The sequence below is a fragment of the Streptomyces sp. NPDC048254 genome, from assembly GCF_043201895.1.
In the GTDB taxonomy this organism is placed as follows: domain Bacteria; phylum Actinomycetota; class Actinomycetes; order Streptomycetales; family Streptomycetaceae; genus Streptomyces.
Genome location: NZ_JBICZJ010000004.1, coordinates 288358 through 343435 on the forward strand (window position 1 = coordinate 288358; position 55078 = coordinate 343435).

General features: G+C 71.6%; 54 protein-coding genes and 1 pseudogene (2 of these 55 running past the window's edge). 32 read left to right on the forward strand and 23 right to left on the reverse strand.

The window, feature by feature from the left end:
- A protein-coding gene (locus ACGFZQ_RS13960; RefSeq protein ID WP_393840553.1) for an MFS transporter crosses the window boundary here: on the forward strand, positions 1-761 show its 3' portion. The gene continues 550 nt to the left of window position 1, outside the view; the window shows 761 of its 1311 coding nt (coding positions 551-1311); the start codon falls outside the window, past its left edge; the stop codon is at positions 759-761.
- A 3-nt stretch (positions 762-764) separates the two neighbouring features.
- Here ACGFZQ_RS13960 and ACGFZQ_RS13965 read toward each other — a convergent pair whose 3' ends face one another.
- On the reverse strand, positions 765-1214 hold the full coding sequence (locus ACGFZQ_RS13965; RefSeq protein WP_351707852.1) for a cyclic nucleotide-binding domain-containing protein: 450 nt from the start codon (positions 1212-1214) through the stop codon (positions 765-767).
- Between the two features lie 398 nt (positions 1215-1612).
- Here ACGFZQ_RS13965 and ACGFZQ_RS13970 point away from each other — a divergent pair, with 398 nt between their 5' ends.
- Both ACGFZQ_RS13970 and ACGFZQ_RS13975 read left to right on the forward strand, forming a co-directional pair.
- On the forward strand, positions 1613-2056 hold the full coding sequence (locus tag ACGFZQ_RS13970; RefSeq protein WP_393840554.1) for an ATP-binding protein: 444 nt from the start codon (positions 1613-1615) through the stop codon (positions 2054-2056).
- Positions 2057-2262: 206 nt separating this feature from the next.
- On the forward strand, positions 2263-3093 hold the full coding sequence (locus ACGFZQ_RS13975) for a SigB/SigF/SigG family RNA polymerase sigma factor (RefSeq protein ID WP_393840555.1): 831 nt from the start codon (positions 2263-2265) through the stop codon (positions 3091-3093).
- A 7-nt stretch (positions 3094-3100) separates the two neighbouring features.
- On the opposite strand, the gene ACGFZQ_RS13980 is transcribed toward ACGFZQ_RS13975, so the two are convergent.
- Both ACGFZQ_RS13980 and ACGFZQ_RS13985 read right to left on the reverse strand, forming a co-directional pair.
- Positions 3101-5350 (reverse strand): FUSC family protein, encoded by a 2250-nt coding sequence (locus ACGFZQ_RS13980; protein ID WP_393840556.1) that lies wholly within the window; start codon positions 5348-5350, stop codon positions 3101-3103.
- 16 nt (positions 5351-5366) lie between these two features.
- Positions 5367-6743: an NAD(P)/FAD-dependent oxidoreductase gene (locus tag ACGFZQ_RS13985; RefSeq protein ID WP_393840557.1), complete on the reverse strand. Its 1377-nt coding sequence runs from the start codon at positions 6741-6743 to the stop codon at positions 5367-5369.
- 246 nt (positions 6744-6989) lie between these two features.
- Here ACGFZQ_RS13985 and ACGFZQ_RS13990 point away from each other — a divergent pair, with 246 nt between their 5' ends.
- Positions 6990-7799, forward strand: a complete 810-nt coding sequence (locus ACGFZQ_RS13990) for a methyltransferase domain-containing protein (RefSeq protein WP_351737520.1) — start codon at positions 6990-6992, stop codon at positions 7797-7799.
- Positions 7800-7835: 36 nt separating this feature from the next.
- On the opposite strand, the gene ACGFZQ_RS13995 is transcribed toward ACGFZQ_RS13990, so the two are convergent.
- From ACGFZQ_RS13995 to ACGFZQ_RS14030, 8 genes are all read right to left on the reverse strand, one after another.
- A complete protein-coding gene (locus ACGFZQ_RS13995) occupies positions 7836-8270 on the reverse strand; it encodes an ATP-binding protein (protein WP_393840558.1) in 435 nt (144 codons plus the stop codon).
- 101 nt (positions 8271-8371) lie between these two features.
- A complete protein-coding gene (locus ACGFZQ_RS14000; protein WP_393840559.1) occupies positions 8372-10276 on the reverse strand; it encodes an AMP-dependent synthetase/ligase in 1905 nt (634 codons plus the stop codon).
- Between the two features lie 129 nt (positions 10277-10405).
- Positions 10406-11494 (reverse strand): glutamate--cysteine ligase, encoded by a 1089-nt coding sequence (locus tag ACGFZQ_RS14005; protein ID WP_382537351.1) that lies wholly within the window; start codon positions 11492-11494, stop codon positions 10406-10408.
- A gap of 106 nt (positions 11495-11600) precedes the next feature.
- Entirely contained in the window at positions 11601-13835 is a 2235-nt protein-coding gene (gene glgB, locus ACGFZQ_RS14010; protein ID WP_393840560.1) for a 1,4-alpha-glucan branching enzyme, read from the reverse strand.
- A gap of 4 nt (positions 13836-13839) precedes the next feature.
- Positions 13840-15198: a maltokinase gene (locus tag ACGFZQ_RS14015; protein ID WP_393840561.1), complete on the reverse strand. Its 1359-nt coding sequence runs from the start codon at positions 15196-15198 to the stop codon at positions 13840-13842.
- 31 nt (positions 15199-15229) lie between these two features.
- Positions 15230-16948: a maltose alpha-D-glucosyltransferase gene (gene treS / locus ACGFZQ_RS14020; RefSeq protein ID WP_393840562.1), complete on the reverse strand. Its 1719-nt coding sequence runs from the start codon at positions 16946-16948 to the stop codon at positions 15230-15232.
- Positions 16945-18933: an alpha-1,4-glucan--maltose-1-phosphate maltosyltransferase gene (locus ACGFZQ_RS14025; RefSeq protein ID WP_393840563.1), complete on the reverse strand. Its 1989-nt coding sequence runs from the start codon at positions 18931-18933 to the stop codon at positions 16945-16947. Before ACGFZQ_RS14025 ends, treS begins: the two co-directional genes overlap by 4 nt.
- 103 nt (positions 18934-19036) lie before the next feature.
- Complete coding sequence (locus tag ACGFZQ_RS14030) at positions 19037-19330, reverse strand: DUF5133 domain-containing protein (protein WP_123971413.1); 294 nt, start codon at positions 19328-19330, stop codon at positions 19037-19039.
- 306 nt (positions 19331-19636) lie between these two features.
- Between ACGFZQ_RS14030 and ACGFZQ_RS14035 the strand changes: the two genes are divergently transcribed.
- Positions 19637-20140: a pep a2 gene (locus ACGFZQ_RS14035; RefSeq protein WP_393840564.1), complete on the forward strand. Its 504-nt coding sequence runs from the start codon at positions 19637-19639 to the stop codon at positions 20138-20140.
- Between the two features lie 23 nt (positions 20141-20163).
- Entirely contained in the window at positions 20164-22281 is a 2118-nt protein-coding gene (glgX, locus tag ACGFZQ_RS14040; RefSeq protein WP_393840779.1) for a glycogen debranching protein GlgX, read from the forward strand.
- Between the two features lie 13 nt (positions 22282-22294).
- Here the strand turns inward: glgX and ACGFZQ_RS14045 are convergent, their stop codons facing one another.
- Positions 22295-23110, reverse strand: a complete 816-nt coding sequence (locus ACGFZQ_RS14045) for a VOC family protein (RefSeq protein ID WP_382547013.1) — start codon at positions 23108-23110, stop codon at positions 22295-22297.
- 128 nt (positions 23111-23238) lie between these two features.
- Between ACGFZQ_RS14045 and ACGFZQ_RS14050 the strand changes: the two genes are divergently transcribed.
- Positions 23239-23553 (forward strand): ANTAR domain-containing protein, encoded by a 315-nt coding sequence (locus ACGFZQ_RS14050; RefSeq protein ID WP_351748741.1) that lies wholly within the window; start codon positions 23239-23241, stop codon positions 23551-23553.
- Between the two features lie 3 nt (positions 23554-23556).
- On the opposite strand, the gene ACGFZQ_RS14055 is transcribed toward ACGFZQ_RS14050, so the two are convergent.
- The gene (locus ACGFZQ_RS14055; protein ID WP_351748743.1) at positions 23557-24360 is read right to left on the reverse strand and encodes a SigB/SigF/SigG family RNA polymerase sigma factor; all 804 of its coding nucleotides are present in this window, start codon (positions 24358-24360) and stop codon (positions 23557-23559) included.
- Between the two features lie 231 nt (positions 24361-24591).
- Between ACGFZQ_RS14055 and ACGFZQ_RS14060 the strand changes: the two genes are divergently transcribed.
- From ACGFZQ_RS14060 to ACGFZQ_RS14075, 4 genes are all read left to right on the forward strand, one after another.
- Positions 24592-25047 (forward strand): MarR family winged helix-turn-helix transcriptional regulator, encoded by a 456-nt coding sequence (locus tag ACGFZQ_RS14060; RefSeq protein WP_393840565.1) that lies wholly within the window; start codon positions 24592-24594, stop codon positions 25045-25047.
- Complete coding sequence (locus tag ACGFZQ_RS14065) at positions 25044-25871, forward strand: ATP-binding cassette domain-containing protein (RefSeq protein ID WP_351748746.1); 828 nt, start codon at positions 25044-25046, stop codon at positions 25869-25871. Before ACGFZQ_RS14060 ends, ACGFZQ_RS14065 begins: the two co-directional genes overlap by 4 nt.
- Entirely contained in the window at positions 25831-26685 is an 855-nt protein-coding gene (locus tag ACGFZQ_RS14070) for an ABC transporter permease (protein ID WP_351748748.1), read from the forward strand. Before ACGFZQ_RS14065 ends, ACGFZQ_RS14070 begins: the two co-directional genes overlap by 41 nt.
- Positions 26686-26880: 195 nt before the next feature.
- Positions 26881-27411 carry a hypothetical protein gene (locus tag ACGFZQ_RS14075; RefSeq protein ID WP_393840566.1) on the forward strand — a complete coding sequence of 177 codons (531 nt, stop codon included), beginning with the start codon at positions 26881-26883 and terminating at the stop codon, positions 27409-27411.
- A 126-nt stretch (positions 27412-27537) separates the two neighbouring features.
- Here the strand turns inward: ACGFZQ_RS14075 and hemC are convergent, their stop codons facing one another.
- From hemC to ACGFZQ_RS14100, 5 genes and pseudogenes are all read right to left on the reverse strand, one after another.
- Positions 27538-28473 carry a hydroxymethylbilane synthase gene (gene hemC, locus ACGFZQ_RS14080; RefSeq protein WP_393840567.1) on the reverse strand — a complete coding sequence of 312 codons (936 nt, stop codon included), beginning with the start codon at positions 28471-28473 and terminating at the stop codon, positions 27538-27540.
- Between the two features lie 140 nt (positions 28474-28613).
- The gene (locus ACGFZQ_RS14085; RefSeq protein ID WP_382547037.1) at positions 28614-29390 is read right to left on the reverse strand and encodes an NPP1 family protein; all 777 of its coding nucleotides are present in this window, start codon (positions 29388-29390) and stop codon (positions 28614-28616) included.
- A 140-nt stretch (positions 29391-29530) separates the two neighbouring features.
- Positions 29531-30490 (reverse strand): ATP-dependent DNA ligase, encoded by a 960-nt coding sequence (locus tag ACGFZQ_RS14090; RefSeq protein WP_393840780.1) that lies wholly within the window; start codon positions 30488-30490, stop codon positions 29531-29533.
- 97 nt (positions 30491-30587) lie between these two features.
- Positions 30588-30875: pseudogene (locus tag ACGFZQ_RS14095) on the reverse strand (response regulator transcription factor); the annotation flags it as partial.
- Positions 30876-31177: 302 nt separating this feature from the next.
- The gene (locus tag ACGFZQ_RS14100; RefSeq protein WP_393840568.1) at positions 31178-32650 is read right to left on the reverse strand and encodes an MFS transporter; all 1473 of its coding nucleotides are present in this window, start codon (positions 32648-32650) and stop codon (positions 31178-31180) included.
- A 229-nt stretch (positions 32651-32879) separates the two neighbouring features.
- On the opposite strand from ACGFZQ_RS14100, the gene ACGFZQ_RS14105 reads away from it, so the two are divergent.
- The gene (locus ACGFZQ_RS14105) at positions 32880-33536 is read left to right on the forward strand and encodes a TetR/AcrR family transcriptional regulator (protein ID WP_393840569.1); all 657 of its coding nucleotides are present in this window, start codon (positions 32880-32882) and stop codon (positions 33534-33536) included.
- Here ACGFZQ_RS14105 and ACGFZQ_RS14110 read toward each other — a convergent pair.
- Positions 33520-34560, reverse strand: coding sequence for a zinc-binding dehydrogenase (locus tag ACGFZQ_RS14110; protein ID WP_393840570.1), 1041 nt, complete (start codon positions 34558-34560; stop codon positions 33520-33522). The genes ACGFZQ_RS14105 and ACGFZQ_RS14110 overlap by 17 nt on opposite strands.
- A 291-nt stretch (positions 34561-34851) precedes the next feature.
- Between ACGFZQ_RS14110 and ACGFZQ_RS14115 the strand changes: the two genes are divergently transcribed.
- From ACGFZQ_RS14115 to ACGFZQ_RS14130, 4 genes are all read left to right on the forward strand, one after another.
- Positions 34852-35172, forward strand: coding sequence for a response regulator (locus ACGFZQ_RS14115; RefSeq protein ID WP_393840571.1), 321 nt, complete (start codon positions 34852-34854; stop codon positions 35170-35172).
- Positions 35173-35277: 105 nt separating this feature from the next.
- On the forward strand, positions 35278-36507 hold the full coding sequence (locus ACGFZQ_RS14120) for a cytochrome P450 (protein WP_393840572.1): 1230 nt from the start codon (positions 35278-35280) through the stop codon (positions 36505-36507).
- Positions 36508-36578: 71 nt separating this feature from the next.
- On the forward strand, positions 36579-36776 hold the full coding sequence (locus ACGFZQ_RS14125) for a ferredoxin (protein WP_351711282.1): 198 nt from the start codon (positions 36579-36581) through the stop codon (positions 36774-36776).
- The gene (locus ACGFZQ_RS14130) at positions 36773-37933 is read left to right on the forward strand and encodes an NAD(P)/FAD-dependent oxidoreductase (RefSeq protein ID WP_393840573.1); all 1161 of its coding nucleotides are present in this window, start codon (positions 36773-36775) and stop codon (positions 37931-37933) included. The genes ACGFZQ_RS14125 and ACGFZQ_RS14130 overlap by 4 nt, the downstream gene beginning before the upstream one ends.
- Positions 37934-38037: 104 nt before the next feature.
- On the opposite strand, the gene ACGFZQ_RS14135 is transcribed toward ACGFZQ_RS14130, so the two are convergent.
- Positions 38038-38850, reverse strand: coding sequence for a DMT family transporter (locus ACGFZQ_RS14135; protein ID WP_393840781.1), 813 nt, complete (start codon positions 38848-38850; stop codon positions 38038-38040).
- A 140-nt stretch (positions 38851-38990) separates the two neighbouring features.
- On the opposite strand from ACGFZQ_RS14135, the gene ACGFZQ_RS14140 reads away from it, so the two are divergent.
- From ACGFZQ_RS14140 to ACGFZQ_RS14170, 7 genes are all read left to right on the forward strand, one after another.
- Positions 38991-39848: a LysR family transcriptional regulator gene (locus ACGFZQ_RS14140; RefSeq protein WP_393840574.1), complete on the forward strand. Its 858-nt coding sequence runs from the start codon at positions 38991-38993 to the stop codon at positions 39846-39848.
- A gap of 106 nt (positions 39849-39954) precedes the next feature.
- Positions 39955-40605: a GntR family transcriptional regulator gene (locus tag ACGFZQ_RS14145; protein ID WP_362577363.1), complete on the forward strand. Its 651-nt coding sequence runs from the start codon at positions 39955-39957 to the stop codon at positions 40603-40605.
- A 51-nt stretch (positions 40606-40656) separates the two neighbouring features.
- Entirely contained in the window at positions 40657-41409 is a 753-nt protein-coding gene (locus tag ACGFZQ_RS14150; RefSeq protein ID WP_393840575.1) for a PIG-L deacetylase family protein, read from the forward strand.
- The gene (locus ACGFZQ_RS14155; RefSeq protein WP_393840576.1) at positions 41406-42110 is read left to right on the forward strand and encodes a 4-carboxy-4-hydroxy-2-oxoadipate aldolase/oxaloacetate decarboxylase; all 705 of its coding nucleotides are present in this window, start codon (positions 41406-41408) and stop codon (positions 42108-42110) included. Before ACGFZQ_RS14150 ends, ACGFZQ_RS14155 begins: the two co-directional genes overlap by 4 nt.
- Positions 42107-43225 (forward strand): 4-oxalomesaconate tautomerase, encoded by a 1119-nt coding sequence (locus ACGFZQ_RS14160; RefSeq protein ID WP_393840577.1) that lies wholly within the window; start codon positions 42107-42109, stop codon positions 43223-43225. Before ACGFZQ_RS14155 ends, ACGFZQ_RS14160 begins: the two co-directional genes overlap by 4 nt.
- Positions 43206-44156 carry a catechol 2,3-dioxygenase gene (locus tag ACGFZQ_RS14165; protein ID WP_393840578.1) on the forward strand — a complete coding sequence of 317 codons (951 nt, stop codon included), beginning with the start codon at positions 43206-43208 and terminating at the stop codon, positions 44154-44156. Before ACGFZQ_RS14160 ends, ACGFZQ_RS14165 begins: the two co-directional genes overlap by 20 nt.
- Before the next feature lie 254 nt (positions 44157-44410).
- The gene (locus ACGFZQ_RS14170; RefSeq protein ID WP_393840579.1) at positions 44411-45736 is read left to right on the forward strand and encodes an MFS transporter; all 1326 of its coding nucleotides are present in this window, start codon (positions 44411-44413) and stop codon (positions 45734-45736) included.
- 56 nt (positions 45737-45792) lie between these two features.
- On the opposite strand, the gene ACGFZQ_RS14175 is transcribed toward ACGFZQ_RS14170, so the two are convergent.
- The 3 genes from ACGFZQ_RS14175 to ACGFZQ_RS14185 form a co-directional block, all read right to left on the reverse strand.
- The gene (locus ACGFZQ_RS14175; RefSeq protein ID WP_393840580.1) at positions 45793-46560 is read right to left on the reverse strand and encodes an XRE family transcriptional regulator; all 768 of its coding nucleotides are present in this window, start codon (positions 46558-46560) and stop codon (positions 45793-45795) included.
- A gap of 195 nt (positions 46561-46755) precedes the next feature.
- Positions 46756-47175, reverse strand: coding sequence for an SH3 domain-containing protein (locus ACGFZQ_RS14180; protein WP_393840581.1), 420 nt, complete (start codon positions 47173-47175; stop codon positions 46756-46758).
- A 128-nt stretch (positions 47176-47303) separates the two neighbouring features.
- Positions 47304-47708, reverse strand: coding sequence for a cupin domain-containing protein (locus ACGFZQ_RS14185; protein ID WP_351736963.1), 405 nt, complete (start codon positions 47706-47708; stop codon positions 47304-47306).
- Between the two features lie 183 nt (positions 47709-47891).
- Here ACGFZQ_RS14185 and ACGFZQ_RS14190 point away from each other — a divergent pair, with 183 nt between their 5' ends.
- The 9 genes from ACGFZQ_RS14190 to ACGFZQ_RS14230 form a co-directional block, all read left to right on the forward strand.
- Complete coding sequence (locus ACGFZQ_RS14190; protein WP_393840582.1) at positions 47892-48473, forward strand: carboxymuconolactone decarboxylase family protein; 582 nt, start codon at positions 47892-47894, stop codon at positions 48471-48473.
- 133 nt (positions 48474-48606) lie between these two features.
- Positions 48607-49518, forward strand: coding sequence for a LysR family transcriptional regulator (locus ACGFZQ_RS14195; RefSeq protein WP_351736961.1), 912 nt, complete (start codon positions 48607-48609; stop codon positions 49516-49518).
- 103 nt (positions 49519-49621) lie between these two features.
- Positions 49622-50542, forward strand: coding sequence for a VOC family protein (locus ACGFZQ_RS14200; protein ID WP_393840583.1), 921 nt, complete (start codon positions 49622-49624; stop codon positions 50540-50542).
- A gap of 20 nt (positions 50543-50562) precedes the next feature.
- Positions 50563-52011: an NAD-dependent succinate-semialdehyde dehydrogenase gene (locus ACGFZQ_RS14205; RefSeq protein ID WP_393840584.1), complete on the forward strand. Its 1449-nt coding sequence runs from the start codon at positions 50563-50565 to the stop codon at positions 52009-52011.
- Entirely contained in the window at positions 52008-52778 is a 771-nt protein-coding gene (locus tag ACGFZQ_RS14210; protein ID WP_393840585.1) for a fumarylacetoacetate hydrolase family protein, read from the forward strand. The genes ACGFZQ_RS14205 and ACGFZQ_RS14210 overlap by 4 nt, the downstream gene beginning before the upstream one ends.
- Positions 52775-53146 (forward strand): VOC family protein, encoded by a 372-nt coding sequence (locus ACGFZQ_RS14215; RefSeq protein ID WP_393840586.1) that lies wholly within the window; start codon positions 52775-52777, stop codon positions 53144-53146. Before ACGFZQ_RS14210 ends, ACGFZQ_RS14215 begins: the two co-directional genes overlap by 4 nt.
- A gap of 25 nt (positions 53147-53171) precedes the next feature.
- Positions 53172-53975 (forward strand): alpha/beta fold hydrolase, encoded by an 804-nt coding sequence (locus ACGFZQ_RS14220; protein WP_393840587.1) that lies wholly within the window; start codon positions 53172-53174, stop codon positions 53973-53975.
- A complete protein-coding gene (locus ACGFZQ_RS14225) occupies positions 53972-54430 on the forward strand; it encodes a heme-binding protein (protein ID WP_393840588.1) in 459 nt (152 codons plus the stop codon). Before ACGFZQ_RS14220 ends, ACGFZQ_RS14225 begins: the two co-directional genes overlap by 4 nt.
- 4 nt (positions 54431-54434) lie before the next feature.
- Positions 54435-55078 carry the 5' portion of a methionine synthase II (cobalamin-independent)-like protein gene (locus tag ACGFZQ_RS14230; RefSeq protein ID WP_393840589.1) on the forward strand. Its footprint extends 361 nt past the window's final position, so the window shows 644 of its 1005 coding nt (coding positions 1-644); its start codon is at positions 54435-54437; the stop codon falls past the right edge of the window.

The following is a 55078-nucleotide window of genomic DNA, read 5'->3' on the forward strand; positions in this document are numbered from 1 at the left end:
AGGTGATCGGCCCGCTGCTGGCCGGTGCCCTGATTCCCGTCATCGGCCTGCCCGAGCTGTACCTGATCGACGCGGTGGCGCTGTGCGTGACGGTGTGGGCGGTCTACCGGCTGCCCGCGCTGCCGCCGCTGGCGCGTGCGGTGGCCCGCCGGGCCGGGCTGCGGGAGATCGTGGCGGGGTTCCGCTACATCTCGATGCACAAGGTGCTGCTGCTGTCGTTCCTGGCCGACATCATCGCGATGGTCTTCGGCATGCCCCGCGCCCTGTTCCCGCAGCTGGCCGCCCAGACCTACGGCTCCTACGGCGAGGGGCTGGCGCTCGGCCTGCTGTTCGCGGCGATCCCCGTCGGCGCGGTGCTCGGCGGGCTCTTCTCCGGCACGTTCTCGCGGGCGCGCCGGCACGGCTGGATGGTGATCGGCGCGGTCGTCGGCTGGGGCGCCGCCATCGCCGGGTTCGGGCTCAGCCGCAACCTCTGGGTGGCGGTCGCCTTCCTGGCCGCCGCCGGGGTCGCCGACATGGTCTCGATGGTCTTCCGGGGTGCGATCCTGCTGTCCGCCGCGACCGACGAGATGCGCGGCCGGATGCAGGGCGTGTTCACGGTGGTGGTCGCGGGCGGCCCGCGGCTGGCCGACGTCCTGCACGGCACCATGGGCTCCGTGTTCGGGCCGCGCGCGGCCGTCACGGGCGGCGGGCTGCTGGTCGTGGCCGTGATGCTGACCCTGGCCGCCGCCGTGCCCGCCCTGCGCCGCTACCGCATCTGACCGCTACGCGGGCCGCCGCCCCACATACGCGTCCAGCAGCTTGCCCCGGGTGACCTCCAGCCGGCTGGCGAGGATCTCGGCGACGGTCCGCACGAGCGAGAGCCCCAGCAGCGGATCCTCCACGCACAGCGCCAGCACGGCCGCGGCGTCGTACTCGTAGGCCCGCACCTGGCTGAAGGCCACCGCCCCGAAGTCCCAGGTGTACGGCGGGAACAGCCATGACCAGCCGAGCAGGTCACCGGCGCCCAGGCTGGCGACGGTGACCCGTTTGTGGGACGTCACCTCCTGGTCCAGGTTGACCGCTCCCGAGCGGATCACCCAGAAGCGGTCCGCGGTGCCGCCGGCCTCGAAGATACGGGCGTCCTCGGGGAAGGAGACCTCCTGAGCCAGTTCCATGAGGCGCTCGCGCTGCGCCTGCGGAAGGGCGGTCAGCAGTTTGATGGCTTTGGTCATGGCGCGGGGCTCCTCGCCGGCGAGGGTACGGGGGCTTTGCCTACGCCCATTTCAGCCGCTGCCGCCGCACCGGGCACCTCGAAGGAGGTGAGAATCGCCTGCCCGGAGCCGTCCGGGCGTTAAAAAGCCCTGGCCGGACGGGGGAGGCCAGCCAGGGCCGTCAAACGGTGGCGCGGGAGGACCTGACGTCGACTCCTGAACCACTTATGGATGAACGCTAAACCATCCAGGGCCGTTTCGGGTACCCGGGAACAGGCTACGTGACCCGTTTCACTCAGGGGAAGCCCTTGCTGCCCCCGGACGTGTTTGTCGGCGCCCCGCCGGGTGAGCCGAACAAGGAGAGACCCGCGCGGACGGGCTCGTCAGACCAACCGGTCCACCACTCAGGGAGCGAAGGGATGCGCCAGACGTACCGGACCGAATCGACAGTGATACCAACCGACTCCCGCCGGCCCTCGCTGCGGCCGGCCGACGCCCGCAGAGCGGTCCGCGGCGCGGTCGCCCGGCAGGCCGTGCCGTGCGCCGCCGAGGCGCTGAACGACGCCCTGCTCGTCACCTCGGAACTGACCACCAACGCGATCCTGCACGGCGGCGGGATCACCGGCTTCGAGGTGGATGTCGACGGCTGCACGGTACGCGTGTCGGTGAGCGACCGCAGCGACGCGGTACCGGTGGTCGAATCCGCCCCGGACGGGCGCGACCGCGGCCGGCCCGGCGGCCGGGGCTGGCCCATCGTCTGCCGGCTGGCCCGGGACGTGGAGGTCGCCGGACTGCCCTGCGGGGGCAAGCGGATCACCGCGGTCGTGCCCCTGAGCCGAGCCGGCCAACCGAAGTTCTCCTGACGGTGTTTGTGCCCGGAGTGAAGGGGCAGGCGGAGTTTCGTGCTTCGGACCGGAGGCGCGCGCCAGTGGGAGCGGTCATATCGCCCCGGGCCCGCAGAGCGGTCCGGGCGGTGCTCCCGCGGCGACTCTGACACCGCAGTTCGGGTCGAGTCCCGGAACCACGTTCCGGTGATGCCCTGGAACCCACAGTTCAGGAGCGAGTCCGCATGCTCACCGACTTGTCGCACACCCGCCCCAGCACGCCCGACCAGACCACGCACGCTCCGCCCCGGCGCTCGCACGACGACGCCCCCGACACCGCGTCCCTCTTCGCCCGGCTCGCCGCCCTCGGCGACGACGGCCCCGAGCGGGACGCCCTGCGCGACGAACTGGTGGCCGCCTGGCTGCCCATGGCCCACCGCATCGCCGGCCGTTTCCGCGACCGCGGCGAGTCCGTCGAGGACCTGCGCCAGGTCGCCGCACTCGGTCTGGTCAAGGCCGTGGACCGCTACGATCCCTCGCGCGGCGCCTTCGAGAGCTACGCGGTGCCCACCATCACCGGCGAGGTCAAGCGGCACTTCCGCGACCGGATGTGGGCGCTGCGGGTGCCCCGCCGGGTACAGGAACTGCGCAACCGGGTGCGGGTGGCCCGGCGCGAACTCACCGAGAACCCCGGCAGCGCGGAACCCTCGATCGCCGACCTCGCCGCCCACACCGGCCTGACCGAGGACGAGGTCAACGCGGGCATGGAGGCGCTGGAGAGCTTCAGCACCCTGTCCCTGGACGCCGAACTCGCCGCCGGCGAGGACGGTTACAGTCTCGCCGACACCCTCGGGGACACCGACGGCTCCTACGACACCGTCGTCGACCGGGAGGCGGCCAAGGAGGGGCTGCGCCGGCTGCCCGAACGCGAACGGGCCATCCTCTACATGCGCTTCTTCGAGGACATGACGCAGAGCAGGATCGCCGAAAGCCTGGGCATCTCCCAGATGCACGTCTCCCGCCTCATCAGCCGCAGCTGCGCCCGCGTCCGGGCCGAGGCCCTCGGCCGGCAGTGACCCCCCGTCAGGCGGCGCGCGCCCGGACCGGCACCTTCAGGGGCCGGGCCAGGCCCGCCACGGCCTCGTCGAGGCGTTGCAGATGCCGCAGCACGCGGTCGGTCACCCGGCCGTAGCGCGGAGCGCGCAGGGTGCCCGGCTCCAGCATCGCCGCGATGCTGGGGCCCGTCTCGATCTCGGCGGCAGGCCGCCGGTCGTCGACCTGCGCGGCGATCGCCTCGATGTTGTGCACGATCCGCTGCCCCGCCCCGCGCAGCCGGGGATCCGCCGCGATCGCCGGATGGGTGGGCAGCAGCTCGGCCGTCGCCGCCAGCGACCGCGCGTGATAGGCGCACGTCTCGAGGAGCGCCACCACATAGCGCGCGGTGTCCCGGCGGGACCGCAGCGGGGTGATCGGATGCGTCAACGGCTGCACCGCCGCCCGCAGATCGGCCAGTGCCTGGTCCAGGTCACGGGCCTTCTCCACCAGGTCGGCCGGCGGCGCCCCGCTCAACTGGTCGGCGGCGGCCCGGGTCACGTCGGCCAGCCGGTCCAGCGTCGTGACGAGCAGTTCGTCGGTACGGCGGTCGGTGTGCACCGGCAGCACCACCGCGGCCGAGATCACCCCGCAGACCGCGCCGAGCGCCGTCTCCCCGATCCGCAGCACCAGGACGTCCAGGCTGTAGGTGTTGAGCAGCGTGTACAGCAGGCCCAGCATCGCCGTCACGAAGAACGACATCAGGGTGTACGACAGCGGCGCCGAGTAGAACATCGCGAAGACGAACAGCAGCACCAGCCCGAACGCCGTCCAGGTGTGGTGCCCGACCAGCCCCGCCAGCCCGATGCCGGCCACCACGCCGAGGACCGTGCCCAGCAGCCGCCGGTAGCCCTTGACCAGGATCTCGCCGGTCGACGCGGTGTTGAGGAACACGATCCAGCAGGTCAGCACCGCCCAGTACCAGCGCTGGGCGGACAGGAACTCGCCGCCCACGATGGCCAGCGACGAGCCGACGGCCACCTGCACCGCCGCCCGCGTGGTGGGCCGGTGCAGCCCGGTGGCCTCCTCGGTCTCGACTTCCTCCTCCTCGGCGACCTCGATGGCCGCGTCCTCGGCGTCCAGTTCCTCGCGGGACCGGGACGTGGCCGGGGTGTCGTCGGACTCGTCCTGCGGCCCGTCCAGCGCGATCCGCAGCCCCATGACCGCCCGGGCGGCCTCGCCGATCCCCCGGAAGACGTCCTGCACGGCGGGGTCGGCGGGCGGCAGGTTCTCCTCCTCGCGGTAGCCGAGGAGCCGGTTGCGCAGCCGGGACAGCGCGGTCCCCGGCTGTGGCCCGGCCGGCCGCAGCACCAGCAGCCGCAGCGCCTCCAGGTCCAGCCGCAGCTGCTCCAGCGCCTCGTCCCGGGCCGGCAGCGGGGGCGCCGAGGGCAGGTGGGCACCGGGCAGATGCAGGGTGAGGGTGTCGGCCCGCCGGGCGCTGCGCGCGGTGAGCAGCATCAGCCCGAGCCGCTCGGCGGCGATCTCGGCGTCCGCGATCCGGCGCTGCACCAGCCGGGCCACCGCCTCGTCGGAGGTGCCGTCCGGGAGCCGCCCCTGGATCAGCAGCGCCGTCTCGTGCAGCCGGGCGGTCCTGACCCGGACCTCCTCCACCGCCTTGTCCAGCTCGTCCGGCCCGGCGTCGAGCAACTCCGCCTGCGCGGCCACCAGCTGGGCGAACCGGCCCCGGAAGGCCCGCCGCAGCCGGCCGAGGATGCCCGCCGGAGTCTGCGGCACGAGCACGAAGCGGGCCAGGGCCGCGCTGCCGAAGGCGACCGCGATCACGACGTACAGGCCGGGCAGTGCGGGCCCGGTCGCGTGCACGAACAGCGAGGCGAAGTAGATCTGGAAGCCGATCAGCCCCAGCGCCGTGCCCCGGTCGCCGAACCGCCGGCTGTAGACCGCGCAGAAGATGAGCGCCACGAAGAACAGGTCACCGATCACGACCCGCTGGTTGAGCAGCGCGCCCAGGGACATCGAGACCAGCGCCACCGGCAGCCCCAGGGCGAGCGTGACGGCCTGCTGGGAGCGCCCCTTCTCACGGATCGCGAAGGTGGCGACCATCGCCGCGATGGCCCCCGCCACCAGATGGGACACGTCGAGCCGCAGGGCCGCCAGGACGGCGAGCGTGAGCGCGATGGCAAGGACCGTCCGCAGGCCGGCGGTGAAGCGGAGCAGCCCGGGGTCGGCCGCCGCGAGCCGTCCCCGCACCTCCGCCCGCACCGACCGCCCCGCTGTGCTCACCTGGCCGCGCTCTGCGTCAGGCCGTGGCTTCGCCGGGGCCCTCGGCACGGGCCCGGACCTGCTCCGGGGTCAGATACGAGTTCGTGTACTCGAAGTCCTTGAGCGTGGCGGGCTTGCGGGACTGGAAGCCGGTACGGACGAAATCGTCGCCGGCCACCGCGTTCAGCAGCCAGTTGGTCGCCACCCGGGTCTTGGCCACGTTGGTGCGCAGCGCCGACCAGTGGTAGCCGCGGGCCACCGCCTGGGCGGGCAGCCCGCGCAGTTCGATGCCCAGCGGCTTGGAGACCGCGTCCTTGCCGCCGAGGTCCACCACGAGCCCCAGGTCCTTGTGGACGTACGGGTGGAGCGGCTGGTTGCGCAGGGTCGCGATGACGTTGTCGGCGACCACCTTGCCCTGCCGCATGGCGTGCTGCGCGGTCGGCGGGCAGACCGCGCCCGCCTCGTCCTTCGCCTTGTCGGGTACGGCGGCCGCGTCGCCGAGCGCGAACACCCCGTCCTGGCCCGGGAGGGTCATCTCGGCGTTGACCGCGAGCCGCCCCCGGACCGTCTCCGCGCCCAGGGTGGCGATCAGCGGGCTGGCGACCACACCGGCCGTCCAGATCAGGGTGTGGGTGGGCACCACCCGGCCGTCGGTGAAGGTGACCTCCTCCGGGCCCGCCTTCTCGATCGACACCCCGAGGGAGACCTCGATGCCGCGGCGGCTCAGGATCTCCTGGGCGCTGCGGCCGAGCTTGTCGCCCAGCTCCGGCATCAGCTTCGGCGCGATGTCGATCAGATGCCACTTGATCAGCTTCGGGTCCAGGTTCGGGTAGCGGTGCAGCGCCGCGTGCGTGAGCCGCTGCAGACAGGCGGCGGTCTCGGTGCCCGCGTATCCGCCGCCGACCACCACGAACTGCAGCCGCGCGGCCCGCTCCACGGGATTGTCGCTGGCGTCGGCCAGGTCGAGCTGCGAGATGACGTGGTCACGGATGTAGGCGGCCTCGGCCAGGGTCTTCATGCCGAAGGCGTGCTCGGTCAGGCCCGGGATGTCGAAGGTGCGGGTGACGCTGCCCGGGGCCAGCACGATGTAGTCGTACCGCTCGTTCACCAGCTGGTCGGTGATGGTGCGGACCACGCACACCTTGGACTTGAGGTCCACGCCGATCGCGCCGCCCGGGATGATCCGGGTGCGGTACTTCTTGCTGCGGCGCAGCGAGACGGCGATCGACTGGGGCGTCAGCACGCCCGAGGCGACCTGTGGCAGCAGGGGCAGGTAGAGCTGGTAGGCGAAGGGCGCCACCAGGGTGACGTCGGCCTCGTCGGGGGCGAGTTTCCGCTCCAGGCGGCGGACGCATCCCACTCCGGCGAAGCCTGCGCCCACCACCAGGATCCTGGGTCGTGTCACGGTGTCCATCCCTTTCCGCTGTTCCAGGGGCCCGGGTCACGCCGTTCGCATGCCCTGGAACGCTTGCCTCGCACAGTTCGATCCCACCGTGCCCGACGCCGTTCCGCCAGCCGGGCGGCGCAGGCAGACGAACGCGTGGGCTCCAGCATGCCCCTCGATCAAGAGGAGTAACCGGCTGTCGCACAGATATGCGCCGGACTTCCGTCCGGTACAAGGTCGTCCACGGCGATCACGTACGCCAGTAGAGTGCCCGCCATGGCGCACACCCAGCCCGGAACGGGCTTCCAGCAGCGGCACATCGACCCCGACCGCGTGGCCCCGCTGGTGGGCGCCCTGGACTCGCAGGACGCCAATCCGGGCGTACGACGACTGCGCGCCTGGGCCGAGGAGGCGCTGGCGGTACGGCTCGGCGAGCGGCTCCTCGACGTCGGCTCCGGCACCGGCTCGCAGACCCGGACACTGGCCGCCGCCATCGGCCCGGACGGCGTCGCGATCGGTGTCGAGCCCAACCCGAGTCTGCGCGCGGTCGCCGAGGAGCGGTCCCCGGGCAGCCGGGCCCGGTTCGTCCACGGCGAGGCGGCCGCGCTGCCCGTCCCCGACGGCTCGATGGACCTGGTGTGGTGCGAGCGGGTGCTCCAGCACCTCCCCGACCCCGACCGGGCCGTCGCCGAGATGGCCCGGGTGCTGCGGCCCGGCGGCCGGGTGGCGCTGCTGGACACCGACTGGGGCACCACTCTGCTGCACCCCGGCGACCCGGCGGTCGTGCAGGCGCTGATGGCGGCCGCCCTCAACGGCGCCAACCCCTTCTCCGGGCGCCGCCTGGTCGGCCAGCTCAGCGCGGCCGGGTTCGTGGTGGACGACCGCGGCTCGCAGGCCCTGCTCCAGGACCACCGCACGGTGGCCTGGCCGCTGATCCGCATGCTCGGCGAGTCCGCCGTGCGCAGCGGCGCCCTCACCGGGGAACAGCGGGACACCCTGTACGCCGACCTCACGGAGGCGGCCGAGCAGGGGGCGCTGCACATGTCGGTGACGATGTTCGGGGTGGTCGCACACCGCCCCGAGTGATCGCGCCCGCCGCTCACCGGGGCCGGAACCCGCCGCTCACCACGGCAGGAAGACGTGGATGTCCTTGCCGGTCTCGGTGACGACCACGCTGACCTGGTCGCACAGGGTGTGCAGCAGGTGCCAGCCGACGCCGCCCCCGCCGTGCCGCGGATGGAAGGGGCGCGGCTCGGGCTGGATCCGGCTGGTGTCGTGCATGGTGATGTGCACACCGTCGTACGTGCGTCGCATGTGCAGCTCGAAGGGGCCCGGCGCGTACTGGACGACATTGGCGGCCAGCTCCGTCACGACCAGCAGGATGTCGTCCCAGCACTCGGCGGCGGTGGGCGGCGAGATACGGGCGAGGTCGGCGAGGTAGCCGTCCGCGGCCAGCCGGGCGCCGGTGACGTTGCGCAGCTCGCCGGGGAAGGAGACCGTGCGTTCGGGGGTCTCCTCCGTGGAGCGTCTGCGGTCGCGCCGTGGCCCGGTCGGCATGTCGTCTCTCCCGGCCCCGGGGGGTCTCAGGGCCGTGCTCACTGTCGGATCTTTCCCCTCGCGGCGAGTTCCCACTGCCGCATCGGCTAAGCGTGCCGCACTCAGCGGAACACGTCGTCAGAGTCCTCCCAGTCGGCCGGCTCCGCCGGGCCCGGCCGGCGCACGGCGCGCGAGCGGGCCTGGTACATGGCGTCGATCTCGGCCGCGTAGTGGCGCGCTATGGCGTCCCGGCGCAGCTTCATCGACGGCGTGAGCATACCGTTGCCCGGGGCGAACGGTTCCTGGAGGACCCGGTAGACCCGGATCGACTCGGAGCGGGACACCACACTGTTGGCGGACGCGATGGCCCGGGCGATCTCCTCGCGCAGCGCGTTCTCCTCGCGCGCCTCCCGCCCCGGCGAGTCGCCCGGCAGCGACAGGGCACCCCGCCAGTGCGCCAGGAAGTCCGGGTCCAGGGTGATCAGCGCACCCACACAGGGCCGGTCGTCGCCGACGACCACCGCCTGGTGCACCAGCGGATGCATCCGCAGCCGCTGCTCCAGCGGGGCCGGGGCCACGCTCTTGCCGCTGCTGGTGATGATGATGTCCTTCTTGCGGCCGGTGATGGTCAGATAGCCCTCGGGGTCGAGCCGCCCGATGTCCCCGGTGGCCAGCCAGCCGCCGCGCAGCGCGGCCCGGGTCGCGTAGTTGTCACCGACGTACCCCTGGAACACGGAGGGCCCGCGCACCAGGATCTCGCCGTCGTCGGCGACCTGGATCTGGGTGCCCGGCAGGGCCTGGCCGACCGTGCCGGACTTCTCCCGGCCCAGCGGCTGCATGGTGATCCCGCCGCTGGACTCGGTCAGCCCGTAGCCGTCGTGCACGGGAACGCCGATGCCCTCGTAGAACAGGGTGAGTTCACGGCTGAGCGAGGAGCCGCCGGAGGTGGCCCGCAGCACCCGCCCGCCGAGTGCCGCCCGCAGCCTGCGGTACACCGTCCGCTCGTACAGGGCGTGTTGCAGCCGCAGATCGAAACCCGGACCCGCCCCGGTGCCCAGCCGGCCCCGCTCCTGTGCGGCGGCGAAGTCCCGCGCGGTCTCCGCGGCCCGCTCGAACAGGGTCCCCCGGCCCGTCTGCTGGGCGGTGCGCAGGAACGTCTTGTACAGCTTCTCCAGCACCGACGGCACGGCGTACAGGTAGGTCGGTCTGAAGGTGCCCAGCGCCGACGCCAGCGCGATCTCCGACATCTCCGGCTCGTGGCCCATCATGATCCCGCCGCGCAGGCAGAGGACCATCACCATCAGGCCGTACACGTGCGAGAACGGCAAGTAGGCGAGCACGGAGGCCTGTTCGCCGGAACGCGCGGCGGTGTGCCCCCAGCCCGCGAGCAGGGTGTCGCACGGGTACGCCAGACCGCGGTGGCTCAGCGCGCAGCCCAGCGGACGGCCCGAGGTGCCGGAGGTGTAGGTGATCGCCGCCGTGGAGTCCGGCATCACGATCCGGCGCAGCGACTCCACCGTGGTCAGCGGGACGAACACGCCCTGCTGCACCAGGTCGGCCAGCGCCCCCGCGTCCAGCTGCCAGACATGCTTGAGCCCGGGCAGGCCCTCGCACACCGTGCCGACGGTCATCACCGCCAGCTCGTCCTCGACCACCACGGCCACACAGCGGGCGTCCCGCAGGATCCACTCGACCTGGTCCCGGGCGGAGGTCGGATGGATCGGCACCACCTCCGCGCCCACCGACCACAGCGCGAGACAGAACACCGTCCACTCGTAGCGCGTCCGCGCCATCATGGCCACCCGATGACCGGGCGAGATACCCGACGCGATCAGACCCTTGGCCAAGTCGACCACTTCGTCGCGCAGTTCGACCGCGGTGATCTCCTCCCAGCCCGCGGCGGCCGCATCGGGCCGGCGCGCCAGCACCGGCAGGGTCGGGTTCCGGTCCGCCGTCTCGAAGATGCTGTCGGCGAGCCCGCCGGCCAGGGTCGAAGCGGTAGTCGGAGCGAGGGCGTAGTCGCGCATGCGCTGCTCCTGGTTGTACGGAGGGTGACCCCACCGATCGGTACTGTTGTCGACGCGGGTCGAATCTAGCCCAGGGGAGCGCGGCCTGTGTCGGGAACGGTCAACTAGTGTCCGCCTGGTGACCAGAGCTCAGCCCTGGGTACGGCGTACACACTCGACGACGACATCCCGCAGGCTGCCCGTACGCTCCAGGAACGACCGCTGCTCGCGGGCTCCGGTACCCCTGTGCAGCACCTGTGCCACGGCCTCCTCGACACCCCCGGCGTCACCGCTGGCGGTGAGCGCCTCCTCGGTGTGCGTCAGCAGGGCGCGCACCACCTCGACGGCCGGCCGGGGCCGCATGGTCGCCGGATCGAGCAGCTCCTGGTCCAGGCCGGAGCGGGCGGCCTGCCAGGAGGCCAGCCGGAGCATGCTCACACTGTGGTCGAGCGGCGGCCGGCCGGCCCGCCAGTCGCGGGCGGCCGTCTCCACCAGGGCACGGGCCAGGGTGGCGACGAGGACGGTGGTGTCGGCCCGCAGGCACACGTCGGCCACCCGGATCTCCACCGTTGGGTAGTGCACGGCCAGCCGGGCGTCGAAGTACACCATCCCCGTGTCGAGGATGACCCCGCTGGCCACCATGTCCGCGACCCGTTGCCGGTACCCCTCGGCCGAGCCGAACAGCTCGGTCGGCCCCGCCGACGGGCCGCGCGCCCACAGCCGGCTGCGGAAACTGGCATAACCGGAGTCCCGGCCCTGCCAGAACGGCGAGTTGGCGCTCAGCGCGCGCAGCACCGGAAGCCACGGCCGCAGCCGGTCCAGGACGGCGACGCCCTCCTCGTCGGACTCCACCGACACATGCACATGGCAGCCGCACACGAACTGGTCCAGGGTGGCGCTGCCGAACCGCCCGGCCATCCACCGGTACCGCTCGTGCGCGCTGAGCGCGGGCGTGACCGGCAGCGGGCAGGTGGCGAGCGCCGCCACCGCACAGCCGATCTCCCCGGCGAGCCGGGCCGCCTCCTTGCGGCAGCGCGCGATCTCGGCGCCGAGGTCCGCCATGCGCAGCTGCGGACTGGTGGCCAGCTCCAGCATCTGCCCGAACAGTTCCTTCTGGAACACGGCCTGTCCGGGATCGTCCAAAGCGGCACGGTCGAGGACGGCGGCCGACTGGGGCATCGGCTCCCCGCTGTCCGGGTGGACCAGCAGAAGTTCTTCCTCCACTCCGACGGTACGCAGCACCGAGGACCGCCCTCCGGCCGGGCCGCGACCGGGCGCGGCGGGGTCTTTCATCCCGAACTGCCCCGGCCCGGCTGCCGGGACACGTGACGGTGTCCTCGGCGGCCTACGGGGCGACGGGCTCCAGCCACACCGTGCCGAGCGGCGGCAGCGTCAGCCGTACAGCGCCCTCGTCGGTCAGCAGCGGACCCCGGCTGACGACGTCCCCGCCGCCGTACCGCGCGCTGTCGGTGTTGAGGATCTCGCGCCAGACGGCGGCGCTCCCCGGCACGTTCAGCCGGTAGTCGGGACGGACCACGGGGGAGAGGTTGGACACCGCCAGAAGCGGCCGGGCCTCGGCGTCGAACCTCAGGAAGGCGAAGACGTTGTCCTCGGCCGCGTCCCCCAGGACCCACTGGAAACCCGCCGGATCGGTGTCCCGCTGCCACAGGGCGGGGTGCGTGCGGTACACGGAATTGAGATCGCGGACCAGATCCCGGACACCCCGGTGATCGGCCTCGGCGCCGTACTCCGGGTCGAGCAGCCACCAGTCGGGGCCGTGGGCCTCCGACCACTCGCCGCCCTGGGCGAACTCCTGCCCCATGAAGAGCAGCTGTTTGCCGGGATGGGCCCACATGAAGCCCAGATAGGCGCGGTGATTGGCGCGTTGCTGCCACCAGTCGCCGGGCATCTTCGACACCAAAGCCTGCTTCCCGTGCACGACTTCGTCGTGGGAGATGGGCAGCACGTAGTTCTCGCTGTACGCGTACACCATCGAGAAGGTCATCTCGTCGTGGTGGTACTTGCGGTGGACCGGCTCGTGCCGGATGTACTCCAGCGAGTCGTGCATCCAGCCCATGTTCCACTTCAGCCCGAACCCCAGCCCGCCGCTGTCGGTCGGCCGGGTCACCCCGTCCCACGCGGTGGACTCCTCGGCGATGGTCACCACGCCCGGCGCACGCCGGTACACGGTCGCGTTCATCTCCTGGAGGAACGCCACCGCGTCCAGGTCCTCACGCCCGCCGAACACGTTAGGTGTCCACTGCCCGGAGTCGCGCGAGTAGTCGAGGTAGAGCATCGAGGCGACCGCGTCCACCCGGAGCCCGTCGATGTGGAACTCCTCGCACCAGTACACCGCGTTGGCGACCAGGAAGTTGCGGACCTCCACCCGGCCCAGGTCGAACTCGTAGGTCCCCCAGTCCGGATGCTCGGCCCGCCGCTCGTCCCCGGGCTCGTACAGCGGGTCCCCGTCGAAGCGGGCCAGCGCCCAGTCGTCCTTGGGGAAGTGGGCCGGCACCCAGTCCATGATCACGCCGATCCCGGCCCGGTGCAGGGCGTCGATCAGGTACTTGAGGTCGTCCGGGGTGCCGAGCCGCGAGGTCGGCGCGTAGAAGCCGGTGACCTGGTAGCCCCAGGAACCGCCGAAGGGGTGCTCGGCGACCGGCATGAACTCGACGTGGGTGAAGCCCAGGTCGTTGACGTACGCGGGGAGTTCCTCCGCCAGCTGCCGGTAGGTCGATCCCGGCCGCCAGGACGGCAGATGCACCTCGTACACCGAGAACGGGGCCTCGTGCACCGGGGTGTCGCCCCGGTGTGCCATCCACTCCGCGTCACTCCACTCGTGGCGGGAGACCGCCACGATCGACGCGGTCGCGGGCGGCACCTCGGTACGGCGGGCCATCGGGTCGGCCTTGAGGAACCGGCCGCCGTACCGGGAGGTGATCTCGAACTTGTACCGGGCACCCTCGCCCACACCCGGCAGGAACAGCTCCCACACCCCGGCCGCGCCCAGCGAGCGCATCGGGTACTGCGTGCCGTCCCAGCAGGTGAAGTCCCCGGCCACCCGCACGCCTCGCGCGTTCGGCGCCCACACCGTGAACCGGGTACCGGTCACCCCTTCGTGGGTCATCGGCTCGGCACCGAGCGCCTTCCACAGCTGCTCGTGCCGCCCCTCACGGATCAGATGCAAGTCGAACTCACCGAGCGCGGGCAGGAAGCGGTACGGGTCGTGCACCTCCTGCTCGCCACCGCCACCGCCGCCGTCGCCGTCGTCGCCGTCGCCGTACGTGACGAGCAGTGTGTACGACGGGAGTTCGGCGTACGGGAGTACGGCCGCGAAGAACCCGTCGTCCTCGGGCGCCAGGGGGATGCGCGCCCCGTCGACGAGCACGCTCACGGCACGCGCGTGCGGACGCAGCGCGCGGACGAGGGTGCCGCCGTCCACCGGATGGGCGCCGAGCACGGCGTGCGGATCGTGGTGGGCTCCCGAGAGCAGGCGGCCGCGGTCGTCGGCGTCCAGCGGCGGGGCCGTGGGACGGGAGGGGCCGGAGGGCTCGGGAAGCGAAGAGTCGCGCAGTGCCATGAGGTCAGCCTCCCCAGCGGGCGAGCCGCTCGATCGCGGCCATCGGAACCGGAAGCCAGGCCGGCCGGTGCCGGGCTTCGTACACCACTTCGTACACCGCGCGGTCCGTCTCGTGGGCGCGCAGCAACGCGTGCTTCTTCCGCGGGTCCCAGCCGGCGCGCGCAGCGTAACCCGCGCAGTAGGCCTCCCGGCAGCGGCGGGCCCACTCCGGGCGCCAGGGGCGGCGCTGCCGGGCCGCGTAGTCGAAGGACCGCAGCATGCCGGCCACGTCCCGTACCGGGGACTGGGTGCTGCGCCGCTCGGCGAGCGGCCGGGACGGCTCGCCCTCGAAGTCGATGACGAACCACTCGCGGTCCGCCCGCAGCACCTGCCCGAGATGCAGATCGCCGTGGATCCGCTGCGCGTGCGGTCCCGCGTCGCAGGTGGCGAGCGCGTCGAAGGCGCCCCGCAGGCCCGGCACGTACGGCCGGAGCGCCGGCACCGCGTGCGCGGCCGCCTCCAGCCGCGCCGACATGGCCTCCGCGGTACGCCCGTGTTCGTCGTGGACGGCGGACGGGAAGGCGGCGGCGAGCGCGAGGTGCACGTCCGCGGTGGCCCGGCCCAGTTGGTGCGCCTCGGTGCCGAAGTCGTCCCCTGCCGCCAGCGCGCGCAGGGCGAGGGTCCAGCCGTCCGCCGCGTCCGGCAGGAAGGGTTGCAGCACCCCGAGGGTCGCCGGGCTCGGCTCGGTGGTGCGGAACCAGGCCACCGGCGCGGGCACCCGCGCACAGCCCTGCGCGGCCAGTGCACCGGGCACCTCCAGGTCCGGGTTGATGCCGGGCTGGATCCGCCGGAACACCTTCAGGATGTAGGAATCGCCGTAGACCAGGGAGGAGTTGGACTGCTCGGCGGCCAGCAGGCGGGGCGCGAGTCCACCGGGTATCCGGGTCCGCGGGGCGCTCTCGAAACGCAGCGGGCCGACCGTGCCGGGCATCCGCAGCCGGTCAAGGAGCAGTTCGGCCGCACGGGGGTCCTGCAGGGCGTCGTACACCGCGAGTCCGGCCAGCGGGCCCTCCTCGGCGCGGCCGATGTACGCCCGCTCCAGCCGGGGCGTGCGGTGTTCGCGTACGCCGAGCAGGAGCTGGTAGCAGTCACCGGAAGGGGCGCTGTCCCCGCCGGGGGAGTGGTCGGCGTGGATGAGCAGATGCAGACAGCCGGGAAAGAGCTCGGTCAGGGAGAGTACGGAGAGATCCGTGACGGGCCGGTCCTTGCCCGCGAACCAGCGCTGCCGCGGCAGCCAATCGCGCAGCAGCCCGCCGAGCGAGACCAGCGGCCGGTCGAGGCCGGTGGCTGCCGCGCTCCGGGGGAGGTCAACGGTCTTCGTCATCGTGACGCGTCCTTTCCTCGGCTCCGCACGCTCAGCGCCGAAGGCCGATGCGGGAGGCGACTCGGGAGAGCCGGAACCAGTAGAAGCCGTGCCCCGCGAGGGTGAGCAGATAGGGCAGTTCACCGATGGCGGGGAAGCGCACCCCGCCGATCAGCTCGACCGGATGCCGGCCGTTGAAGCGACGCAGGTCCAGTTCGGTGGGCTGGGCGAACCGGGAGAAGTTGTGGACGCAGAGGACCAGGTCGTCCTCGTACTCGCGCAGGAACGCGATCACGGCCGGGTTCGACGACTGGAGTTCGGTGTAGGACCCCAGTCCGAAGGCAGGATTCTGCTTGCGGATCTCGATCATCCGGCGCGTCCAGTGGAGCAGCGAGGACGGGGAGGACATCGAGGCCTCGACGTTGGTGACCTGGTAGCCGTAGACGGGGTCCATGATCGCCGGCAGGTAGAGGCGTCCCGGGTCGCAGGAGGAGAAGCCGGCGTTGCGGTCGGGGGTCCACTGCATGGGGGTGCGGACGGCGTCGCGGTCGCCGAGCCAGATGTTGTCGCCCATGCCGATCTCGTCGCCGTAGTAGAGGATCGGCGAGCCGGGGAGGGAGAGCAGCAGGGCGGTGAAGAGTTCGATCTGGTTGCGGTCGTTGTCGAGGAGGGTGGCGAGCCGCCTGCGGATGCCGATGTTGGCGCGCATCCGTGGGTCTTTGGCGTATTCGGCCCACATGTAGTCGCGTTCCTCGTCGGTGACCATTTCGAGGGTGAGCTCGTCGTGGTTGCGCAGGAAGATGCCCCACTGGCAGCCGGAGGGGATGGCGGGGGTCTTGGCGAGGATCTCCGAGACGGGGTAGCGGGATTCCCGGCGGACCGCCATGAAGATCCGGGGCATCACGGGGAAGTGGAACGCCATGTGGCATTCGTCGCCGCCCTTTTCGTAGTCGCCGAAGTAGTCGACGACGTCCTCCGGCCACTGGTTCGCCTCGGCCAGCAGCACGGTGTCCGGATACATGGCGTCGATCTCGCGCCTGACCCGCTTCAGGAACTCGTGGGAGGCCGGCAGGTTCTCGCAGTTGGTGCCCTCTTCCGCGTACAGATAGGGCACCGCGTCCAGGCGGAAGCCGTCGATGCCCAGGTCCAGCCAGAACCGCAGCGCGGCCAGGACCTCCTCCTGCACCGCCGGGTTCTCGTAGTTGAGGTCCGGCTGGTGGGAGAAGAAGCGATGGAAGTAGTACTGGCCGCGCACCGGATCGAAGGTCCAGTTGGAGACCTCGGTGTCGACGAAGATGATCCGCGCGTCCTGGTACTGCTTGTCGTCGTCCGCCCACATGTAGTAGTCGCCGTACGGACCGTCGGGGTTCGTCCGGGACTCCTGGAACCACGGGTGCTGGTCGCTGGTGTGGTTGACGACGAAGTCGATGATCACGCGCATGCCGCGCTGGTGGGCCGCGTCTACGAAGTCCACGAAGTCGGCGAGGTCACCGAACTCGGGGAGTACCGCGGTGTAGTCGGAGACGTCGTAACCGCCGTCCCGCAGCGGGGACTTGAAGAAGGGCGGCAGCCAGAGGCAGTCGACACCGAGCCACTGCAGATAGTCGAGCTTCGCGGTCAGACCCTTGAGGTCGCCGATGCCGTCACCGTCGCTGTCCTGGAAGGAACGCACCAGGACCTCGTAGAAGACGGCGCGTTTGAACCACTCCGGGTCCCGGTCCTTGGCAGGCGTGTCCTCGAAGGTGTCCTGGACGGGGTCGTTGACAGTCATGACGCGCTGGGCCCTCCGTTCGCTGGTGTCGGTCGCCCTACCTGGAGCACATGCGCCGGCGCCCGGCCGGGCGTGAGACGTACATAGTTGGTCCTGCCCCACGTGTAGGTCTCACCTGTCAGTTCGTCCCGCACGGACAGGGCGGAGTTGCTGTCCAGGCCGAGTCGCGGCATGTCCAACGAGACCGTGGCCTCCTGGGTGTGGTGCGGATCGAGGTTGACGACCACCAGGACCGCGTCCGCCCCGGCACGCTTGCTGTACGCGAGGACGGAGTCGTTGTCCGTGTGGTGGAAGCTCAGGTCGCGCAGCTGCTGGAGCGCGGGGTGCCGGCGCCGGACGGTGTTGAGGCGGGTGATGAGGGGGGCGATGCCGTCGGTGTCGGCGCGGGTCCAGTCGCGGGGTTTGAGCTGGTACTTCTCGGAGTCGAGGTATTCCTCGCCGCCTTCCCTGAGGGGGGTGTTCTCGCAGAGTTCGTAGCCGCTGTAGATGCCCCAGGTGGGGGAGAGGGTGGCGGCCAGGACGGCGCGGACCTCGAAGGCGGGGCGGCCGCCGTGCTGGAGGTAGGCGTGCAGGATGTCGGGGGTGTTGGCGAAGAAGTTCGGCCGCATCCAGGCGGCGCTCTCGCCGGACAGCTCGGTGAGGTACTCGGTGAGTTCCTGTTTGGTGTTGCGCCAGGTGAAGTACGTGTAGGACTGCTGGAAGCCGGTCTGGGCGAGGGTGCGCATCATCGCGGGGCGGGTGAAGGCCTCGGCCAGGAAGATCACGTCGGGGTCGGTGCGGTTGATCTCGGCGATCACCCGTTCCCAGAACACGATCGGTTTGGTGTGGGGGTTGTCGACGCGGAAGATCCGTACCCCGCAGTCCATCCAGTGCCGCAGCACCCGGACCGTCTCGGCGGTCAGGCCGGGCATGTCGGTGTCGAAGGCGAGGGGGTAGATGTCCTGGTACTTCTTCGGCGGGTTCTCGGCGTAGGCGATGGTCCCGTCGGGCCGGTGGTGGAACCACTCGGGGTGTTTCTCCACCCAGGGGTGGTCGGGCGAGCACTGGAGCGCGAAGTCGAGGGCGATCTCCAGGCCGTGCCGGCCGGCCTCGGCCACGAACCACCGGAAGTCCTCCAGGGACCCCAGGTCCGGGTGCACGGCGTCGTGCCCGCCCTCCGGGGAACCGATCGCCCACGGCACGCCCACGTCCTCGGGATCAGCGCTCAGAGTGTTGTTGCGGCCTTTGCGGAAGGTGGTTCCGATGGGGTGGATCGGCGGGAGGTAGACGACGTCGAAGCCCATCTCCGCGATGGCCGGCAGCCGGCGGGCCGCTGTCCGGAACGTGCCGTGCGGCCGCTCGGGCGTGCCCTCGGAGCGTGGGAAGAACTCGTACCAGGAGCCGTACAGGGCCCGCTCGCGCTCGACGAGCAGCGGCAACGGCTCGGAGCACGTGACCAGTTCCCGCAGCGGATGCCGGGTCAGGATCTCGTCGACCTCGGGAGCCAGCGCGCTCGCCAGCCGGGTGTGCAGGGGGAGGGTGTCGTCGCCCAGGGCCCGGGCCGCCGCCACGACCCGTTCCCGCTCCGGTCCCCCGGGCATCCGGGCGGCCGCGCGCGCGTACAGCTCGGTGCCCTCATCCAGGACCAGACCGGTGTCGATGCCCGCCGGGATCTTCACCCGCGCATGCCGCCGCCAGGTGGTGAGCGGGGCGCTCCAGGCCTCGACGTGATACGTCCAACGGCCCGGTTTCCCGTCCACGGTGACCTCGGCGCCCCAGCGGTCGGTGCCGGGGACCAGCTCCCGCATCGGCGCCCAGGGACCGGGCCGGCCCTCGGGGTCGCACAGCACCACGTTGGCGCCGACGGCGTCATGACCCTCGCGGAAGACGGTGGCGGTGACCTGGAAGGTCTCGCCGGGGACCGCCTTCGCCGGACGCCCGCCGCCGTCCACGGCCGGTTGCACGTCACGCACCGGAACACGGCCGATGGCCTCTGTCGCCTTCATGGGTCTCACCTCCGCCGTGCGCGGAGCCGGGCCCGGGGCCCCGCTCCGCAAGTCCGTAGTGCGCGGGAGGACGAGGCGTCCTCCCGCGGGGTCCCCCTGCGGATCACTGCCTCGCGGAGCTCCGGTCCGACGGCGGACCCCGTCGGACCTTCTCGCTCAGCTGGGCCCGCCCGCCCTGTTCCCGCAGATAGGTGACGAGGCTGGTGCGCAGATAGCGCTCGGCCGCGTCCACCGCCTCCCGGGCGCAGCGCTTGCCCATCAGCACACACAGCGTGTAGCCCGAGTCCTCGAAGGTGGACCGCACCTCGCGGTCCTGCGGCGAGGCGAGCATGACGCGCTCCCACGCCCGGTAGCGCCGCAGCTGCCGGGCCACCTCGGCCTTCGCGGGTAGCAGCATGGCCGTGTCTTTCCTTCCGACGCTCTCGAATGGGCACGTGTCCCCGACGTTCGGGGAGCGTCCGGGCACGGAAGGGCACGGAGCCGTTACGGCGAATCGAGGCTTTCACTCATGGTGCACGGACAGCGACGGAGCGTCTTGTTGGATCTTCAACGACCTCATGCGTCTCTCAGGTTGCACGAATGGCGTAGCGCCCGCACTGTGGGAAGTGACTCAGAAGCGATGAGTACTCACGCTGCGCGTCCGGAACGGATTTCCGGACGGGTGAGGGGAGCGGGAGCCGCGCCGGGTGAGGAGCCAGCGACGATGAAGACCGCAGTGCCCTGCTACTACCACCTCGACGTGGAGGTCAGCCCGGAACGGGTGGGACAGGTCAGCCGCATCCTGGCCGCCCATCTCCGCTACTGGGACCTCGACAACGTCGTGGACCCCGTCTGCCGCGGTGTCGAACTGCTGCTGACCGCCATCGACCAGCACGCGACGGACAAGCACACGTCCATCGAGATGTGGTGGAACGGGCAGCACCTCATCACCGCCATCGGCGACGACGACCGCGACCTGCGTCCCGACCAGGACCTGCGGTCGTGCCTGGCGCACCTCGCCGCCACCAGCGACGGCTGGGGGTGCTGTGCCCCGGAGACCGGCAGCAAGATCATCTGGTTCTCGCAGCGAGCCCGGTCCGGTGAGCGCGTCCCCCTGGTCCCGACCGCGCCCGCGCCCAGCCTGCGCCGGACGCTCCGGGTGCCCCGCGCCGTCCCCGTCGCCCTATTGGCCGAATCCGCCGAAGGCGTCCTGGAGGGCGCCCGGTGACGGCTCGGAAGTCCCGGAAAGGGGTGCCCGTGTGGAGCGGGCACCCCTACCCGTTGGGTGCCTCCTTCGACGGACAGGGCACCAACTTCGCCCTGTTCAGCGAGGTCGCCGAGCGGGTCGAGCTGGTCCTGGTGAACAACGCCGGCGCCCGGCGGCCGGTGCCGATGACCGAGGTCGACGGCTTCGTCTGGCACGCCTACCTGCCCGGCGTCGGGCCGGGGCAGCGCTACGGCTACCGGGTGACCGGCCCCTGGGACCCGGAGGTCGGCCACCGGTGCAATCCGGCGAAGCTGCTCCTGGACCCGTACGCCCGGGCGGTCGACGGCCAGATCGACAACCACGCGTCGCTGTACGAGCGCACGCCCGGCGGGCCGTCCCCGGCGGACAGCGCCGGGCACTCCATGCTCGGTGTGGTCACCGACCCCTACTTCGACTGGGGCGACGACCGTCCGCCCCGGCGGTCCTACTCCGACTCGGTGATCTACGAGGCCCACGTCCGCGGCCTCACCCGCACCCATCCGGAGGTGCCCGAACGGCTCAGGGGCAGTTACGCCGGTCTCGCGCACCCCGCGGTCATCGAGCACCTGACCTCGCTCGGCGTCACGGCGGTCGAGCTGATGCCGGTCCACCAGTTCGTGCAGGACGGGGTGTTGCAGGACCGGGGGCTGTCCAACTACTGGGGCTACAACACCATCGGCTTCTTCGCCCCGCACCACGCCTACGCCGCCTTCGGCAGCCGCGGCCAGCAGGTCGACGAGTTCAAGGCGATGGTCAAGGCGCTGCACACGGCCGGCCTCGAAGTGATCCTCGACGTGGTCTACAACCACACCGCCGAGGGCAACGAGATGGGCCCCACGCTGTCCTTCCGGGGCATCGACAACGCCTCCTACTACCGGCTGGTGGACGGCGACTGGGCGCACTACTACGACACCACCGGCACCGGCAACAGCCTGCTGATGCGCCACCCCTACGTCCTCCAGCTGATCATGGACTCGCTGCGGTACTGGGTCACCGAGATGCACGTCGACGGCTTCCGCTTCGACCTCGCGGCCACCCTGGCGCGGCAGTTCCACGAGGTGGACCGGCTTTCGGCGTTCTTCGACCTGATCCAGCAGGACCCGGTGATCAGCCGGGTGAAGCTGATCGCCGAGCCCTGGGACGTGGGGGAGGGCGGCTACCAGGTCGGCAACTTCCCGCCGCTGTGGTCGGAGTGGAACGGCAAGTACAGGGACGCCGTACGGGACTTCTGGCGGGCCGAGCCGGGTTCGCTCGGCGAGTTCGCCTCCCGGCTCACCGGCTCCTCCGACCTGTACCAGCACCGGGGGCGGCGGCCGCGCGCGAGCGTCAACTTCGTCACCGCGCACGATGGTTTCACCCTGCGCGACCTGGTGTCGTACAACGACAAGCACAACCAGGCCAACGGCGAGGGCAACCGGGACGGCGAGAGCCACAACCGGTCCTGGAACTGCGGCGCCGAGGGCGACACCTTGGACCCGGCCGTCCTCGAACTCCGGGCCCGCCAGCAGCGCAACTTCCTCGCCACCCTGCTGCTGTCCCAGGGCATCCCGATGCTCAGCCACGGCGACGAATTCGGCCGCACCCAGCGCGGCAACAACAACGCCTACTGCCAGGACAACGAAGTCTCCTGGACCGACTGGGAACTCACCGAGGAACAGCGGACGCTCAGCGACTTCACCCGCTACGTCATCGGACTGCGCGCCGCCCACCCCGTACTGCGCCGGCGCCGCTTCTTCCGCGGCGAGACCGCCGTGCACCCTGGACAGCCACTGCCCGACCTGGTCTGGCTGCTGCCCGACGCCCGTGAGATGACCGACCGGGACTGGCAGCGCCCCGACGCGCACTCGGTCGGCGTCTTCCTCAACGGCGACGCCATCGCCGAACGCGACCCCTACGGCCGGCGCCTGGTCGACGACTCGTTCCTGCTGCTCCTCAACAGCTTCTGGGAACCGGTCGACTTCCGGCTGCCCGACGAGTCCTACGGCGAGCGCTGGACGGCCCTCATCGACACCGCCGAGCCCGACGGCATCCCCGACGAACGCGAACGCAAGGCGGGCACCAGGCTGCGCGCCGAGGCCCGCAGCCTGGTCCTGCTGTCCCGGCCCTCCCGCGGCAAGGACTGAGGAACCGAGGGAATCAGGCGAGCAGGGGGCGCACGGTCACGGTGAACTGCGCACCGTCCGGGTCGCGCAGGATGGCCTCGGTGTCCTTCTCCTGGAGGACACTGCCGCCGTGCTTCTCGGCCGCCCGTGCGCACTCGCCGACGTCGTTCACCGCGAAGTGGATCTGCCAGTGCGGCCGTACCGTGGGATCGGGGGCCGCCTCCACCGCCCCGGAGTCGATCCGGGCCACGGCGTCGCCCCGGCTGCGCAGCACCACCTCGCCGCCCTCGTACTCCACCTCGCAGCAGCCCTGCTTGTCGGAGGCCCAGCCGAGGACCTCGCCGTAGAAGATCGCCGAGTCGAAGGCGTTGCGGGTGTGCAGGCGGATGAAGGTGGGGGCGGCCTCCCGCCAGGTCTCCCAGTTGGATACCAGGTCGCCCTCCCAGATGCCGAAGATCGCCCCGTCCCGGTCGGCGAGCAGCGCGGCACGGCCGGGCGGGAAGGACAGCGGCCCCACCGCCGGCGTGCCGCCGCGCTCGCGGGCCCGGGCGACCGCCTCGTCCGCGTTCTGGACGGCGAAGTACGGCGTCCAGGCCACCGCCATCTGCCACATCGCGGCGACCGCGGCGATCCCCGCGACCGGCACCCCGTCCGCCAGGGCGATCCGGAAGTGGTCGCCCAGCCGGACACTGCGCCATCGCCAGCCGAGCACGGCGCTGTAGAAACTCTCGGTCGTCTGTACGTCGCGGCTGGTCAGGCTCACCCAGCACGGGGCGCCGAAGACCGAGTGCGTGGAGACGACCTCTCGCTGCTTCTTCGCGGGGCCGGGGGCAGGCGTGTCGTTGTTCATGGCACTCGCGTCCTGGGGTCGGGGCCGGCGGGGGAACCGGTCTGTCACCAGTCTCCAACCGGCAGCGGCCGGGGTGCCTGCCGAGTACCCCGGTGGCACTCCGCCAGACGAGTGAGGACGATGGGGGAGTGAGCGAGAGCGAGGCGGATTCGGTCCTCCATCTCCGGGAGGAGATCGACCAGCTCAAGGAGGCCATCGCCTCCCATGCCGTGGTGGACCAGGCGATCGGGATGGTGGTCGCGCTCGGCCGGGTCAGCCCCGACGAGGGGTGGGAGGTGCTCAAGGAGGTCTCCCAGCACACCAACATCAAGCTCCGCAACGTCGCGGAGCTGATCCTCGTGTGGGGGCGTACCGGGGACATGCCCGCCGAGATCCGTGCCGAACTGGAGGACGCCCTCGACCGGTACGGGCCGACGCAGATCCCCGGTGCACCGTCCGGGTGAGACTCAGCCCGCCTCGGTCAGCAGCTCCTCGCGCAGCCGCTCGAAGCAGGCGCTGAGCAGGCGGGAGACGTGCATCTGCGAGACGCCCAGCTGCTCGGCGATCCGGCTCTGTGTCATGCCGCGGAAGAACCGCAGGTAGAGGATGAGCCGGTCACGCTCGGGAAGGCCCTGGAGACAGGGCTCGGCCGCGGCGCGGTCGACGACCAGGTCGTAGCCGGGGTCGGGGCCGCCCAGCGTGTCGCCGAGCGCGTAGCCGTCGGCGCCGGACACCTCGGCGTCCAGCGACAGCGCCGAGAAACAGTCCAGGGCCTCCATCCCGGTGTGCACCTCGCTCTCGGTGAGCTGGGCCCGCTCGGCGATCTCGGCCACGGTGGGCGCGCCGCCGGGGGAGGTCTGGTCCAGCTCCTTGAGGGCGACCCGGACCCGGTTGCGCAGCTCCTGGACCCGGCGTGGCACGTGCAGGGTCCACATGTGGTCCCGGAAGTGGCGCTTGATCTCGCCGGTGATCGTCGGCACGGCGTACGCCTCGAAGGCCCTGCCGCGCGCGGGGTCGTAGTGGTCGACGGCCTTCACCAGTCCCAGCGCGGCGACCTGGCAGAGGTCTTCCAGGGCCTCCCCGCGGCCGCGGAACCGTACGGCGATCCGCTCGGCCATGGGCAGCCAGAGTTCGACCAGTCCGTCCCGCAGGGCGCGGCGCTCCGGGCCCTCGGGCAGGCCGGCCAGCCGGACGAAGTCCGCTGCCGTGTCGGGCGCGTCGTCGTGGGGGTGGGGCCTGGTGGTGGCGACGGTGGCGGTGGTGGCACGCATGGGGCGCACCTCCCTCAGCGGGTGCTGTGTGGACGGACACCGTGGGAGGAACGCACTCGGACCCCGGGGAGAACACGGGGGCACCGGCGGAAAGCGGCTCCCACGCACGTGCCTCCGGTCCGAAGCACTGAACAGCCAATGCCCCGAATAGGGCATAACCAAACAATTCGCGGGCCCCCTTGACCGTTCGATGGGTGGGATTACCTCTGTAACAGAGGTAATCTTCCAGGTGTGAAATCGGAGACCTTTCCGGAAGAGCTGGCCGACGCGCTCGTCGGGATCCAGCGGCTGATCCGCCGCCGGCTGCGCCGCGGACTCGCGCTGCCCCGGCTGCGCGGCGCCGAGGTGGAGCTGCTGCGCCTGGTCGAGTCGCGGCCCGGGATCGGCATCTCGGACGCGGCCAAGGAGCTGTACCTGGCGAGCAACTCGGTGTCGACCCTGGTCAACCAGCTGGTCAAGGACGGCTACCTGCTCCGCGAGACCGACCCCGCCGACCGCCGGGCCGCCCGGCTGCTGCTGACCGAGGCCGCCGAGAAGCGGCTCGCCGACTGGCAGCGGCGCCGCGCGGACCTCGTCGTGAGCCATGTGTCCCGGCTCGACGAGGCGGACCGGGCGGCGCTGAAGGCGGCGCTGCCGGCGCTGCGCAGGCTGGCCGTCACCCTGCACGAGGAGGCCGAGGAATCATGACGCCGGACACCACCGCAGTCGCCTGCACGGGGCTCTCGTACACCTTCGGGGAGACCAGGGCCGTGGACGGGCTCGACCTGACCGTCGGCGAGGGCGAGGTCTTCGGCCTGCTGGGCCCCAACGGCGCCGGCAAGACCACCGCCATCCGCTGCATCACCACCCTGCTTCCGGTTCCCGCCGGGATGGTCCGCGTCTTCGGCCACGACACCGGCCGGGAGCGGATGGCCGTCCGCAGACTGCTCGGCTACGTCCCGCAGCAGCTGTCCGCCGACAGCGGGCTCACCGGACGCGAGAACGTCGCCCTGTTCGCCCGGGTCTTCGACGTCTCCCGGCGCGAGCGCGCCGAGCGGGTCGCGCAGGCGCTGGAGGCCGTCGACCTCGCCGACGCCGCCGACCGGCTCGCCGGCACCTACTCCGGCGGTATGGTCCGGCGCCTCGAACTGGCCCAGGCGCTGGTCAGCGCGCCCCGGCTGCTGATCCTCGACGAGCCGACCATCGGCCTCGACCCGATCGCCCGCACCGGCGTGTGGGACCAGATCAACGCCGTACGCGAAGCCACCGGGATGACCGTCCTGGTCACCACCCACTACATGGACGAGGCAGACCAGCACTGCGGCCGGGTCGGCCTGATGCACCGCGGCCGCATCCGCGCCCTCGGCACCCCCGACGAGCTCAGGCGGGGCCTCGCCGAACGCCGGGGCACCGACACCCTGCCCACCCTCGAAGACGTCTTCCGCGACGTGGCCGGCAGCGGCCTCGACGACCAGTCAGGAGGATTCCGCGATGTCCGAAGCACCCGCCGCACCGCGAACCGCGTCGGCTGAGCGCACGGCGGCACCATCCCTGCTGCTGACGCCGCCCCAGCCGCGCTCCGGGTGGCGGCTGCTGCCGGCCCGGGTGGTCGCCATGTGCGCCGTCGAGCTCCAGAAGCTCCGCCACGACCGCACCGAGCTCTACACCCGGGCGATACAACCGGCCCTGTGGCTGCTGATCTTCGGCCAGACCTTCACCAGGATCAAGGCGATACCCACCGGCGGCATCCCCTACATCGACTACCTCGCACCCGGCATCATCGCCCAGTCCGCGATGTTCATCGCCATCTTCTACGGCATCCAGATCATCTGGGAACGCGACGCCGGCATCCTCAACAAGCTCCTGGTCACCCCCACCCCGCGCTCGGCCCTCATCACCGGCAAGGCCTTCGCGGCCGGGGTGAAGTCGCTGATCCAGGCCGTCGTGGTGATCGTCATCGCCGCGATCCTCGGGGTCTCGCTCACCTGGAACCCGCTGAAGCTGCTCGGGGTCGGGCTGGCCGTCGTCCTCGCCTCCGCCTTCTTCTCCTGCCTGTCGATGAGCATCGCGGGCATCGTCCTCAGCCGCGACCGGCTGATGGGTATCGGACAGGCGATCACCATGCCGCTGTTCTTCGGCTCCAACGCCCTCTACCCGGTGGCGATCATGCCGGGCTGGCTCCAGGTGGTCAGCAAGATCAACCCGCTGAGCTACCAGGTCGACGCGCTGCGCGGGCTGCTGCTCGGCACGCCCTCGCATCTCGGCCTCGACTTCGCCGTGCTGGCGGTCGCCGCCGCTCTCGGTATCGCCGCCGCCTCCTCGCTGCTCGGCCGCCTGGCCCGCTGATCTTGCCGCGGGTGGGACGCCGACGTGATGTGCGGCACGCGCCTGTGTCCCGCCCCGGAGGCCCGGGGCGGGATAACCGCTGCGCAAGGCTTTGATCAGCGATCAAAGCGGGCGAACCCCCTGGCCACAGCGCATTCCGTGCATTTGACAGTGCGCTGAGGGCACAGATAAACAGCGGGGGTCGAAAGGGGCACTGTGTACGAGCCGAACGTGGTCGGGGACTGGCACGAGTACGACGAGCATGCCGGTCTGCGGGTCCGCGTCCACCGCCTGGAGAAGTCCGAGCCGCCGCGCGGCCGGGACGACGCCGCGGCCGGGCTGACGTACTTCTGTGTCCGGGTGACCGTCGAGAACCGCGGGTCCCGTCACTTCGGCGTCCAGCTGGAGGACGGCCAGATCGACGTGCGGGTGGGCCCCGACGGGGAGGGCGCGGTCATCGACTGGCGCAGCTCCCAGTTCATCGAGGGCTTCGACGTCTACCCGCTGCGCCGCGCCACCGCCGTGCTCTACGCCGCCGGCCCGGAGGCCGCCCTCACCCAGGTGGACATCCAGATCCAGCTGCGGGTCGACGAGGACTGGACCGACCGGCGGCTGTGGGCGGGCGGCATCGGCGTACTGGAGTCGACGACCGCCACGGCTTGCCAGAGCGCGGCACCGGGCAGCCTGGCCCACCAGGTGACCGCCTTCCTCAAGGACCAGACCGAGCCCGGCCCGACTGCTCCCTGAGCGACAACGCGCCCCGTAAGGGGCACGGGGCTGTATTGAATGTGCGGCTACCGCCGCGAGGGCGCGAGCAACCCCCACGCGCCCGCAGCCGAACGATGACACATCCCGGCGCCACCAGCGGAGCGCCTAGTGCGGGATGCCGTCGATGATCTCGCGGGCGCCCTGCCGCAGCAGGGCCACGGCGACCGAGGTGCCGAGCGTGGCCGGGTCGAGCCGGCCGGCCCATTCGTGCGCGTTCAGCCGGGTCTTGCCGTCCGGGGTGAACACACAGGCGCGCAGCGACAGTTCGCCGCCGCCGTCGACCCGGGCGTAGCCGGCGATGGGGCTGTTGCAGTGCCCCTGGAGGACGTGCAGGAACATCCGCTCGGCGGTGGCCTCCCGGTAGGTGTCCGGGTCGCCGAGCTCGCTCACCACGTCGATCAGCTCGGTGTCGCCCTCCCGGCACTGCAGCGCGAGGATGCCCGCGCCGATCGGCGGCATCATCGTCTCCGGGTCGAGGACCTCGCTGATCACGTCCGTACGATCGATCCGCTCCAGGCCCGACAGCGCGAGCAGCAGGGCGTCGGCGTCCCCGGCGGCGAGCTTCTCCAGGCGCCGGTTGGCGTTGCCGCGGAACGGCACGCACTCCAGATGCGGATGGGTGGCCGCCAGCTGGGCGATCCGGCGGACCGCGGAGGTGCCGATCCGGGTGCCCGGCGGCAACTGGTCCAGGGTGAGCCCGCCCGGGTGAACCAGGGCGTCACGGATGTCGTCCCGCTTCAGGAACGCCGCGAACACGGTTCCGGCGGGCAGCGGCCGGTCCGCCGGCACGTCCTTCACACAGTGCACGGCGAGATCCGCCTCGCCGGCCAGCAGCGCGGCGTCCACCTCCTTGGTGAACGCCCCCTTCCCCTCCACCTGGGACAGGTCGCCCAGCCACTTGTCGCCGGTCGTCCTGACCGGCACGACCTCGGTGCGCACGTGCGGATGCAGGGCGGCCAACTCGGCCCGGACACGGGCCACCTGAGCGAGCGCCATCGGAGAGTCTCGGGAGACGATGCGGATCAACTCGGGCACGGACATGGGGACACGATAGACCTTCGTGCCGGCCGCGGATTCCGACATCCTGTCGGCTGCCGTGCACGCCGCCGTGGCCGGGCCGGGCGCCGTGCGCAGCGGGCAAAGGTACTCCGCAGGTCACGGCGCCCGGCCGGGCGCCGGGGTCAGGCGCCCGGGTCGAAGGTGATTCCCGACGGCTTGGCCGAGGTGAGGTGGGAGGCGAAACTGGCGTCCTTGAGGCCGAAGTTGGCGCTGCCGAAGTCGTAGGCGCTCAGCTTGTCGCGCAGGCCGGCCGGGTAGCCGTTCCAGCCGACCAGCGGCGGGTACTGCCAGGTGCCCTTGTGGTTCTCCGGCGGCTCGTCGTTGGAGTTGGCCAGCCGGAAGCAGTGCGTGCTGACGCCGTCCTTGTGGTAGACGATCTTCGCGTGGGTGCCGTCGAAGCGGACCTCGGACGCGGCGTGCACGGTGAACGAGCCGTGGTTGGACGTCGACACGTACTTGATCTGGCCGCTCTGCACCCACACCACGACGTGCTCCCAGTCGTGCCGGTGCCCGCCGATGCTGCTGCCCGCGATCGCCTGGTCCTTCTCGAAGTACAGGCCGTACAGGTAGGCGCACCAGCCGTTGTTGCACTTGTAACGCGAGTAGCTGTTGGTGTTGTCGAGGTCGGAGGCGTCCCGGCACGAGCCGTTGAGCGCGCCGGTCGGGTTGAGGCCGCCGTTGACCGTGCCGTCGGGGCCGATCGCGGGCGTCGAATAGCAGCCGTCGGTGTCGTAGTCGAAGGCCGGCTGGTAGGTCTTCTCGACCGTCTCGGCGTTGGCGGGCAGCGCCTGCGGAGGGGCGGCGAAGGCGGCGGCGGGGAAGGCGACGACCAGGGCGGCGGCACCGGCGAGTCCGGTCAGCCATCTGCGGCGACCGATGCGGAACGTCCGTGACGACACGGAGGCCTCCAACTGCTGTGGGGGGAAGGGAGGTTCAGCTTCCTCTTCGGTCAAGACTTTGCCAAGACGTCCCGGGCGTCCCGCTGGTGAAGCCCCGCCCAACAGTCGGTCGGTGTACGCCGGATCGGCACCGGCGGCGGTCAGCCGATGCCGTCCGGCAGGTCCGCCGCCGACTCCTCCGGCGTGAGGTCCGGGCGCAGCCGCAGCCAGGACGGCTGGCGCAGCAGCCCGGCCCGGGTCCGGGTGCTGTAGTTGACCTCGCCGACCAGCCGGGGCAGCACCCAGTGCGCGCCCGGGACCGGCGGGACCGGGTCGAAGGGGCATGCGTCGGTTCCGGCGACCCGCAGCAGCGCGGCCAGTTCGGTCCGTTCCGCCTCGCTCCAGCCGGTGCCCACCCCGCCGACGTACCGCAGCCGTCCGTCGGCGGACCGCTGGCCGACCAGTACCGCGCCCGGCAGCCCGGTCAGCCGCCCCTTGCCCGGCAGCCAGCCGCCGACGATCACGTCCTCGGCGCGCATGTTCCGGATCTTGATCCAGGCACGGGACCGCACCCCCGGCTCGTACACCGAGTCCAGCCGCTTGCAGACCAGGCCCTCAAGGCCGTGCTCCCGGGTGGCCCGCAGCGCCTCGGCGCCGTGCCCGACGACGGCACCGGGCGTCGACCAGTAGGGGCCGTCGAGGCCCAGCGACTCCAGCCGGGTCCGCCGCTGCGCGTAGGGCACCCTCAGCAGCGGGCCGCCCTCCAGGTGCAGCACGTCGAACAGCACCAGGTGGACCGGGACCCGGGCCGCCATCCGTGCCGCCCGGGCCGGGGCGTGGGCCAGGCCCATCCGGCTCTGCAGCAGCTGGAAGTCGGCGCGTCCGCGCTCGTCGAGGGCCAGCACCTCGCCGTCCAGGATCGCCGGTACCCGGCCCAGCATCCCGCCCAGCGGGCGCAGTTCGGGATACGCGGCGGTGATCTCCTCGCCGGACCGGGCGCGCAGCAGCAGTCCGCCGTCGCCGGGCAGATAGACGACCGCGCGCTGGCCGTCCTGCTTGGTCTCGTACGCCCACCGGGCGTCCTGCGCGGCGGGCGGCAGCCTGCCGGGCGTGGCGAGCATGGGCGGGATCAGCGGCAGGGCGGTGGTCACGGCAGAAGATGTGAACCGCGTACGGCAGTGGCACGCGTCCCGTGGCGCCGGTTCCCCCGAACAGCCGTCAGGAGCCGCTCGCCGGGGGCGGCAGCTGTACCAGCCCCGACTGGTGGGCCATCACCACGAGTTGGGCCCGGTCGCGGGCGTCCAGCTTGGTCATCGCCCGGTGGATGTGGGTGCGCACGGTCAGCGGGGAGACGAACAGCTTCCCGGCGATCTCCTCGTTGGAGCGGCCCTGTGCCGCCAGCGCCAGCGCCATCGCCTCGCGCTCCCGCGCGGTGAGCACGCGCAGCTGTTCGGGGGCGGCGAGCCGGGCCCCGGGCGCGGGCGCGGCCGGGAACCTGGTGATGAGTCCCGCCGCCGGACAGGAACGAGGCGAACAACAGCGCCGGCGCCGGCGTGTCGACGGTGCGGGCGTGGTCCTTGGCGTGACGCTGCCAGGGATGCTCAATCGGCCGCTCGGTCGGATTCCCGTGACCACGGCCGGCGATACGGCGGCCGGGCCGGGAGGGAGGTCTCCGCATCAGCTGCTCGGGAACCGGCCCGGACCACCCCGGGCCATCTCGCCCGTTGTCAGGAGGTGTACGGGTACGCCGGTCGGTACCCGGGGAGCGGGCCGCCCCCCGAAGGCACGGCCCGCTCCCCGCGCGTCGCTCAGTGCACCGACTCCGCCGCGGGCTCGACCGGGGCCGGTGCGGGCTCCGCGTCCGCCGGGCGGCGGCCGGGCAGGAAGGAGGCGAGGACGAAGGCCAGCACGGCCGCGCCCGCACCGATCGCCATGACGACCTTGAACGCGTTCTCGGAGGGCAGCGTGGCGCCGCCGAGGCTGATCGTCATCTGAGCAAGGATCACACCGGCGACGGCGCTGGCCACCGACGTACCGATGGACCGCATCAGGGTGTTGAGGCTGTTTGCGGCGGCCGTCTCGGACGCCGGCACGGCACCCATGATCAGCGCGGGCATCGCGCCGTAGGCGAAGCCGACACCGGCGCCGATGACGCAGGAGACCAGGATCAGGTGCCAGACCTCGGACATCAGGGCGATGTTGAGGCCGTAGCCCGCGGCGACGATCACCGCGCCGATCATCAGCGTCACCTTCGGGCCCCTGGCCTTGGTGATCGCGGCCGAGACCGGGGCGAAGGCCATCATGACCAGACCCTGCGGAGCCATCACCAGACCGACCGTCATCATCGACTTGCCCAGGCCGTAGCCGGTCTGGGTCGGCAGCTGGAGCAGCTGCGGCAGCACCAGGGACATCGCGAACATCGAGAAACCGAACGCGATCGAGGCGAGGTTGGTGAACAGCACCTGGCGGCGGACCGTGGTGCGCAGGTCGACCAGCGGCCGGGCGGTGCGCAGCTCGAAGAAGCCCCAGGCGACGAGGACCACGACCGCGAGCGCGAACAGGCCGAGCGTGGTGCCGCTCGCCCAGCCCCAGTCGGCGCCCTTGGAGACCGCGAGCAGCAGCGAGACCAGGCCGACCGCCAGGCCCACGGCGCCGACCGCGTCGAAGCGGCCGCCCGAGCGCACCTTGGACTCCGGTACCAGGAACACGACCAGCGCGAAGGCGACGACACCCAGGGCGGCCGAGGTCCAGAACAGCACATGCCAGTCGAAGTGGTCCGCGATGAAGGCCGCGGCCGGCAGGCCCAGCGCGCCGCCGACGCCCAGTGAGGCGCTCATCAGCGCCGTCGAGCCGGCGAGACGCTCCGGCGGCAGCTCGTCGCGCATGATGCTGATGCCCAGCGGGACCACGGCGGCCGCCAGACCCTGGAGGGTACGGCCGACGATCATCGGGACCAGCTCGTCGCTCAGCGCGCACACCACCGAGCCCGAGACCAGCAGCACCAGGCTGATCAGCAGCATCAGCCGCTTGCCGAACATGTCACCGATACGGCCGGCCACCGGGGTGGCCACGGCGGCGGCCAGCAGGGTCGCCGTCACCGCCCAGGCAGCGTTGGACGCGGAGGCGTCGAGGTACTTCGGCAGCTCCGGGACGATCGGGATCACCAGGGTCTGCATCAGCGAGACGGTGATACCGGCCAGGGCCAGCACCGCCACCACCGCGTTCGGACTGGGGCGTGCCGGTCCCGGGGACCGGGCGGGCTGGACAGGGGCTTCGGACATGGGAGAGGGCCTCCGTAGGCAGAACAGGGAGCGGCGCAGGGCGACACGCAGCGACACGATATACTTTAAGTCAGTCGCTTGACTTACCTTACTGGCGGGAACGGCGGGCACCGCGCGCCGCTGCCGCGTACGCTTTCCCGGCTGGACCTCCCCGCCCCGGGCGAGGCCCCGGTACGGCTCGCGGGACCGGCCGCGCCGGGCGGTGCACGGTCCCGGAGCGGTGGTGGGCATGGCGGGCAGGACGGCGCGGGCGGAGCAGGCCAGCGCGACGCGGGAGGCGATCCTGAGCACGGCGGAACGGCTCTTCGCCGAACAGGGCGTGTACGCCGTGTCCAACCGCCAGGTCAGCGAGGCCGCCGGCCAGGGCAACAACGCCGCCGTCGGCTACCACTTCGGCACCAAGGCCGACCTGGTCCGCGCGATCGCCGCCCGGCACTTCGACCGGATCGAGCAGATCCGGGTCCGCCTGCTGGCGGCGGTCGGCGACTCCGACGACATCCGCGACCGGGTGGACTGCCTGGTCCGGCCGATCACCGAACACCTCGCGGGCCTGGGCAGCCGCACCTGGTACGCCCGCTTCTGTGCCCAGGTGGCGACCGACCCGGTCCTCTACGAGATCATGGTCGGGGAGTCCCTCGCCTCGCCGTCGCTCCGTGAGGCCGTCGCCGGGCTCAACCGGCGGCTGCCGGAACTGCCCCCCGAAGTCCGCGCCGAACGCGGCCAGATGGCCCGGACGCTGATCCTGCACACCTGCGCCGAGCGCGAGCGCGCCCTCGCCGAGGGCACCGACACCCCCCGCGCCACCTGGAGCGACGCGGCCACCGGGCTCACCGACGCGCTCCTCGGGCTGTGGCTGGCGCCCGTCACGGCTACGCATCGAAGGTGACGACGACCTTCTCCGCGGCGCCCGGCGTGAGCGCCAGCCCGAAGGCGTGCTGGACCTCGGTGAACGGGACGCGGTGGCTGATCAGCTGCGCGAACCGCTCGTGGTGCTCGACCAGTTCGGGGGTCACCTCGAAGATCTCGGTCGGGTAGCCCTGCGAGGCGACGAGGGTCAGCTCGCTGCGCAGCATGCCGCCGAGGTCGATCTCGCCCCTCTTCTGCACGGCGACCATGACCAGCCTGGCGTGCCACTTGGCGTTGGCCACCACGGTGTTGAAGACGGCGGGGGCGCCGGCCGCGTCGATGAAGACGTCCGTCCCCGGGCGGGGCTGGCCCAGCGCGTTGGCGCTCTGCCCGTGCAGCTCGGTCAGCCGCGCGGTGACGTCCTCCTCGGCCGAGTTGACGACCGCGTCCGCGCCCACGGCCAGGGCCTTCTCCAGCCGGGCCGGGATCACGTCCGCGACGACGACGTGCCTGACCCCGCGCAGCTTCAGCCAGATCGCCGCGCCCAGGCCGATCGGCCCGGCGCCGAACACGACCACCTTGTCGTCGGGGTCGGCGCCGGAGCGGTTGACCGCGTGCCGGGAGACGGCCATCGGCTCGTTGAGGGCGGCGACCTCGAAGGGCACGGCGTCCGGGAACGCCGCGACGCTCCGGCCGGCCTCGGCGTTCTCGATCAGCAGGTACTCGCTCAGCGCGCCGTACCGGCCGCCGCAGCCGATGATCCCCGTGGGCGCGTCCTGCGGGTTCACGACCACCCGGTCGCCCACCTTCAGCCCGGTGACCTCGGCGCCGGCCTCGACGATCTCGCCGGCCGGCTCATGGCCCAGGGCGATCGGGGTCAGGTCGCCGCCCAGATGGGCACGGGACGGCATGCCGCCCATGTGCAGGAAGGTGACGTCGGTGCCGCAGATGCCGCCCGCGCGGATCTTCAGCAGCACGTCCTTGGGGCCGGGCACGGGACGTTCGACGTCCACGACCTCGATTTTGCCGACGCCACCGGTCTGTACGGACTTCATCGTGGCCATGGGGTGACTCTCGCTTTCTGGAGGTGCTGAGACGGGCGAGCGCCGCGGCTCGCCCGGCGGTGCTGCGACCGGGGAGGTGCCCTCGGGCCGGGTGCCGGGCCGCGGGGAGTGGGCCGGCACCCGGCCCGAGGGCTGCGCCGGTCCCCGTCCCCACGGGTCCGGCGCCAGGGCCTGTCCGCCGGGGCAGACCCTCGGGGCGGCCTCCGCTCAGCGTCGCCCCGGTTACTTGAGTTAGGCAAGCACATGTGGCTTACTTGAGTCAAGCAAGCGAATTGACCGAGCCTCGAACGAATGGGTCGTCCCGTGTACGGCAGCTCTTCGTCACCCCAACCGCTGGCCCGTGGCAGTGGGCAGTGGCTTCTGGTCGCCGCCGGTGACCCGGACACCGCCGATCTCCTCACCACCACCCTGGAGCTGGCCGGCTACCGGACCGGTGCCGCGGGCGGCGGGGCCGAAGTGGCGCGGCGGCTCGTGGCGCAGCGGTTCGACCTGGTCGTCATGGACGCCGAACTGCCCGGCATGGACGACCTGGTGACCGCCCATGCCGTACGCGGTACCGCGACAGCGCCGTCCTGCCGCCTGGCCCACGTCGGCTCCGTGTCAGGAAACTGACCGGAAGTGGACAGCCCACCCTGTTTGCATGTGCTTATCGAGGCCTCGTGCCCATCGTCCCGGCGCTCCGCACCGAGCGGAGTCCCCCACCCCGAGGAGACAGAGATGGCCGACACCCTGACCGGCGCCGCACCCGGCACCACCGCGGGGACCCCCGACTTCCCGATGCCCCGTTCCATGCGCTGCCCCTTCGACCCGCCCCCGGCGCTGAAGGCCGCCCAGGAGGCGGGGCCCCTCGCCAAGGTCCGGCTCTGGGACGGCAAGGACTACTGGCTGGTCACCCGGTACGCCGACCAGCGTGCCGTGCTGCTCGATCCGAGGGTCAGCGCCGAAGCCGACCGTCCCGGATACCCGCTCCAGGCGCCCAGCAACGGCAAGAACAACATCAGCTTCATCATGATGGACGACCCCGAGCACGCCCGGCTGCGCCGTATGGTCACCGCGCCGTTCGCGGTCAAGCGCGTCGAGGCCATGCGGCCCGCCGTACAGAAGATCGTCGACGACCTGATCGACGCGATGCTGGACGGCCCCAACCCCGTCGACCTGGTCGAGGTCTTCGCGCTTCCGGTGCCCTCGCTGGTCATCTGCGCCCTGCTCGGAGTGCCCTACGAGGACCACAACTTCTTCCAGGAGAACAGCAAGCTCCTGATCAGCCGGGACACCTCCGTCGAGGACCGGACGGCGGCGCACGGCAGGCTGGTCGGGTACCTCGACCGGCTGATGGGCGAGAAGATGCAGAACCCCGCCGAGGACCTGTTCTCCGGCCTGGTGGCCCGCGTCGAGGCCGGTGAGCTGACCCGGCTGGACGCCGCGCAGATGGGCGTCCTGCTGCTGCTCGCGGGGCACGAGACCACCGCCAACATGATCACCCTCGGCACCCTCGCCCTGCTCGAACACCCCGAGCAGCTCGCCTTGCTGCGCGACAGCGACGACCCCAAGGTGATCGCCGGCGCGGTCGAGGAGCTGCTGCGCTATCTGAGCATCGTGCACAGCGGCCGGCGCCGTGCGGTCCTGGCGGACATCGAGGTCGCCGGACAGGTGATCAGGGCCGGTGAAGGCGTGATCATGGCCAGTGACATCGCCAACCGGGATCCCGAGGCCTTCCCCGACCCGGACCGCCTCGACCTGACCCGCGACGCCCGCCGTCATGTCGCCTTCGGCTTCGGCGTCCACCAGTGCCTGGGCCAGCCGCTGGCCCGGATGGAGCTCCAGGTGGTCTACGGCACGCTCTACCGGCGCATCCCCACCCTCAGGCTCGCCGCCGACCTCGCCGACCTGCCCTTCAAACACAACGGCGGTGTGTACGGCGTCCACGAACTCCCGGTCGCCTGGTAACCCACCAACCCCCACGAAAAGCAACAAGAGCAACAAGAGCAACAAGAGCAAGAGGAGCAAAGGAGAACGTCATGCATGTCGAACTGGACGAACCGAAGTGCGTCGCATCCGGGCAGTGCGTGCTCGTCGCCCCCGAGGTCTTCGACCAGCGGGACGAGGACGGTATCGCCTTCGTGCTGGACGAGAAGCCCGCCGAGGAGATCCTCGACGACGTCCGCGAGGCCGTGGCGGTCTGCCCCGCCGCCGCCATCCGACTGGTGGAGCGATGAACCGGATCGTGGTCGTCGGCGCCTCGGCCGCGGGCCTCGCGGCGGTCGAGACGCTCCGCCGTGAGGGCTACGACGGCACGCTCACCCTCGTCGGCGACGAACTCCATCCGCCGTACGACCGGCCGCCGCTGTCCAAGCAGGTGCTGTCGGCCGAGTGGGCGACGGAGCGGGTGGTACTGCGGGCGCCGACCGAACTGGACTCCCTGGGACTGGAGTTGCGGCTCGGGGCGACAGCGACCGGGCTGGACGTGGCGGACCGTACGGTACGTCTGGCCGACGGGTCCCTGCTGCCGTACGACGGGCTGATCGTCGCCACGGGCGTACGGCCGCGCCGGCTGCCCGGGGAGGGCGCGCACGTGCTGCGCACCCTCGACGACGCGCTGACCCTGCGGGAGCGGATCGGGCCGGGGCAGCGGCTGGTGGTGGTCGGTGCCGGGTTCCTCGGTGCCGAGGCCGCCGCCGTGGCCTGGAAGCTCGGTGCGCAGGTCACCCTTCTGGAACCGGCGCCGGTACCGCTCGCGCACGCGGTCGGTGAGGAGGTGGGGCGGGTGCTGACCCGGGCCCATCTCCAGCGCGGGGTGGACCTGCGGACCGGTGTCTCCGTCACGGAGGTGACCGAGGACGGGGTGCGGCTCGCCGACGGGGAGACGATCGACGCCGACGAGGTACTGGTCGCGGTCGGCTCGCTGCCGAACGTCGAGTGGCTGGCCGGGACCGGGCTCTCCGTGGGCGACGGGGTGATCTGCGACGAGTACTGCGAGGCCGCGAAGGACGTGTACGCGGCCGGTGACGTCGCCCGCTGGTACAACCCGCTGTTCGGGGTGTCGATGCGGATCGAGCACCGGACGAACGCGGCGGAGCAGGGGATGGCCGCCGCGCGCAATCTCCTCAACCCCGAGGCGCGCAAGCCGTTCGCGCCGGTGCCGTACTTCTGGTCGGACCAGTACGACATGAAGATCCAGGCGTACGGGTATCTGCGGGACCACGACGAAGTACGGCTCGTGGAGGGGGAGTTGGAGGAGGGGCGGTTCGTCGCCGCGTACCGGACCGGGGAGCGGCTGAGCGGGGTGCTCGCGGTGGGGGTGCCGCCGAAGGTGCTTCGGGGGTGGCGGCAGGCTATTGCGGTCGGAGCGGGGTGGGGGGAGGCCGTGAACTGAAGGGGCGGTTTCGGTAGTGGGCGGGCTGCGGGCAGGTGGGGGCAGGTCCGCGCCCACGCGGCGGAGCCGCATATGGACACAGCCCAGCGCCCCCAAGGGGCGCCTCAGCGGGTCCTCCTTGTGATGCTGACCGCGTTGGCGGCGACCACCGCGCTGATTGCCGCCCACTCCGCCACCCCCAGGCTCTGCCTCAGTACGACCCAGCCGACCACCGCTGCCAGGACCGGGTTGACGCTCATGAAGAGGCCGAACGTCTGGGCCGGGACCTTGCGCAGGGTCAGGAGGTCGGCCAGGTACGGCACCGCCGACGACAGGATGCCGGCCGTCACCGCGCACAGGACGGCCCCGGTCGTCGGCGGGTGCCGCAGCGCCACCACGACTCCGATCGGCAGGAACGTCAGTGCCGATACGGACGCGGCCGCCGCCGATCCCTGCGCCCCCGGTATCCGCCGCCCCACCACCCCGTTCAGCAGGATGTACGACGCCCAGCAGCCCGCGGCGATCAGGCCCAGGCCCATCCCCAGGTAGTCCGTCGACGGCTGGGGGCGCATCAGCACCACCACCCCGGCCGCCGCCAGCGCCGCGCACCCCGCGTCCAGTCGGCGGCGGGACGCGGCCAGGGCGATGGTGAGCGGGCCCAGGAACTCCAGGGTGACCGCCAGACCCAGGCCGACGCGGTCGATCGCGGTGTACAGGGTCAGGTTCATCGTGCCGAAGACCGCCGCCAGCAGCAGCACCGGCCACCACTGCCGCCAGGTGAAGGCGCGCAGCCGGGGGCGGCCGACGGCCACCAGGACGAGCGCGGCCACGTACTGCCGTACGGCCACCACACCGAGCGGGCCGAGGACCGGGAAAGCCAGGGCGCCGATCGCCGCGCCGGTCTGGTTGGACAGGCCGCTGCCGAACATGGTCGCCACGCCGGCCCGCCGCCCCGGCTCGGCGGCGGGGGCCGCGGCCGAGGGGGCCGGGCGTGCCAGGACTCGTCGCATGACAGCAGAGTCCGCCCGGCCAGGCGTTGCGCAAAATGCATGGGCTCCGGGATCTATACGCTTGCCGTATGGATGAGGTCGAACTGCGGCAGCTGCGCTGTCTGGTCGCCATCGTCGAGGAAGGCACCTTCACCGACGCGGCGATCGCCCTGGGGGTGTCCCAGGCCGCGGTGTCCCGGACCCTCGCGGGGCTCGAACGGGCCCTGGGCGTACGGCTGTTGCGGCGCACCTCGCGTGAGGTGACGCCGACGGCGAGCGGGCTGCGGGTGGTGGAGCGGGCCCGGCGGGTGCTCGCGGCCGTCGCCGACCTGGTCCAGGAGGCCGGTTCGGGGCACACCCGGCTGCGGATCGGCTACGCCTGGTCGGCGGTGGGCCGGCACACCGTGGCCTTCCAGCGGAACTGGACGGCCGCGCACCCCGGGAGCGATCTGCATCTCGTCCGGGTGAACACGGCCTCCGCCGGGCTCGGTGAAGGAGCCTGTGATCTCGCGGTGGTGCGGCGGCCCCTTGAGGACCGGCGGTTCGACACGGCGATCGTGGGGCTGGAACGGCGGCTGTGCGCGCTGGCCGCCGACGATCCGCTGGCCCGGCGCCGGTCCGTACGGCTCGCCGATCTCACCGACCGGACCGTCCTGACCGACCGGCGCACCGGCACCACCACTCCCGAGCTGTGGCCGGCGCCGTCCCGCCCGACCGTCGAGGAGACGCACTCGGTCGACGACTGGCTCAGCGAGATCGCCGCCGGGCGCGGTGTCGGCGTGACCGCGGAGTCGACCGCCAACCAGTATCCGCGGCCCGGCATCGTCTACCGGCCGGTGCGGGACGCCGAACCGGTCGCCGTCCGGCTGGCCTGGTGGCGGGACGATCCGCATCCGGCGCGCCAGGCCGTTCTCGAACTGCTCAGCGAGCTGTACCGCACCGGCTGAGCGTGCGGGGCGACGGGTCGTCCCGGCAATACGGCAGACAAAATTGTTGACAATCTTGTTTGGCTAGATTTACGTTCGACAGGCACTCACTCAGGGAGGGCAAACGATGCCGAAAGAAGCCCGTCCGAGCACCGGAGAGCAGGCCAAGCAGCATGCGCTCGCGCTGTTGCGGCAGGCGATCCTGCACGGCGAGATGGCCCCGGCCCAGCGGCTGGTGGAGAACGAACTCGCCGAGGAGTTCGGTGTGACGCGGGCCAGCATCCGTGCGGCACTGATCGATCTGGAGGCCCAGGGACTGGTCGAGCGGATCCGCAACCGCGGCTCGCGGGTGCGGGTGGTGACCGTCGAGGAGGCGGTCGCGATCACGGAGTGCCGCATGGTCCTGGAAGGGCTGTGCGCGGCGAAGGCGGCCGTCGCGGCCAGCGACGAGCACCTCACCGAACTCGCGGACCTCGGGGCGGCCATGACCAAGGCCGTCGCGGACGGCGAACCGGTCACCTACTCCGAGCTCAACCACGGCCTGCACGACAAGATCCGGGAGATCTCCGGCCAGCAGACCGCCGTGCAGCTGCTGGAGCGGCTCAATGCCCAACTGGTGCGGCACCGCTTCCAGTTGGCGCTGCGCCCGGGGCGTCCGCAGCAATCCCTGAACGAGCATCTGGCGATGATCGAGGCGATCAGGGCCAGGGACCCGCAGGCGGCCGAGGCGGCCGTCCGCGCCCACCTCACGAGCGTGATCGACGCGCTGAGCGACTGAGACGCCCGGGGCTGGGTGGGCGCACACCTGTCCACCAAGGAGATTTCTGCAATGACGCACGCCAACGCGCCTGTCACCCCACCACGATCCACCCTGGTCGTCACCGCGCACGCCGGGGACTTCGTGTGGCGGGCGGGCGGAGCCATCGCCCTGGCCGCGTCCCGGGGCGAGAAGGTCACCATCGCGTGTCTGACCTTCGGCGAGCGCGGTGAGTCCGCCAAGGCGTGGCGCGAGGGCAAGAACCTCGAGGAGATCAAGGCGATACGCCGGGAGGAGGCGGAGAAGGCCGCCGCCGCTCTCGGCGCCGAGGTCCGCTTCTTCGACGCCGGCGACTACCCGCTGGTGGCCACCGGAGAGCTGACCGACCAGCTGGTCGCCGTCTACCGCGAGACCCAGCCCGACGTCGTGCTCACCCACCCCGTCGAGGACCCCTACAACGGCGACCACCCGGCCGCCAACCGGATGGCACTGGAGGCGCGTATCCTCGCCCAGGCCATCGGCTACCCGGGCGCGGGCGACATCATCGGCGCCCCGCCGGTCTTCTACTTCGAGCCGCACCAGCCCGAGATGAGCGGTTTCCGGCCCGAGGTCCTCCTGGACATCACCGAGGTCTGGGACACCAAGCGCAAGGCGATGGAGTGCCTCGGCGCCCAGCAGCACCTGTGGGCCTACTACACCGACCTCGCCGTCCGCCGGGGCGTCCAGCTCAAGCGGAACGCCGGCCCGAACCTGGGCCTGGCGCACAACACCATGGCCGAGGCGTTCATGCGGCCGTTTCCGCAGATCGCGAAGGAGCTGGCGTGAGCGGCGTGATCGTCACCAATCCGCCGAAGGCGAGCCTCAAGGACGTCGATGCCCTGGCCGGCTTCGGCGTGGCCACCGTCAGCGAGGCGATGGGGCGAACCGGCCTGCTGGGTCCGGGGATCCGGCCCGTCCAGCAGGGCGTGCGGGTCGCGGGCACGGCCGTCACCGTGCTCAGCTGGCCCGGCGACAACCTCATGATCCACGCGGCCGTCGAGCAGTGCGGCGAGGGCGACATCCTGGTGGTCACCACCACCTCGCCCTGCACGGACGGTCTGTTCGGCGAGCTGTTCGCGACCGCGCTGCGGCAGCGCGGGGTGCGCGGGGTCGTCCTCAACACGGGGATCCGCGACACCCAGGAGCTGCGGGACATGGGCTTCGCCGGCTGGTCCCGGGCGGTCTCCTCGCAGGGCACGGTCAAGGCCACCGGTGGCTCGGTCAACGTGCCGATCGCCATCGACGGCCAGGTGATCAACCCGGGTGACGTGATTCTCGCGGACGACGACGGTGTCGTGGTCGTACCCCGGGAGCGGGTCCGTGAGACGGCCGAGAAGTCCGAGGCCCGGGAGGCCAAGGAGGCCGCGACCCGCGCCGCGTTCGTCGAGGGCCAGCTCGGCCTGGACCGCTACGGACTGCGGGACACCCTGAAACGGCTCGGCGTCGAGTACAAGACGTACCAGGAGTACGAGGAGTCCGCCCCGTGACCGGGCCCGCGGAGGTGCGCTGCATGCTGATGCGCGGCGGCACCTCCAAGGGCGCCTACTTCCTGGCCGAGGACCTGCCCGCCGACCCCGCCGTCCGCGACGACCTGCTGCTGCGGGTGATGGGCAGCCCCGACCCGCGCCAGATCGACGGCCTGGGCGGGGCGCACCCCCTCACCAGCAAGGTCGCCGTGATCGCGCCGTCCGCCGATCCCGAGGCGGACGTCGACTACCTCTTCCTCCAAGTCGCCGTCGACCGGCGGGAAGTGACCGACCGTCAGAACTGCGGCAACATCCTCGCCGGAGTCGGCCCGTTCGCCGTGGAACGGGGGCTCGTGGCCCCCGGTGGCGGGGAGACCTCCGTACGGATTCGCATGCTCAACACGGGAGAACTGGCCATCGCCGCTTTCCTGACGCCCGGTGGGCGGGTGGACTACAGCGGGGACGCCGAGATCTCCGGCGTGCCCGGCACGGCGGCCCCGGTGGTGATCGAGTTCCCGGCCGGCCAGAGCCCGCTGCTGCCCACCGGCAACGTCCGCGACACCGTGGCCGGTACGACGGTCACCTGTGTGGACAACGGCATGCCGACCGTGCTCGTCGCCGCGCGCGACCTCGGGGTCACCGGGTACGAGACGCCCAAGGACCTGGAGGAGGACCTGGCCCTGGCCGACCGGCTGCACGAGATCCGGCTGGCCGCGGGGAAGCTGATGGGCCTCGGCGACGTCGAGACCGCCACCGTGCCCAAGCTCAGCCTGCTCGCCCCGCCCCGCGACGGCGGCGCGGTCACCACCCGGACCTTCATCCCGGTGCGCTGCCACACCTCGATCGGCGTCCTCGGCGCCGCGAGCGTGGCCGCCGGCCTCAGGCTGCCCGGCAGCGTGGGGGAGGGCATCGCCCGGCTCCCGGAGCACGGTGACCGGATCCGCATCGAACACCCCACCGGATTCCTGGAGATCGACACCAGCGTCGACCCCGGGTCCGACGGCTCCCCGCCGGCCGCCCGCCGCACCGCGGTCGTCCGCACCGCCCGCAAGATCTTCGACGGCACGGTCTTCCCCCGCGCCGCCGCCATCCCCGTACAGCCCCAAGGAGGCAACGATGGCTCCGCCCCTCGGTGACATCGCCCATATCGGCCACGCCCAGCTGTTCACCCCGGACCTGGACGCCAGCGTCGCCTTCTTCACCGACTACCTCGGCCTGACCGTCAACGGCCGCGACGGCGACACGGTCTATCTGCGCACCTTCGACGACTACGAGCACCACAGCCTGGTCCTCACCGCCCGCGACCGGCCCGGGCTCGGCCGGATCGCCCTGCGCACCTCCAGCGAGGAGGCCCTCAACCGTCGTGTCAGGGCGGTCGAGGAGGCGGGCGGCACCGGCCACTGGGCCGAGGACGAGCCCGGCCTCGGCAAGCTCTACGTCACCACGGACCCGGACGGCCACGAGCACGCCCTCTACTGGGAGAGCGAGCACTATCAGGCCCCCGAAGGGCTCAGGCCCGCGCTGAAGAACCAGCCGCAGGCCAAGCCCAACCGGGGCGTCGGCGTGCGCCGCCTGGACCACATCAACTTCCTGGCCGCCGACGTGCTCGCCAACGCCGAGTTCCAGGAGCAGCTGCTGGGCGCCCGGCCGACCGAGCAGATCCGGCTCGACACCGGGAAGATCGCGGCCCGCTGGCTGACCTTCACGAACAAGTCGTACGACGTCGTGTACACCTCGGACTGGACGGGCTCGACCGGGCGGCTGCACCACATCGCCTTCGCCACCGACACCCGCGAGGACGTGCTGCGCGCGGCCGATCTCGCCATCGACACCGGCGTGTTCATCGAGACCGGCCCGCACAAGCACGCCATCCAGCAGACGTTCTTCCTGTACGTCTACGAGCCGGGCGGCAACCGCGTCGAGCTCTGCAACCCGCTCACCAGGCTGGTGCTGGCGCCCGACTGGCCGCTGATCACCTGGACCGAGGCCGAGCGGGCCAAGGGGCAGGCATGGGGTCTCAAGACGATCGAGTCCTTCCACACTCATGGGACACCGCCGGTCGACTGACCCGTTTCCGGCCATCAGGGGGGTGGACGACGCGCTGCCGTGCGTCGTCCACCCCCTTTGCCACCTGCGGGTTTACCCCGTCCGCCGGGTGCTCGGCCGGTGTCCGGATTGTTGCTGAGATTGTTGACAAAACCGTTGACACTCCCGGGTCCGGATCCTTAGCGTCTACGCACCACGGGTCAGCCGCACGAGCCGCGCGACCCCTTCACCGCTTCCCCTCCAGGGAACGCCTCCTGGACGAGAGGAAAACAAAGATGTCCTCCTCCCCCGCCCTGTCCGCTCGCGGCGGCAAACTGGCCTTCTTGGTCGTCGGCCTGTGCTGGCTGGCCGTGCTCTTCGACGGCCTTGACATGTTCATCTACGGCTCGGTGCTGCCCCACCTGCTGGAGACCAAGACCTTCGGCCTCACCCCGGACCAGGCCGGCGACCTCGGCTCCTACGCCACCTTCGGCATGCTGGTGGGCGCCCTGACCGCGGGCACGGTCGCGGACCGGATCGGCCGCAAGCAGCTGATGATCGGCTGCGTCACGCTGTTCTCGCTGGCCTCCGGCATCTGCGCGGTCTCGGGCAGCGTCGCCGTCTTCGGCCTCGGCCGCACCCTGGCCGGCGTCGGCCTCGGCGGTCTGCTGCCGACCGCGATCAGCATGGTCTCGGACTACGCCAGGGGCGGCCGGGTGGCGATCACCATCGGCATGCTGATGACCGCCCACCACGCGGGCGGCATCCTCTCCGCCTACGTCGCCAAGTGGCTGGTCGAGCCGGTCGGCTGGCGCGCCGCCTTCTGGGTCTGCGTGCTCCCGCTGCTCTTCGTGCCCGTGCTGCTGAAGTTCCTGCCGGAGTCGCTGAGCTTCCTGGTCGCCAAGGGCCGCGGCGAGGAGGCCCGCACGCTGGCCGACCGCTACGAGGTCGAACTGCCCGCCGTCACCGGCAAGAAGACCGCCGCCGACCGCTGGGACGCGCTGCTCGGCCTGTTCCGCGGCGGCGAGTGGAGCCAGACCCTGCTGTACTGGCTGGCCTCCTTCGGCGGTCTGCTGCTGGTCTACGGCGTCGCCACCTGGCTGCCCACCCTGATGCGCGGCGAGGGCTACGAACTCGGCAGCGCCCTGACCTTCGTCGTCGTCTTCAACCTCGGCGGCATCGTGGGCATGCTGGTCGCCGGCCGCGCCGCCGACCGGTTCGGCGCGCCGCGCATCTCCGCCATCTGGTTCGCCCTGACCGCCGTCGGCGTCTACCTGCTCAGCATCCACATGGCCACCGGCGTGACCATGGTGGTCGTCTTCCTCACCGGCGTCTTCCTCAACAGCGCCCAGACGATGATCTACGCGACCGTCTCCATCCGCTCCACCCCGGACAACCGGGCCACCGCCGTCGGCTGGACCTCGGGCATGGGCCGCTTCGGTGCCGTCTTCGGCCCCTGGCTCGGCGGCCAACTGCTCGCGGCGGGCAACGGCGACTGGGGCTTCACCGCCTTCGCGCTGGCCGGTGTCTCCTCGATGGTGTTCATCGGCATCGCCGCCCTGCGCTCGGCCCGGCAGCCGCAGCGCAGCAACGACCAGGAGGAACTGGTCGCCGCCCACTGACCGGTGTCTCCGACCGGTCCGGCGCCGCGCTCCTTCCACGGGCGCGGCGCCACTTCTCACTCCTCCAGACCGTCGGGTTCGGCCTCAAGGCCGGTGCACGCCAGCTTCCCCCCGACCTCCGCACACGCCTCCACCCCCCGGGGTGTCGGCACCGAGAGCATCGGGCTGGTGTAGCCGACGGAGTCCTCGGCGGGATAGCTCGCGGAGAGCACGTCCTGCCCGGCCCGGACCGAGACCTCCCGGGCGTGCGGAGCGTGCAGCCGCACCTCGGACCAGGCCGTGCCGCAGGTGGGGGAGTAGCGCAGCCGGACGTCGTACGCAGTGCCGGTGACCCTGCTCTTGGTCTGCGCGTCCCGCGCGCACGCCGAGGCGTCCGGCAACTCGCCCTGACAGGACCGCCCGTGGCAGCGCGGCGCCCCCGACACCGGCTGCGTCCCCTGGGCGGCGCGCCGGTCGGACACGGTCACGGCGGCCGCGGTCACCCCGGCCACGGCGAGCAGCGCGAGGGCGGTCAGCGGCAGCCGCCACCACCGCCGCGACCGCGGCTGCTCCGGTGCCGGAGCCGCGGCCGGCCGCTCCTCGGCGGCCTCGCACAGTGCCAGTACGGCCGCGGGATCGACGCCCGCGAGCCGGGCCAGGGCCTCCACGGCCGGGCGCGGTGGCCGTTTGGCGCCGGTGAGATAGCGGTGCCAGGCGGACTTGCTGTACGGGGTGCGGGCGGCCAGCGCCGCCAGGCTCAGTCCCGTACGCTCCTTCAGTTCGCGCAGGCTCGCCGCCGGCGACTCGTCGGGTGGGGTGGTGGTCGCTCCTTCGGAGTGCCGCATGTCGCGTGCCTCGACTTCACTACGCTATGGGCGTTTCGCCCCTGTTGTCGGAATGGCTTCCCATGGGTGCCGGGGCCGCAATCGGCGAACAGGTGTGAAGACGGTCAATCAGGGGGTGCATGCCGAAGGCCTGTTCGGAAACGGGTTCCCGAACAGGCCTCGGCGGTCAGGGAGTACGGCGGGACGACGGACCCGTCAGCACCACGGAACGGCGTGGCCGACCCGGACGTAGTGGCCCGAGACGTACCCCTTGCGGTGCGGGAGCCGGTACCAGGTGTGGTTGCCGTGCACCGAACCGCCGTACGTCTTGCAGGCCACCGGGACCAGCCGCTTGCTGTGACGGTGGCCGACCACGCGGTAGCGGGTGCTCGGGCCGGAGCGGACGTTGAGCCGGACGTGGTGCGTGGTCACCCGGCCGACGGTGCGGTAGCTGTAGTGCCGGTGGTGACGGCCGACCGCCGGGGCGGGCAGGGTGGTGTAGTTGTAGTACTGGATGATTCCCTGCGGTGCGGGGATCGGAGTGGCGGCGCTCGCGGTGGCGGCCCCGGCCGTGGGCAGGAACGCGAACACCGCGACCGTGGCCAGCAGGCCGCTCTTCAGGATCCGACGGGACATGGAAACCTCCGTGCTGTCGTGCTCGTGACCACGAAGCGCGATCACGATTCGGAGGATTGCCATGGCCGAGGGCCGTCATGTCGTCCCCGCGTGCCCCGGGACGCCTGGGACGTTTCCGGGGACGGGGCTCAGCCCATCTGGTCGTCGGCGGAGAGGTGCTCGACCGTCTTTCCCGTCTCCGTGAAGGTCCGGGTGACGTACCCCGACGAGTACACCCACAGGATCCGCAGGGGGGTGTCGCCGACGTTGCGGAACAGGTGCGGGACGGGGGACGGGACGTAGGTGGTGTCGAACCGCTCCAGCCGGGTCACCTCGCCGTCCACCCACACCTCCGCCTCGCCCTCCAGGACGGTCACGTGCTCGTCGCAGTTGTGCGAGTGCAACGGCGCCCCGGAGCCGACCGGATAGACGCTCATCCCGCTCGTGATCAGGTTCTCCCCACCCGCCGACGGCGTGGTGATCAGCGGCGTCGACAGGACCGCGCCGCCCCGGTCGAGCAGGGGCACGGACGCGGCCTTGATGATCGTGGTCATCCGGGGATTCCTCTCCACTGCGATGCGGTACGCCGACCGACGTTAGGCCGCGTCCGCGCGAACGGGTGCCCCCTGGCGTGCAGTTTTACCTTGCGTTCCGGGAGGGGTGAGCCGCCCGGATCCGGCTGTAGCGTCACCTGGCATCCCACGGCCGCCGGAGAGAGAAAGCAGGTACCGGCCCCCATGAGGCTCCCCGTACTCAGCGAAGAAGACATGGACCCGCGGCAGCAGGAGCTGGCCGCCCGGATCGCGGGCCGCCGCGGCGCCGTCCGCGGCCCGTTCCGGGTCTGGCTGCACAGCCCGGAGATGTGCGAACGCGCCGAATCGCTCGGCGCCTTCGCCCGGTACGACTGCAGCCTGCCCAAGCACCTGCGCGAACTGACCCTGCTGATGGCCGCCCGCAACTGGGACGCCCAGTACTCCTGGAACGCCCACGTCCACCAGGCGATCGAGGCCGGCATCCCGGAGGCCGCCGTCAAGGCCATCGCCGAGAAGCGTCCGGTGGTCTTCGACGACGAAGCCGACCAGGCCTTCTACCAGTTCTGCCGGGAGGTCCTGGAGGAGCACTTCGTCACCGACGAGACCTTCGCCGGCGCGCTGGCCCACTTCGGCTGCAAGGGGCTGGTCGACACCATCGGCGCGCTCGGCAACTTCACCATGCTCGGCATGTGCCTCAACACCTTCCAGGTGGACCTCCAGGCCGACCGGGAGCCGCCGTTCCCGGACGTCCGCGGCTACGGCCGGATCACCCCGGACGGAGCCTGATCCAGGACCTGATCCAGGGCCTGACCATGAGAAACGCGGCCGATCTTTTAAGAGAAGAGCTGTTGACAGAATTGCCGACATTCGATTTGTGTGGGTGACCGGCGCGAGCCGCACGCGCGTTCGGAGGGAAAATATGGATCGCCTGCTCCTGATGCACAGCTTCGTCACCGTCGCCCAGGTCGGCAGTTTCAGCGGAGCCGCCAAGAAACTCGGCTCCTCCGGCTCCCTGGTCTCCCGGCATGTGGCGGAACTGGAGCGGCAGATCGGTGTCCGCCTGGTCAACCGCACCGCCCGCTCCGTGAGCCTGACCGAGCCGGGCCAGCGGTACGCCGAGTTCGCCGCGCGCATTCTCGACGAGATCGATGCCGAGGACGCCGGCATCGCCCAGCTCCACGACCGGCCCGAGGGCACCCTCAGCGTCATCTGTCCCAAGTGGATAGGCAGCCTCGACCTCGGGGACGCCATCGCCGCGTTCTCGGCCGCCCATCCGAAAATCCAGGTGCGGTTCGAACTCGGCGGGATGTCCGACCGTACCTACGATTTCCTGGACAGCGGATTCGACGTCGCGTTCCACACCCGGGACCTGAGGGACTCCAGCGTCCGGCTGAAGAAGATCGCGTCGCTGCCGTTCGTGCTGTGCGCCGCCGAGGAGTACGTCGAGCGGTGCGGCACGCTCGCCCACCCGAACGACCTCGCCGCCCACGACTGCCTGGTCCATCTCAACGACCCGGTCTGGCGGATCGGCCACGGGCACGCCAGCACCCTGCACAAGATCCGCAACATCGCGTTCTCGTCCAACTCCTACATCGCGCTGCAGAAGGCGGCGGTGCACGGCCGCGGCATCGCCCTGCTGCCCCAGCGCCCGGCCTACGACGACCTGGTCTCCGGCGCCCTCCAGGTGCTGCTGCCCGACCTCGCCGTACCCGACCGCCCGCTGTACGCGATCTACGGTCCCGGGCAGGACACCCCGCGCAAGATCAGCGTGTTCCTGGACTTCCTCGCCGAGTGGTTCTCGCAGAACCCGATTCCCACGATCCGGTCGTAGCCGGGACCGCAAGAAACGCTTGCGCATTCCGTAGAGCTCAGGCCATTGAGGCCCTCGCCGGCCGATATCTACGCTCGCGAGGCGACCTGGAAACGAGGAATCCATGGGAATCCAGAGAATCGAATCGGTCACGTACGGCATCGACGACCTCGACACCTGCGTCCGGTTCTTCGACGACTTCGGGCTGTTCCCGGTGGAACGGACCGACGAGCACGCCGTGTTCGAGACGCGCACCGGACAGACCCTGCACCTCGACACCCTGCCCGGACCGCTGCTGCCGGCCCCGGTCGAGGACGGGCCCACCCTGCGCGAGGTCGTCTGGGGCGTCGACACGCCCGCGGAACTGGAGCGGCTGGTGACTGCGGCGGCCCGGGACCGCGAGGTCCGCGAGAGCGCCGACGGCGTCCACCACACCGTGGACGAGACCGGTTTCGGCGTCGGCCTGACCCTGGCCCGCCCCAGGCCGGCCCCCCTCACGCCCCGCGCGGCCAACACGCTCGGCACGGTCAACCGCTGGAACACCGCCCTGGAGCCGATCACCCGGGTCCGCCCGCTGCGCATGTGCCATGTCGCCCTGAACATCCCGAAGCAGGGCCGTGCGGAGGCCGTCGGCTTCTACGTCGACCGGCTCGGCTTCCGCCCGACCGACGTGGTCGAACCCATGGGCGTCTTCATGCAGGCCCCCGGCGACGACGACCAGCACACCATGCTGCTGTGCCACCGGCCCGACAAGGCGGGGATCAACCACATCGCCTACGAGGTGCCCGGCTTCGACGACGTGATCGAGGGCGGCAACCACATGATCGAGCACGGCTGGCGGGAGGCCCGCAGACTCGGCCGGCACACCATCGGCTCCAACGTCTTCCGCTTCCTGCACGCCCCGTGCGGCGGCCGCGTCGAGTACGCCGCCGACATGGACCGGGCCGACGGGAACTACGGCACCCGGGTCCACGAGACGACCCCGCCGCACCACATCTGGGCCCTGCGCACCAACCGCGACCAGGAAGCCCCCACCGCGTCCTGACCCTGAGAGGGCACCCCTTCATGACCACCGACCACGGCTATCCCGCCGTCCGCATGTACATTGCGGGCGAGTGGTGCCAGGGCGGCTCCGGACGGACCGCCCCCGTCGTCAACCCCGCCACCGAGGAGACGATCGGCGAGGTCCCCCTCGCGACCGCCGGCGACCTCGACCGGGCACTCGAAGCAGCCGCCGAGGGCTTCAGGGTGTGGCGCGCGACCTCCGTCGCCAGGCGCTCCGCGATCCTGGACCGGGCCGCCGACCTGATCGCCGAACGCGCCGCCGAGATCGGCCGGGTGATGACCCTGGAGCAGGGCAAGACCCTCGCAGAGTCCACCGGCGAGGCCAGGCGCACCGCCGAGACGCTGCGCTGGCACACCGAGGACGCCCGCCGCGCGTACGGCCGTATCATCCCGTCCGCGCCCGGCACGGTCCTCACCGTCCGCCGCGAACCCATCGGCCCCGTCGCCGCCTTCGTGCCGTGGAACTTCCCGGTCGGCGGCCCCAACCGCAAGATCTCCTCGGCGCTGTCGGCGGGCTGCTCGCTGATCATCAAGGCCTCCGAGGAGACCCCGGCGACGGCCGCCGCGCTGGTGGAGTGCTACGCGGACGCGGGTCTGCCGGCCGGGGTGCTCAACCTCGTCTTCGGCGAGCCGGCCGAGGTCTCCGCACACCTCATCGCCTCCCCGGTCACCCGGATGATCGCCTTCACCGGCTCGGTGCCCGTCGGCAAGCTTCTCGCCGCCGAGACCGGCAAGGTCATGAAGCCCACTCTGATGGAACTCGGCGGCCACGCCCCGGTGATCGTCTGCGCCGACGCCGACCCCGGTCAGGCCGCCCGGCGCGCCGCGCAGGCCAAGTTCTTCAACGCGGGCCAGGTGTGCACCTCGCCCAGCCGTCTCCTCGTCCACGAGTCCCTGGTCGAGGACTTCACCGCCGAGTTCGTGAAGGCCGCCGAGTCGGTCGTCGTCGGCGACGGCCTGGCCCAGGGCACCACCATGGGCCCGCTCGCCAACGAGCGCCGGCTGCGGTCGGTCGAGCGGCTGACCGCAGACGCGGTGCGCAAGGGGGCGACCGTGCTCACCGGCGGCGAACGCCCGGACCGCCCCGGGTACTTCTTCGCGCCGACCGTCCTCACCGACGTACCGCCGGACGCGGAGCTCATGTCCGAGGAGCCGTTCGGGCCCGTCGCGCCGATCGTGCCCTTCGGCGACCTGGACGACGCCCTGGCCGTCGCCAACGCCCTGCCGTACGGCCTGGCCGCCTACGGCTTCACCAGGTCGGCCGCGACCGCCGAGCGGCTGTCGGACGGGTTCGAGGCCGGCATCCTCTCCCTCAACCACTGCGGCGGCTCGGTCCACGAGGCGCCCTCCGGCGGGGTCAAGGACAGCGGGTACGGCCGGGAGGGCGGCCCGGAGGCGCTGGACGCCTACCTGGTCACCAAGCGCGTCTCCCACCTGCTGACGCCATGAGGTACGCACGCGTGTCCGTGGACGGCCGGGCGGTGTGGGGCCGGGTGGCGGAGACGGACGTCGAACTCCTCTCCGGCTCGCCGCTGGAGGGCGACCCCGAGGTCCTCGGCACCGTTCCGGTCGCTGAGGCCGTCTGGCTGCCGCCTGTCCTGCCCGGTGTGTTCTACGCTGTCGGCTACAACTACCCACGGCACATCGAACACGCCGGCGCCTCGAAACCCGACCGTCCCGAGGTCGGCTACCGGGCCAACAACGCGCTCACCGGCCACCGTTCGCCGATCGTCAGGCCGGCCGGGGTGACCGGGCGGTTCGAGGCCGAGCCCGAACTCGTCGCCGTCATCGGGCGCACGCTCCGGTACGCCGACCGGGACGAGGCCCGCAAGGCGGTGTTCGGCTGGACCATCGGCAACGACGTGAGCGCCCGCACCTGGCAGCACCAGGACCGCACCTTCTGGCGCAGCAAGAACAGCGACACGTTCAAGCCCATGGGCCCCTGGATCGAGACCGACGTCGACGCCCTCGCCCAGACCACCACACTGCGCGTCAACGGCGAGGTCCGCGCCGCGTTCCCGACCGGAGACATGGTCTTCGACCCCTACGACCACATCGTCGAGATCACCAAGCACATCACCCTGCACCCCGGTGACGTGCTGTGGATGGGCGCCGAGTCCACCTGCCAGATCGAGCCCGGCGACACCGTGGACATCGAGATCAGCGGCATCGGCGTGCTGTCCAACCCCGTACACCTGGAAGGGAACCACTCATGAGCGCGGAACCCCGTTACATCCACCACGTCAACTTCCCCACCACCGACCCCGACCGGACCGCCGCCTGGTACACCAAGGTCTTCGGGATGAAGCGCATCATGCCCAAGTCCAACACACGGGTCGTCCTCATGACCCGGGGCGCCTTCGACCTGCACTTCACGCCTGTCGAAGAGATGGAGCGCATGGCGCCCTACCACTTCGCCGTCGAGGTCGACGACTGGGACGAGTTCCTCGCCCACCTGAAGGAGCTGGGCATCCGGCACACCCGGCCGATCGAACGCCCCGAGAACCAGTCCAAGTTCTGCTACATCCACGACCCCGACCACACCATGATCGAGCTGGTCTACCACGCCCGCCGCCCCAACTAGCCGCGCCAGTACGGGAGTTCACCCCATGCCCTTCGCCGACTCCGACGGCACCTCCATCTACTACGAGCGCCACGGCAGCGGCCCGGCGATCCTGTTCGTGCACGGCAGCGGCGGTCACCACGCCGCCTGGTGGCAGCAGGTGGCCGCGCTGCGCGAGGAGTTCACGGTCGTCACCGTGGACCTGCGCGGCTTCGGCAAGTCCGACGCCCCTACCCCTCCGCACTCGTCCAAGGACGAGTTCGACGCCCAGGACTTCCCCGGAGACGTGGTCGCCGTCCTCGACCGGGAGGACCTCACCGACGCCATGCTGGTCGGCCAGTCCATCGGGTCCGTCGCCGCGCTGCGCGCCGGTCTGCTGCGCCCCGGCCGGGTCTCCTCGGTCGTCCTCGGCCACTCCCTCGGTGGCATCAGCCACCCCGAGCTGAAGGAACTGGCCGCCGCCGACCGGGCCGAGGCGGTGAAGCTGCCGGTGATCGACCGGCTGCTCACCAGGACGTTCCAGCGGGAGCGCGCCGATCTCACCTTCCTGTTCCAGCAGATGGGCACGTTCAACGTCGCCAGGATGCAGGACCTGCGCAACCTCGACACCGACGGCCCCTCCCTGGAGGAGATCCGGGCCTCCGGCGTCAAGGTCGCCTTCCTCGCGGGCGAGAAGGACGCCGTCCTCAGCGTCAAGACCGTCACCCGCGCCCACGAGCTGCTGCCCGGCTCGCACCTGGAGATCGTCCCGGACGCCCCGCACTCCATGTACTGGGAGACACCCCAGCCCTACAACGCGGCCGTCGCCCGGCTCCGCCGCACCCTCACCGCACCTAAGGAAGCCGCATGAGCAGCCTCACCCTGGCCGCCGCCGAGGAGATCATCGACGCCGCCCACCGGCGCGCCCGGGAGATCGGCAAGGCGGTGAGCGTCGCCGTCGTGGACGCCGGCGGCTTCCCGGTCGCCATCCGCCGCCCCGACGGGGCCCGCCCGCTCACCCCCGACATCGCCCGCGCCAAGGCCTACACCGCCGCCGTCATGCAGCGCCCCGGCCGCATGCTGAAGAAGTGGCAGGAGAGCCAGCCGGTCTTCTTCTCCCAGCTCTCCCAGCTCCCCGGCGCCGCCCTGCCGATCATGGCCGCCGAGGGCAGCGTCACCATCAAGAAGGACGGCGAGATCATCGGCGGGCTCGGCATCGCCGGCGGCACCGCGGACGAGGACCAGCGGATCGCCGAGGAGGTCCTGAAGGACCTCGGCTACGAGCTGGAGTTCGCCGCGTGGGGCGTCACAGGCGGAAAGGACTGACACCATGGCGGACACGTTCAACTACCGCATCGACCACCACGGCAGCCTGGTCCGGCCGGCGGGCCTGTCCACCGCCGACCCGGTGGCCGTCGACGCGGCGGTCCGGGAGGCGGTCGCCTACCAGCGCAGGCTGCGCTCCACCGTCGTCACCGACGGCGACTTCCCCCGCGAGGACTTCCGCAGCGCGGTCCTCGACGGCGTGTCGGGCCTCCGCCGTACCGACGAGGTGGGCCCGGACGGCCTGGTGCGCTGGGTCGCCGAGTCGCTGCCCAAGGGCGACGGCCCGCTGCTCGCCGACCGGGCTGCCCAACTCGCCGAACTGACGGTGATCGCTCCGAAGGCCACGCTGCCCTCCCCGGCGTACCTGGCGGCCACCACCTTCCAGCCGGGGCTCGGTGTCTCCTCGGCGCGTGACCTGGGCGAGGCCTTCGCGGAGATCGTCCGGGCGGAGATCGGGCTGCTGGTGGCGCGGGGCGTCCGCCTGATCCAGCTCGACAACCCGCTCCTGCTCGACCAGTTGAGCACCGACCCGGGAGACCCCGGCGCACTGTCCTTCGAGGACGCGCTGGCCGTGGACGCGCGCGCGGTACGCCTGGACGAGCGCCCCGAGGGCGTACGGATCGGTGTGGCCCCCGGCTGGGCGGCCCC

Coding starts and splice junctions, on each gene's coding strand:
- ACGFZQ_RS13965 (WP_351707852.1), bottom strand. CDS start 1,214: ATGACCAAAGCCATCAAACTGCTGACCGCCCTTCCGCAGGCGCAGCGC.
- ACGFZQ_RS13970 (WP_393840554.1), top strand. CDS start 1,613: ATGCGCCAGACGTACCGGACCGAATCGACAGTGATACCAACCGACTCC.
- ACGFZQ_RS13975 (WP_393840555.1), top strand. CDS start 2,263: ATGCTCACCGACTTGTCGCACACCCGCCCCAGCACGCCCGACCAGACC.
- ACGFZQ_RS13985 (WP_393840557.1), bottom strand. CDS start 6,743: ATGGACACCGTGACACGACCCAGGATCCTGGTGGTGGGCGCAGGCTTC.
- ACGFZQ_RS13990 (WP_351737520.1), top strand. CDS start 6,990: ATGGCGCACACCCAGCCCGGAACGGGCTTCCAGCAGCGGCACATCGAC.
- ACGFZQ_RS13995 (WP_393840558.1), bottom strand. CDS start 8,270: ATGCCGACCGGGCCACGGCGCGACCGCAGACGCTCCACGGAGGAGACC.
- ACGFZQ_RS14000 (WP_393840559.1), bottom strand. CDS start 10,276: ATGCGCGACTACGCCCTCGCTCCGACTACCGCTTCGACCCTGGCCGGC.
- glgB (WP_393840560.1), bottom strand. CDS start 13,835: ATGGCACTGCGCGACTCTTCGCTTCCCGAGCCCTCCGGCCCCTCCCGT.
- ACGFZQ_RS14015 (WP_393840561.1), bottom strand. CDS start 15,198: ATGACGAAGACCGTTGACCTCCCCCGGAGCGCGGCAGCCACCGGCCTC.
- treS (WP_393840562.1), bottom strand. CDS start 16,948: ATGACTGTCAACGACCCCGTCCAGGACACCTTCGAGGACACGCCTGCC.
- ACGFZQ_RS14025 (WP_393840563.1), bottom strand. CDS start 18,933: ATGAAGGCGACAGAGGCCATCGGCCGTGTTCCGGTGCGTGACGTGCAA.
- ACGFZQ_RS14030 (WP_123971413.1), bottom strand. CDS start 19,330: ATGCTGCTACCCGCGAAGGCCGAGGTGGCCCGGCAGCTGCGGCGCTAC.
- ACGFZQ_RS14035 (WP_393840564.1), top strand. CDS start 19,637: ATGAAGACCGCAGTGCCCTGCTACTACCACCTCGACGTGGAGGTCAGC.
- ACGFZQ_RS14045 (WP_382547013.1), bottom strand. CDS start 23,110: ATGAACAACGACACGCCTGCCCCCGGCCCCGCGAAGAAGCAGCGAGAG.
- ACGFZQ_RS14055 (WP_351748743.1), bottom strand. CDS start 24,360: ATGCGTGCCACCACCGCCACCGTCGCCACCACCAGGCCCCACCCCCAC.
- ACGFZQ_RS14065 (WP_351748746.1), top strand. CDS start 25,044: ATGACGCCGGACACCACCGCAGTCGCCTGCACGGGGCTCTCGTACACC.
- ACGFZQ_RS14070 (WP_351748748.1), top strand. CDS start 25,831: ATGTCCGAAGCACCCGCCGCACCGCGAACCGCGTCGGCTGAGCGCACG.
- hemC (WP_393840567.1), bottom strand. CDS start 28,473: ATGTCCGTGCCCGAGTTGATCCGCATCGTCTCCCGAGACTCTCCGATG.
- ACGFZQ_RS14090 (WP_393840780.1), bottom strand. CDS start 30,490: ATGCTCGCCACGCCCGGCAGGCTGCCGCCCGCCGCGCAGGACGCCCGG.
- ACGFZQ_RS14100 (WP_393840568.1), bottom strand. CDS start 32,650: ATGTCCGAAGCCCCTGTCCAGCCCGCCCGGTCCCCGGGACCGGCACGC.
- ACGFZQ_RS14105 (WP_393840569.1), top strand. CDS start 32,880: ATGGCGGGCAGGACGGCGCGGGCGGAGCAGGCCAGCGCGACGCGGGAG.
- ACGFZQ_RS14110 (WP_393840570.1), bottom strand. CDS start 34,560: ATGGCCACGATGAAGTCCGTACAGACCGGTGGCGTCGGCAAAATCGAG.
- ACGFZQ_RS14115 (WP_393840571.1), top strand. CDS start 34,852: ATGGGTCGTCCCGTGTACGGCAGCTCTTCGTCACCCCAACCGCTGGCC.
- ACGFZQ_RS14120 (WP_393840572.1), top strand. CDS start 35,278: ATGGCCGACACCCTGACCGGCGCCGCACCCGGCACCACCGCGGGGACC.
- ACGFZQ_RS14125 (WP_351711282.1), top strand. CDS start 36,579: ATGCATGTCGAACTGGACGAACCGAAGTGCGTCGCATCCGGGCAGTGC.
- ACGFZQ_RS14130 (WP_393840573.1), top strand. CDS start 36,773: ATGAACCGGATCGTGGTCGTCGGCGCCTCGGCCGCGGGCCTCGCGGCG.
- ACGFZQ_RS14140 (WP_393840574.1), top strand. CDS start 38,991: ATGGATGAGGTCGAACTGCGGCAGCTGCGCTGTCTGGTCGCCATCGTC.
- ACGFZQ_RS14145 (WP_362577363.1), top strand. CDS start 39,955: ATGCCGAAAGAAGCCCGTCCGAGCACCGGAGAGCAGGCCAAGCAGCAT.
- ACGFZQ_RS14150 (WP_393840575.1), top strand. CDS start 40,657: ATGACGCACGCCAACGCGCCTGTCACCCCACCACGATCCACCCTGGTC.
- ACGFZQ_RS14165 (WP_393840578.1), top strand. CDS start 43,206: ATGGCTCCGCCCCTCGGTGACATCGCCCATATCGGCCACGCCCAGCTG.
- ACGFZQ_RS14170 (WP_393840579.1), top strand. CDS start 44,411: ATGTCCTCCTCCCCCGCCCTGTCCGCTCGCGGCGGCAAACTGGCCTTC.
- ACGFZQ_RS14175 (WP_393840580.1), bottom strand. CDS start 46,560: ATGCGGCACTCCGAAGGAGCGACCACCACCCCACCCGACGAGTCGCCG.
- ACGFZQ_RS14180 (WP_393840581.1), bottom strand. CDS start 47,175: ATGTCCCGTCGGATCCTGAAGAGCGGCCTGCTGGCCACGGTCGCGGTG.
- ACGFZQ_RS14185 (WP_351736963.1), bottom strand. CDS start 47,708: ATGACCACGATCATCAAGGCCGCGTCCGTGCCCCTGCTCGACCGGGGC.
- ACGFZQ_RS14190 (WP_393840582.1), top strand. CDS start 47,892: ATGAGGCTCCCCGTACTCAGCGAAGAAGACATGGACCCGCGGCAGCAG.
- ACGFZQ_RS14195 (WP_351736961.1), top strand. CDS start 48,607: ATGGATCGCCTGCTCCTGATGCACAGCTTCGTCACCGTCGCCCAGGTC.
- ACGFZQ_RS14200 (WP_393840583.1), top strand. CDS start 49,622: ATGGGAATCCAGAGAATCGAATCGGTCACGTACGGCATCGACGACCTC.
- ACGFZQ_RS14205 (WP_393840584.1), top strand. CDS start 50,563: ATGACCACCGACCACGGCTATCCCGCCGTCCGCATGTACATTGCGGGC.
- ACGFZQ_RS14210 (WP_393840585.1), top strand. CDS start 52,008: ATGAGGTACGCACGCGTGTCCGTGGACGGCCGGGCGGTGTGGGGCCGG.
- ACGFZQ_RS14215 (WP_393840586.1), top strand. CDS start 52,775: ATGAGCGCGGAACCCCGTTACATCCACCACGTCAACTTCCCCACCACC.
- ACGFZQ_RS14220 (WP_393840587.1), top strand. CDS start 53,172: ATGCCCTTCGCCGACTCCGACGGCACCTCCATCTACTACGAGCGCCAC.
- ACGFZQ_RS14225 (WP_393840588.1), top strand. CDS start 53,972: ATGAGCAGCCTCACCCTGGCCGCCGCCGAGGAGATCATCGACGCCGCC.